47 protein-coding genes and 1 pseudogene (2 of these 48 running past the window's edge) are annotated in these 57,671 nt (G+C 66.4%); 30 read left to right on the top strand and 18 right to left on the bottom strand.

Features of this window, described 5'->3' with window-relative positions; all coding sequences use genetic code 11:
- A protein-coding gene (rtcR, locus tag SPYCW_RS00290) for an RNA repair transcriptional activator RtcR (RefSeq protein WP_120218008.1) crosses the window boundary here: on the bottom strand, positions 1-424 show its start. 1,181 nt of this gene lie to the left of the window's left edge; only the first 424 of its 1,605 coding nucleotides appear in the window; its start codon is at positions 422-424; its stop codon lies off the left edge, out of view.
- 313 nt (positions 425-737) lie between these two features.
- On the opposite strand from rtcR, the gene SPYCW_RS00295 reads away from it, so the two are divergent.
- From SPYCW_RS00295 to rtcA, 3 genes are all read left to right on the top strand, one after another.
- A complete protein-coding gene (locus tag SPYCW_RS00295) occupies positions 738-1,964 on the top strand; it encodes an RtcB family protein (RefSeq protein WP_120215102.1) in 1,227 nt (408 codons plus the stop codon).
- 79 nt (positions 1,965-2,043) lie between these two features.
- The gene (locus SPYCW_RS00300; RefSeq protein WP_145985920.1) at positions 2,044-2,436 is read left to right on the top strand and encodes a hypothetical protein; all 393 of its coding nucleotides are present in this window, start codon (positions 2,044-2,046) and stop codon (positions 2,434-2,436) included.
- 101 nt (positions 2,437-2,537) lie between these two features.
- On the top strand, positions 2,538-3,560 hold the full coding sequence (rtcA, locus tag SPYCW_RS00305) for an RNA 3'-terminal phosphate cyclase (protein ID WP_120215104.1): 1,023 nt from the start codon (positions 2,538-2,540) through the stop codon (positions 3,558-3,560).
- Positions 3,561-4,075: 515 nt separating this feature from the next.
- Here rtcA and SPYCW_RS00310 read toward each other — a convergent pair.
- From SPYCW_RS00310 to SPYCW_RS00325, 4 genes are all read right to left on the bottom strand, one after another.
- Positions 4,076-4,528 (bottom strand): thiol-disulfide oxidoreductase DCC family protein, encoded by a 453-nt coding sequence (locus tag SPYCW_RS00310; RefSeq protein ID WP_120215105.1) that lies wholly within the window; start codon positions 4,526-4,528, stop codon positions 4,076-4,078.
- The gene (locus tag SPYCW_RS00315) at positions 4,521-5,636 is read right to left on the bottom strand and encodes a saccharopine dehydrogenase family protein (RefSeq protein ID WP_120215106.1); all 1,116 of its coding nucleotides are present in this window, start codon (positions 5,634-5,636) and stop codon (positions 4,521-4,523) included. The genes SPYCW_RS00310 and SPYCW_RS00315 overlap by 8 nt, the downstream gene beginning before the upstream one ends.
- Positions 5,630-6,100, bottom strand: coding sequence for a DUF2269 family protein (locus SPYCW_RS00320; RefSeq protein WP_120215107.1), 471 nt, complete (start codon positions 6,098-6,100; stop codon positions 5,630-5,632). The genes SPYCW_RS00315 and SPYCW_RS00320 overlap by 7 nt, the downstream gene beginning before the upstream one ends.
- A 65-nt stretch (positions 6,101-6,165) precedes the next feature.
- Positions 6,166-6,795 carry a TetR/AcrR family transcriptional regulator gene (locus tag SPYCW_RS00325; protein WP_232014770.1) on the bottom strand — a complete coding sequence of 210 codons (630 nt, stop codon included), beginning with the start codon at positions 6,793-6,795 and terminating at the stop codon, positions 6,166-6,168.
- 93 nt (positions 6,796-6,888) lie between these two features.
- Between SPYCW_RS00325 and SPYCW_RS00330 the strand changes: the two genes are divergently transcribed.
- The 4 genes from SPYCW_RS00330 to SPYCW_RS00345 are packed head-to-tail and all read left to right on the top strand — an operon-like array spanning position 6,889 to position 11,150.
- The gene (locus SPYCW_RS00330; protein ID WP_120215108.1) at positions 6,889-8,025 is read left to right on the top strand and encodes an ABC transporter permease; all 1,137 of its coding nucleotides are present in this window, start codon (positions 6,889-6,891) and stop codon (positions 8,023-8,025) included.
- Complete coding sequence (locus SPYCW_RS00335) at positions 8,022-8,756, top strand: ABC transporter ATP-binding protein (protein ID WP_197715646.1); 735 nt, start codon at positions 8,022-8,024, stop codon at positions 8,754-8,756. The genes SPYCW_RS00330 and SPYCW_RS00335 overlap by 4 nt, the downstream gene beginning before the upstream one ends.
- A gap of 4 nt (positions 8,757-8,760) precedes the next feature.
- A complete protein-coding gene (locus SPYCW_RS00340; RefSeq protein ID WP_120215109.1) occupies positions 8,761-9,759 on the top strand; it encodes an efflux RND transporter periplasmic adaptor subunit in 999 nt (332 codons plus the stop codon).
- Positions 9,756-11,150 carry an efflux transporter outer membrane subunit gene (locus tag SPYCW_RS00345; protein WP_232014771.1) on the top strand — a complete coding sequence of 465 codons (1,395 nt, stop codon included), beginning with the start codon at positions 9,756-9,758 and terminating at the stop codon, positions 11,148-11,150. Before SPYCW_RS00340 ends, SPYCW_RS00345 begins: the two co-directional genes overlap by 4 nt.
- Before the next feature lie 208 nt (positions 11,151-11,358).
- Here SPYCW_RS00345 and SPYCW_RS00350 read toward each other — a convergent pair whose 3' ends face one another.
- Positions 11,359-12,996: an N-acyl-D-amino-acid deacylase family protein gene (locus SPYCW_RS00350; protein ID WP_120215110.1), complete on the bottom strand. Its 1,638-nt coding sequence runs from the start codon at positions 12,994-12,996 to the stop codon at positions 11,359-11,361.
- A 193-nt stretch (positions 12,997-13,189) separates the two neighbouring features.
- Here SPYCW_RS00350 and SPYCW_RS00355 point away from each other — a divergent pair, with 193 nt between their 5' ends.
- The 7 genes from SPYCW_RS00355 (at position 13,190) to dacB (ending at position 21,528) form a co-directional block, all read left to right on the top strand.
- The gene (locus SPYCW_RS00355) at positions 13,190-14,074 is read left to right on the top strand and encodes a LysR family transcriptional regulator (protein WP_120215111.1); all 885 of its coding nucleotides are present in this window, start codon (positions 13,190-13,192) and stop codon (positions 14,072-14,074) included.
- A 96-nt stretch (positions 14,075-14,170) separates the two neighbouring features.
- Complete coding sequence (dgcN, locus tag SPYCW_RS00360; protein ID WP_120215112.1) at positions 14,171-15,205, top strand: N-acetyltransferase DgcN; 1,035 nt, start codon at positions 14,171-14,173, stop codon at positions 15,203-15,205.
- Between the two features lie 10 nt (positions 15,206-15,215).
- Entirely contained in the window at positions 15,216-16,208 is a 993-nt protein-coding gene (gene dgcA, locus SPYCW_RS00365; RefSeq protein ID WP_120215113.1) for an N-acetyl-D-Glu racemase DgcA, read from the top strand.
- Between the two features lie 22 nt (positions 16,209-16,230).
- On the top strand, positions 16,231-17,469 hold the full coding sequence (locus SPYCW_RS00370) for a dicarboxylate/amino acid:cation symporter (RefSeq protein WP_120215114.1): 1,239 nt from the start codon (positions 16,231-16,233) through the stop codon (positions 17,467-17,469).
- Entirely contained in the window at positions 17,466-19,043 is a 1,578-nt protein-coding gene (locus SPYCW_RS00375; protein ID WP_172595389.1) for a permease, read from the top strand. The genes SPYCW_RS00370 and SPYCW_RS00375 overlap by 4 nt, the downstream gene beginning before the upstream one ends.
- A complete protein-coding gene (locus SPYCW_RS00380; RefSeq protein WP_120215115.1) occupies positions 19,040-20,050 on the top strand; it encodes a serine hydrolase domain-containing protein in 1,011 nt (336 codons plus the stop codon). The genes SPYCW_RS00375 and SPYCW_RS00380 overlap by 4 nt, the downstream gene beginning before the upstream one ends.
- Positions 20,050-21,528 (top strand): D-alanyl-D-alanine carboxypeptidase/D-alanyl-D-alanine endopeptidase, encoded by a 1,479-nt coding sequence (dacB, locus tag SPYCW_RS00385; protein ID WP_120215116.1) that lies wholly within the window; start codon positions 20,050-20,052, stop codon positions 21,526-21,528. Before SPYCW_RS00380 ends, dacB begins: the two co-directional genes overlap by 1 nt.
- A 73-nt stretch (positions 21,529-21,601) precedes the next feature.
- On the opposite strand, the gene SPYCW_RS00390 is transcribed toward dacB, so the two are convergent.
- Positions 21,602-23,989, bottom strand: a complete 2,388-nt coding sequence (locus SPYCW_RS00390) for a penicillin acylase family protein (protein WP_120215117.1) — start codon at positions 23,987-23,989, stop codon at positions 21,602-21,604.
- 421 nt (positions 23,990-24,410) lie between these two features.
- On the opposite strand from SPYCW_RS00390, the gene SPYCW_RS00395 reads away from it, so the two are divergent.
- From SPYCW_RS00395 to SPYCW_RS00415, 5 genes are all read left to right on the top strand, one after another.
- On the top strand, positions 24,411-27,452 hold the full coding sequence (locus SPYCW_RS00395; protein ID WP_120215118.1) for a TonB-dependent receptor plug domain-containing protein: 3,042 nt from the start codon (positions 24,411-24,413) through the stop codon (positions 27,450-27,452).
- 151 nt (positions 27,453-27,603) lie between these two features.
- A complete protein-coding gene (locus SPYCW_RS00400) occupies positions 27,604-28,215 on the top strand; it encodes a TetR/AcrR family transcriptional regulator (RefSeq protein WP_120215119.1) in 612 nt (203 codons plus the stop codon).
- Positions 28,216-28,475: 260 nt separating this feature from the next.
- Positions 28,476-29,840 (top strand): hypothetical protein, encoded by a 1,365-nt coding sequence (locus tag SPYCW_RS00405; RefSeq protein WP_120215120.1) that lies wholly within the window; start codon positions 28,476-28,478, stop codon positions 29,838-29,840.
- A 164-nt stretch (positions 29,841-30,004) separates the two neighbouring features.
- The gene (locus SPYCW_RS00410) at positions 30,005-34,708 is read left to right on the top strand and encodes an NAD-glutamate dehydrogenase (protein ID WP_172595390.1); all 4,704 of its coding nucleotides are present in this window, start codon (positions 30,005-30,007) and stop codon (positions 34,706-34,708) included.
- On the top strand, positions 34,708-35,565 hold the full coding sequence (locus tag SPYCW_RS00415) for an ATP-grasp domain-containing protein (RefSeq protein ID WP_120215121.1): 858 nt from the start codon (positions 34,708-34,710) through the stop codon (positions 35,563-35,565). Before SPYCW_RS00410 ends, SPYCW_RS00415 begins: the two co-directional genes overlap by 1 nt.
- Here the strand turns inward: SPYCW_RS00415 and SPYCW_RS00420 are convergent.
- The 9 genes from SPYCW_RS00420 to SPYCW_RS00460 form a co-directional block, all read right to left on the bottom strand.
- Positions 35,562-35,825, bottom strand: a complete 264-nt coding sequence (locus SPYCW_RS00420; RefSeq protein ID WP_120215122.1) for a ribbon-helix-helix domain-containing protein — start codon at positions 35,823-35,825, stop codon at positions 35,562-35,564. The genes SPYCW_RS00415 and SPYCW_RS00420 overlap by 4 nt on opposite strands.
- Positions 35,792-36,334, bottom strand: coding sequence for a DUF7010 family protein (locus SPYCW_RS00425; protein ID WP_120215123.1), 543 nt, complete (start codon positions 36,332-36,334; stop codon positions 35,792-35,794). The genes SPYCW_RS00420 and SPYCW_RS00425 overlap by 34 nt, the downstream gene beginning before the upstream one ends.
- A 193-nt stretch (positions 36,335-36,527) precedes the next feature.
- Positions 36,528-37,250 carry an acetoacetyl-CoA reductase gene (phbB, locus tag SPYCW_RS00430; RefSeq protein ID WP_120215124.1) on the bottom strand — a complete coding sequence of 241 codons (723 nt, stop codon included), beginning with the start codon at positions 37,248-37,250 and terminating at the stop codon, positions 36,528-36,530.
- Between the two features lie 98 nt (positions 37,251-37,348).
- On the bottom strand, positions 37,349-38,917 hold the full coding sequence (locus SPYCW_RS00435) for a DUF1963 domain-containing protein (RefSeq protein WP_120215125.1): 1,569 nt from the start codon (positions 38,915-38,917) through the stop codon (positions 37,349-37,351).
- 82 nt (positions 38,918-38,999) lie between these two features.
- Positions 39,000-39,995, bottom strand: a complete 996-nt coding sequence (hemH, locus tag SPYCW_RS00440) for a ferrochelatase (protein ID WP_120215126.1) — start codon at positions 39,993-39,995, stop codon at positions 39,000-39,002.
- On the bottom strand, positions 39,992-42,280 hold the full coding sequence (locus tag SPYCW_RS00445; RefSeq protein ID WP_120215127.1) for a xanthine dehydrogenase family protein molybdopterin-binding subunit: 2,289 nt from the start codon (positions 42,278-42,280) through the stop codon (positions 39,992-39,994). The genes hemH and SPYCW_RS00445 overlap by 4 nt, the downstream gene beginning before the upstream one ends.
- A gap of 197 nt (positions 42,281-42,477) precedes the next feature.
- Complete coding sequence (locus SPYCW_RS00450) at positions 42,478-43,074, bottom strand: hypothetical protein (RefSeq protein WP_120215128.1); 597 nt, start codon at positions 43,072-43,074, stop codon at positions 42,478-42,480.
- A complete protein-coding gene (locus SPYCW_RS00455) occupies positions 43,071-43,493 on the bottom strand; it encodes a CoA-binding protein (protein ID WP_120215129.1) in 423 nt (140 codons plus the stop codon). The genes SPYCW_RS00450 and SPYCW_RS00455 overlap by 4 nt, the downstream gene beginning before the upstream one ends.
- Positions 43,493-44,482 (bottom strand): Mrp/NBP35 family ATP-binding protein, encoded by a 990-nt coding sequence (locus tag SPYCW_RS00460; protein WP_120215130.1) that lies wholly within the window; start codon positions 44,480-44,482, stop codon positions 43,493-43,495. Before SPYCW_RS00460 ends, SPYCW_RS00455 begins: the two co-directional genes overlap by 1 nt.
- A 91-nt stretch (positions 44,483-44,573) precedes the next feature.
- Here SPYCW_RS00460 and hflK point away from each other — a divergent pair, with 91 nt between their 5' ends.
- The 8 genes and pseudogenes from hflK (at position 44,574) to SPYCW_RS00500 (ending at position 53,301) form a co-directional block, all read left to right on the top strand.
- A complete protein-coding gene (gene hflK, locus SPYCW_RS00465; RefSeq protein WP_120215131.1) occupies positions 44,574-45,740 on the top strand; it encodes a protease modulator HflK in 1,167 nt (388 codons plus the stop codon).
- On the top strand, positions 45,740-46,591 hold the full coding sequence (gene hflC / locus SPYCW_RS00470; RefSeq protein WP_120218014.1) for a protease modulator HflC: 852 nt from the start codon (positions 45,740-45,742) through the stop codon (positions 46,589-46,591). Before hflK ends, hflC begins: the two co-directional genes overlap by 1 nt.
- A 127-nt stretch (positions 46,592-46,718) precedes the next feature.
- A complete protein-coding gene (locus SPYCW_RS00475) occupies positions 46,719-48,212 on the top strand; it encodes a trypsin-like peptidase domain-containing protein (protein WP_120215132.1) in 1,494 nt (497 codons plus the stop codon).
- A gap of 118 nt (positions 48,213-48,330) precedes the next feature.
- Positions 48,331-48,698: pseudogene (locus SPYCW_RS00480) on the top strand (VOC family protein).
- 556 nt (positions 48,699-49,254) lie between these two features.
- The gene (locus tag SPYCW_RS00485; protein WP_443029456.1) at positions 49,255-50,850 is read left to right on the top strand and encodes a helicase HerA-like domain-containing protein; all 1,596 of its coding nucleotides are present in this window, start codon (positions 49,255-49,257) and stop codon (positions 50,848-50,850) included.
- Complete coding sequence (locus SPYCW_RS00490; protein WP_120215133.1) at positions 50,847-51,299, top strand: globin; 453 nt, start codon at positions 50,847-50,849, stop codon at positions 51,297-51,299. The genes SPYCW_RS00485 and SPYCW_RS00490 overlap by 4 nt, the downstream gene beginning before the upstream one ends.
- 249 nt (positions 51,300-51,548) lie before the next feature.
- Positions 51,549-52,835 (top strand): cytochrome P450, encoded by a 1,287-nt coding sequence (locus SPYCW_RS00495; protein ID WP_120215134.1) that lies wholly within the window; start codon positions 51,549-51,551, stop codon positions 52,833-52,835.
- A 16-nt stretch (positions 52,836-52,851) separates the two neighbouring features.
- The gene (locus SPYCW_RS00500) at positions 52,852-53,301 is read left to right on the top strand and encodes a GFA family protein (protein WP_120215135.1); all 450 of its coding nucleotides are present in this window, start codon (positions 52,852-52,854) and stop codon (positions 53,299-53,301) included.
- 170 nt (positions 53,302-53,471) lie between these two features.
- Here the strand turns inward: SPYCW_RS00500 and SPYCW_RS00505 are convergent, their stop codons facing one another.
- Together SPYCW_RS00505 and queF are read right to left on the bottom strand one after the other, a co-directional pair.
- Positions 53,472-53,882, bottom strand: coding sequence for an acyl-CoA thioesterase (locus SPYCW_RS00505; RefSeq protein WP_120215136.1), 411 nt, complete (start codon positions 53,880-53,882; stop codon positions 53,472-53,474).
- Between the two features lie 45 nt (positions 53,883-53,927).
- Complete coding sequence (queF, locus tag SPYCW_RS00510) at positions 53,928-54,398, bottom strand: preQ(1) synthase (RefSeq protein WP_120215138.1); 471 nt, start codon at positions 54,396-54,398, stop codon at positions 53,928-53,930.
- 111 nt (positions 54,399-54,509) lie between these two features.
- Here queF and SPYCW_RS00515 point away from each other — a divergent pair, with 111 nt between their 5' ends.
- The 3 genes from SPYCW_RS00515 to metC form a co-directional block, all read left to right on the top strand.
- On the top strand, positions 54,510-55,835 hold the full coding sequence (locus tag SPYCW_RS00515; RefSeq protein WP_120218016.1) for a hypothetical protein: 1,326 nt from the start codon (positions 54,510-54,512) through the stop codon (positions 55,833-55,835).
- Positions 55,836-56,018: 183 nt separating this feature from the next.
- On the top strand, positions 56,019-56,861 hold the full coding sequence (gene sseA, locus SPYCW_RS00520; RefSeq protein ID WP_120215140.1) for a 3-mercaptopyruvate sulfurtransferase: 843 nt from the start codon (positions 56,019-56,021) through the stop codon (positions 56,859-56,861).
- Between the two features lie 242 nt (positions 56,862-57,103).
- Positions 57,104-57,671, top strand: partial view of a cystathionine beta-lyase gene (gene metC, locus SPYCW_RS00525; protein ID WP_120215141.1) — the start only. It continues 626 nt past the right edge of the window; the window shows 568 of its 1,194 coding nt (coding positions 1-568); it begins with the start codon at positions 57,104-57,106; the stop codon falls past the right edge of the window.

Here is a 57,671-nt window from a genome sequence, read left to right on the forward strand (position 1 = left end):
GTGGCTGCGTCTGCAGCAGCCGGCCGGGCAGGTAGCGCGCCTCGGTGAGCAGGAAGAGACAGATTTGCGCGACGTGCGTGCCCGTCGTGATGTGGATCAGATAATCTTCCGCGTCGGGATCGAAGGGAAAGCTGCGCGCGAAGTCGAGCAGCTTGCCGTAAACCTCCTCGAAATCCCATGCGTCGTCGAAGTCGACCGTTTGCGGGACGACCTCGGTCTCGGGCGATACGTCGGCGATGTCCTTTGCCACGATCTCGGCCAGCCGGCGGTGATGGCTGCCGTGGAGCAGGATGAAGCGATCGACGCGCAGATCCTCCTGCATGCAGATGCTCACGCTCGGCCGCCACTTGTTCCAGCGTCCGGCGTCGAACTTGCCCGCGTCGAGGGTCGAACCCAGAAATCCAAGAACGGTCAGCGGCTTCATGTCATTCTTATACATATTTATAATGAACGATACAATGATATCTCAAAATCCAATTTGTTTCGCCGGACTGATTTTTTCGTTTCAGAAAATATTGCAATTTATCAAAATGATGATCCAAGTTTTGGTATCGGCAAGCGGTTTGGCACGGCTTCTGCATTATGTTCGGTGCCGGGGTTCACGTCGCCCGGTACGACGCGGGAAGAGGGGTGGCCGGAATGGGCCGGCCGCCCCCAAGCGCCCAAACGACGTGGAAGGATTCAAGGGCTCGCCATTGCTACAGCGCTGCCCCAAGGAAGCGAAGAGGAGGTCAGCCATGACCCAGACGACCTATGAAGTGCTGAACGTCGAGGGCGGACGCCCGGTCAAGATGTGGACCCGCGGGGTTCCGGTCGAGGATATGGCGCGCGCGCAGCTTCGCAAGGCGGCGCAGATGCCGTTCGTGTTCAAGCATGTCGCCGCTATGCCCGACGTCCATGTCGGGATCGGCGCCACGGTCGGATCGGTGATCCCGACCAAAGGCGCGGTGATCCCGGCCGCGGTCGGGGTCGACATCGGCTGCGGCATGATGGCCGCGCGCACCACGCTGATGGCGCACGACCTGCCCGACAATCTGGAGGGCATCCGCAGCGCGATCGAGGCGGCGGTTCCGCACGGCCGGTCGGTCGGGCGCGGCCAGCGCGATCACGGTTCGTGGGGCGATCCCCCGGCCGCGATCGTCGACGCCTGGGCGACGCTGGCCGAACGCTTCGGCCATATCGTCGCCAAGCATCCGCGGCTGAAGAACACCAATAACCTGACGCATCTGGGGACGCTCGGGACGGGCAACCATTTCATCGAGCTGTGTCTGGATACCGAGGGGCGGGTGTGGGTGATGCTGCATTCGGGATCGCGCGGCGTCGGCAATGCGATCGGCACCTACTTCATCGAACTGGCGAAGAAGGACATGTGCAAATGGTTCATCAACCTGCCCGATGAAGACCTCGCCTATTTCCCGGAAGGGACCGACCATTTCGACGATTATGTCGAGGCGGTCGGCTGGGCGCAGGACTTTGCGGCGCTGAACCGGCGCATGATGATGGCGAATGTCATCGCCGCGCTGCGGCTCCAGATCGCCAAGCCCTTCGAGGCCGAGGCCGAAGCGGTGAACTGCCATCACAATTATGTGACGCGCGAGAATCACTTCGGCGAGAATGTGCTCGTCACCCGCAAGGGGGCGGTGCGTGCAGCGAAAGGCACGATGGGGATCATCCCGGGTTCGATGGGCGCGAAATCGTTCATCGTTCGCGGGCTGGGCAACGCCGAAAGCTTCGACAGCTGCAGCCATGGCGCGGGCCGCGTCATGAGCCGCACCGCGGCGAAAAAGCTCGTCACCCTCGACGAGCATATCGCTGACACCGCGGGCGTCGAATGCCGCAAGGACGAAGGCGTCATCGACGAGACGCCCAAGGCATACAAGCCGATCGAGGCCGTTATGGCGGCGCAAGCCGACCTCGTCGAGATCGTCCATACGCTGAAGCAGGTGGTATGCGTGAAGGGGTGATCCCCTTCACGCCGCCATCGCCAACTTCTGGTGAGAAGCCATGCGCAAGTCGCTTTATTGCAGCATATGTGGCGCGCGATTGACGACGCCGCTGACCATCGTTTCGGGTAAGAATCCGAAGGTTGTGAAGCCGCTGATCGAGGTTCGCAAGCCGATCGTGTCGCAGGGTACGGCATACAAGGCATGGGAGGCGACGCCGTGGCTCTATCGCGCGCCCGGCGAGTCCTTGTCCTTCGTTCCGCAATATTGGCTGAACCCCACGGACCTGACCGATTCCGTGCAGTTCCCGAAGAATGGCGCCGGGCTGGGCGGATGCTGCGGGATCGCCGGTATCGGCGGCCCCAATCAGCTTTGCCGATGCAAGTGCCCGATTGGGACCTTGCAGGACGATTGCATGACGCCAAAAGTCTTCATCCCTGAACCCGACGCCACCGTCTGGGTAGAGGGCAACGAGGACTATCCGGCACCCTAGCCATAGTGGAGACCACCTTTGGGCAAGAAGGCCGCAAGCCCGACATTTGGATGTTTTGGCCGATGCCTTGGTCGGCAGGATTTTACAGGTAAGCAAAGAACATGATCATCATCGACGGATCGGAAGGCGAAGGCGGGGGGCAGGTGCTGCGTTATGCGTGCGCGCTGGCGCTGCTGACCGGCGAGCCCTTCACGATCGAGAATATTCGTGGAGGACGCGAGAAGCCGGGGCTCATGCGCCAGCATGTCACCGCGATCGAGGCCGCGTGCGTCATCGGCGGCGCCGAATGTTCGGGGCTGGCGGTCGGGTCGAACAGCATCTCGTTCCGACCGGGGCGGATCACGCCCGGCGACTATCATTTCGCGGTCGGTACCGCGGGCAGCACTGCGCTCGTCCTGCAGACGGTCATGGTGCCGCTGATGCTGGCCGATGCTCCGTCGCGGCTCGTACTCGAGGGCGGGACGCATGCGATGGCCGCGCCGCCCTTCGAGTTCATCGAGCGCACGTTGCTGCCCGTCATCAACCGAATGGGGCCGACCGTTGCCGCGCGGTTGGTGCGCCACGGCTTCTTCCCGCGCGGGGGTGGGCGCGTCGAGATCGACATCGCGCCGGCGCCGCTGCGCGCGATCGAATGCGTCAAGCGCGGTGCCCTGCGCCGCGTCTCCGCGACCGCGATCATAGCGGGGGTTCCTTTCGACGTCGGCGACCGCGAGCTGAAGACCGCGGCCAAGACGCTTGCCGGCTGGCCCGCCGATGCCTTCGGTATCCGCCAGCTTCCCGCTGATCAGGGGCCGGGCAATGCGCTATTGCTCGAAGCCGAATTCGATCATGTGACCGAGGTAATGTCGGCTTTTGGCAAAATCGGAATTCCCGCCGAACGCCTAGCTAAAACTGCGGCGCGGCGGATAGCGGGATATTTGGCGTGTGAGGCTTTCGCCGGCCCTTACCTGCAAGACCAATTGCTGCTTCCCTTCGCGATGGCGAGGGGCGGGTCCTTTTCAACGGTAAAACTGAGTCAGCATACGCTGACGGCGGCAGCGCTCGTCGAGCGCTTTCTGGGGGCAGGCTTTCGCTTCGTCGAACGACCTGACGGGGCAATCATGGTCGAGTGGGCAGGCTCGTAGCGATACTGCTTGCTCGACCGGGCGCGACAATGGCCAGAGTCTCTCGGCGGGGATCGGCAGCTACGTAACTGAAAATGGGGCTACCTTTGACCGATTGCAGCTCGGCAGCTTTGAGCGAGCAAACGGAAAGAGCGCAAGTTGCGCGGGGTGGGTCATTGATCTGGAGTGCGTCCATCATGCGGTCTCTATATGCTCAACGACCGCCCGCGCGCATTGCGCAGGCAATTCTCGAACGAAACCCGGTCGAAGCCGACGAGGCCATGAAGCAGCACTTCAGGCAAAATATCGAAGTTTTGTCCGGGATCGCGGGATCCGGCGGTCGCGATATGCATCCATGGCCGTGACGCTGGCGGCGAGCTGATTATTGCGGATCGTCTGGTCGCGGCTGATTTGTTCGGCAATGGAGTTGCTTGTCGCGCCAAGGGACAAGCTCGCGTGCTCTCTCTCTCTCGGTGCAACGCAGCCAAAAGCCTGCAATCTGCTATCAGACGACGATCGAGGTTGGATCACGCTTCCTAAAGCAATCGCTCACGCTGCGCTTTGGTCAAGAGCGCGCAAAAGTCGGCCTTGCCGAACCAGCGATATCGGTTGCGGGCGACCAGGGCGTAGAGCCAGTCGCGCAGGCGTTCAGGGATGATGGCGGACATGCGGAGTGCGTGCCACCAGCGCCCCAATATCCGGCAGAGCTCCAGATAGCCGCGCGACGCGGTATAGGCGGACCCATCTGCAATGAGCAGATAACTCTCGTCCATATCGATTCCGTAATGGGCATAGAGCGCCTGGCCCAGCGCTTCCTGCGCAGGCGTAAAATTGACGAGCGCCCTGCCATCGTTTCGCATGATCCAGCTCGCGCCGCTCGAGCACAGCACGCAGATGCCATCGAACACGAACAGCGCTTTGCGGTCATCGAAATCGGGGACCGCCGGATCATTGCGATAGCTGAATGGTTGTTTTGAGACCTCAGGCATTAATCTCGTCCCGAATGACCTCGATATCGAGATCTGACAGCGCGCCGAGATAGCTGTCGAGATCGATCAGATCGACGCAGGGCGTTGCGCCGGGTCTTATCGACCAACCCCTTGCCAGCCGCCTGGCCAGCAGGATTGCCGGCATGCACGGGATGTAGGGCCCATGGCCCGACCGCGCGACGATCCAGAAGCGTCGCTGCTGCGGATCGCCGCCATGACCTACGCCGCGCAGGAACATATGAAAGCCGCTTTGTCCCGAGCCGAAGCGATCGAATGCGAAAGCGAGCTTGAGCAGCGATCCGGCATGGTTGCTGAGCGATCCGATCAGCCCCAACCGGACCAGCGCGCCCAGCATGCGCGTGCCGATATGGAGCGTCTTCAGCTCATGCCCGGCGCAAAAGCGCATCGACCGGAGCGTGGGATAGCGTTCGGGAAACAATGCCAGGTCCGGAATATCGCAGTTGCCGAAAAGACGGGTGCCAAGCCCGGGATAGCGGACGACATGCGTGTCTTCCCAGCCATGGACGGTTTTCATCGCGCCATCGCGCAGCATCTCGATCGGTTTGCCCACATAGCTGAGCACCGCCGAGGTTGTTGCCAGACCGCGATTGGTGTGCTGCGCCGCGCTGATGCCGTAATCGACCGCCTCGAGCCGTGCGAACGACGGGAGATAGGCGTCGATTACCGCTGCCGTCAGACAGGGGACCGAGCTGGCTCCACTGACCACCAGCAGATTTTTCGCTCGTGCTTCGGCATCGAGCCGGCCGATCGTCGCCACGAACGCCCGCGCATCGGCGAGGTCGATATAATGACAGCGCTGTGCGATGCACGCCCGCGCGACGCGGTGGTCCTGGGTCTGGAAAGGCCCGGTGGTGTGGATGACGATGTCTGGCGCGATTCGCCCCAGCGCTTCGGTGAGGTCGCCATCGATGTCGATCGCATGACCCTCGGCGACATGAGCGGGTCCGAGCGACGCCGAAAACGCCTTTGCCTTGGCCGCCGAGCGTCCCCCGATCAGCAGGTGGATGCTCGCGTCATTGGCAAGGCTGCGCGCGATATAGCTGCCAAAATTGCCATAGCCACCGATGATCAGGACGCGGGCTACCATGTCGGTTTGGTGACCATCAGCCAAAAAATGACGACCAGCCCGCCGAACGCGGGCCAGCCCAGGATGAACCATTTACGAAACAGCCGAACATAGGCCGCTTCATCGATTGCCTCGCCCCGTGCGGACGCTTCCAGCAGCCTTTTCATGCGGATCTGAATGAACACGACCGGCACCCAGCACAGCGCCGCCAGCAAATAGAGGCCATAGGTGACGACCAGCCAATAATCGTCCCACCGGAAGCCGCCGTGCCACACCAGCCACGCACCGCTCAGCGGCTGGATGATGACCGAAGGCAGGGTGAACAGGAAATCCGCCTTCACCGTCATGCGTGCGGCAAAGGCGCGCTCGACCGGAACGCGGCTACGACTTCCGAAGAACATGAAATTGGCAATCCCGATCCCCGTCCCGAACACGATCGTCGCACTCAAGATGTGCAGCGTTTTGACGAGCGAATAGAGGTCCATGGAATGTCGCTACAGCACAGCGCGCCGCGCCGCCAGATATACGGGCATCCACGAAGCAGACTAGCCTACCGACCCCCGCCGTAGATATTCAAAAAGGCATCGACCGCAGCCTCGACCCTTCGTTGGGTTGATTGGGCGCTCGGCGGCGCGCCGAAGCGGAGTTCGACGTTGCCGAAGCCCTTGCACATGGCCGCAAATTGCTCGGCGGCGAGGGCGGGGTCGGGAATGGCAAGGGCTCCGCTTTGGGAAATCGCGGTCAGAAATGTCGCCATCGTCGCTTTCATCCGCCGCGGACCGGCGTTCAGGAAAGCGAGGCCGATTTCCGGGTTGCGCTCGGTTTCGGCGGCGATACGGCGCTCGAACTGAACCATCTCAGGCCGCGACAAAAAGGCCACCATGGCGTGGCCGATATGGAGCAGGCGATCGCGGAGCGAGGTCGTCCCGTCACCCTCGATCGAAAAATGACTGCGCATCCGTTCGCATTCGCGTTCGATTGCCGCGGCAAACAGCCCCTGCTTGTCCGAAAAATGATTATAGACCGTCACCTTGGACACGCCCGCGGCCGCGGCAATTTGTTCGATCGCAGCGGCGCCATAGCCATGTTCGAAAAACGCATCCCTGGCGGCGACCAGAATGGCCTCGCGTTTGGCGAGATTGGCCGGGCGGCCAAGATTCGTTTTTGGGGCGATTGACAAACTGTACGCTTCCGTTCACTTATACGCTACCGTTCAATAATGTTCACAAAGCGAAACGGTTGCAAGCGGTGAGGAAAAAAGGGCTCTCCCCCGATGGTCTGGATCGCAATCCGAATGCTGACCGGCGACGCGACCAAATTTTATGGTCTGCTGTTCGGCATCGCATTTTCCACTCTGCTGATCACCCAGCAGCTGACCATTTTTGTCAATCTGATCGAGCGCGGCGCTAGCGGCGTTTACAACGTCCCGTCGGCCGATGTCTGGGTGATGGACCCGGTCAGCCGCACGACCGACGTCAATCTGCCGATGCCGTCGACAGCGCTCGATCGGGTGCGGTCGGTGGCGGGGGTCGAATGGGCGGTGCCGCACCTGCGCGCCGCGGCGTCGGTGCGGACAAAGGAAGGCGATCTTGAAGGCGTGTCGGTCATCGGGGTCGACGACGCGACGCTGATCGGCTTGCCTCGCCGGATGGCGTCGGGGGCCGCCGATGTGCTCGAGCGGCCCGATGCGGTCGTCATCGACGATGTCGGGACGACGCGCTTTTTCCCGGAAGGATATGATCCCGTCGGCGAGCGGCTGGAACTCAACGACCAGCGCGCGGTGATCATGGGGGTCGCCGATGCGATCCCCAGCTTTACCAGCCAGGTCACGCTCTACACCCGGTATAGCCGCGCCCTCAATTTCGTGCCCGGTACGCGCAACCGATTGAGCTTTGTGCTGGTCGGCGCCGCGCCCGGGGTGGATTCGAAGGCGCTCGCGGCGCGGATTACCCGGGATACGGGGCTGCGCGCCCGCACCCGCGACGAATTCGCGCGCGACGGGGTGGATTTCATCATCGAAAACACCGGCATTCCGCTGAATTTCGGGATTACGGTGCTGCTCGGCTTTGTCGTCGGGGTGGCGATCGTCGGCCTGACCTTCAGCCTGTTCATCCGCGACAATATCAAACAGTTCGGCGCGCTGAAGGCGATCGGGGTGAATAATGCCAAGATCCGCCGCATGGTCGCGGCGCAGGCGGCGATGGTCGGCCTGATCGGCTATGGCCTTGGCGTTCTTGGTACCGTCGGCTTTATCTGGGGCTTTTCGAGCAATCCGACCTTCAAGGGTTTCTATATCCCCTGGCAAGTGCCGCTGATCAGCCTGGTCGCGGTCGCCTTGATCCTGGCGCTGACCGGCTGGATAGCGCTGCGCCGGGTGCTCAAGACCGAACCCGCGGCGGTGTTCCGGTGAGCGCCGCCGCCGACACAGCGACCGCGACGGCGATCGCCGCGATTTCGACGCGCGGCGTCGCGCGCGACTTCACCGCGGGGCAGCAGACGATCCGGGTGTTGCACGGCATCGACCTCGACGTGCGCGCCGGCGAGCTCACCTATCTGGTCGGGGAGTCGGGATCGGGCAAGACGACGCTGATTTCGATCATGTGCGGCATCCTGTGGCCGACCGAGGGCGAAGTGCGACTGTTCGGTACCGACATCTATCGCCTCAGCGACAGCGATCTGGTCGATTTCCGGCTGCGCAACGTCGGTTTCATTTTTCAGCAATATAATCTGATCCCCGCGATCGACGCGGCGTCGAATGCCGCCGTGCCGCTGATCGCGCAGGGAATGGACCGGCTTGAGGCCCGCGAGCGGGCGATCGAATTGCTCGCCGCGCTCAACATCGCCGATCAGGCCGACAAGCTGCCCAACCAATTGTCGGGCGGCCAGCAGCAACGCGTCGCGATCGCGCGGGCATTGGTCCACCAGCCGCGGCTGATTGTTTGCGACGAACCGACCGCGGCGCTCGACGCGCGGTCCGGGCGGCGCGTGATGGACTTGCTGCGCGAGGTGGCGCTCGCCGACGACCGATCGGTGATCATCGTCACCCACGACAACCGTATTTTCGACCTCGCCGATCGCATCCTCGTGCTCGAGGACGGCCGGATCACCCACGACGGCCGCGACATGCCGAAGGACCATTGACGCCATGACCCGACGCTTTGCCAATCTGAACTTCGCCCGCCAGATCCTGCCGGCGATCGCCTTGCTGGGGCTGGTGATCGCGGTGATCTTTATCGCGAGCGGGCTCCCCGACCGGCAGCTCGAACCGCCGCAGCAGACGCCGCCGCGGGCGACCGGGGCGCTCGCCAACAGCGCGCGCGTGGCGGGGGCGGGGGTTGTCGAGCCGTCGAGCGAGATCGTCGATGTCGGCACGGCCTTGTCGGGTCTGGTGATGCAGTTGAATGTGCAACCGGGCGCCTATGTCGCCAAGGGTGACTTGCTGTTCACCGTCGACGATCGCGCCGTGCGCGCACGTTTGGCGGAAGCGGAGGCCGCGATCGGCGAAGCGCGCGCGGCGATCGGGGAGGCTGATGCGGCGCGCATCACCGCGCAGCGCCAGCTCGCACTGTATCGCCAGGTTGACGATGCCGAAGCGGTCAGCCGGACCGAAGTGGTGCGGGCCGAAGGCGAAGCCGCGGCAGCAACGAGCAGGCTCGCGCTGGCGCGGGCGCGCCTTGCCGCGGCGAGCGCGGCGGCCGGCAGCGCGCGCACCGAACTGGCCCGGTTGGCGGTGCGCGCGCCGATCGCTGGCGAGATCCTGGCGGTGAATATCCGCCCGGGCGAATATGTGCAGGCAGGCGGGCCGCAGGGCGGCAATGCCGAACCCTATATCCGCATGGGCGAAACGCGCCCGCTGCACGTCCGCATCGATATCGACGAGGATCAGGCGGCCGATGTCGCGTTGGGGGCCAATGCCATCGTGTCGCCGCGCGGCGCCGCCGAGCGCCAGGTCGCCGCGCGCTTCGTTCGCGCCGAACCGCTGGTGGTGCCGAAACGCTCGCTGACCAACAGCGCCGCCGAGCGCGTCGATGTGCGCGTGATGCAGATCATCTATGCGCTTCCGGCGGGCAGCGACCTCTTCCGCGTCGGGCAGCAGGTCGATGCTTTCATCCCGGCGAAAGCCCCCTCCGGAGCCAGGAAGTGACGCGCAGCGCGCCCCTGTTCTTCGCCGCGGCGCTGCTGGCAGGGTGCGCCGCCGGGCCACCGCCGACGGTGGAGACGCCGCCGCCGCCGCTTCCTGCGACCTTTTCCGGCGCGCCCGATGCTGCTCGTGCCGGGTCTTTGGCGGCTTTGTTGCCGAGTGACGATCCTGCTTTTTTGGCGCTACAGGCCGCGGCGATCGCCGAAGCACCCTCGCTCGGTGAGGCGGCGGCGCGGATCGAACGCGCCCGCGCCGCCGCGCGCCGCGCCCGCGCCGAACGCGCGCCGCAATTGGACGCGTCGGCGTCGATCGAGACGAGCCGCAGCAATCCCGGGAGCTTCGGCGCCAGCCTGCCGCCCGGCATTTCGATCGATCCCGATCAGACGGCTTACGGCGCTTCGCTCAGCGCGCGCTGGGATCCGGACATCTTCGGTCGCTTGCGGTCCGAACAGCGCGCCGCATCGTTGCGGCTCGATGCGGCGACCGCCGACGCCGATGCCGTCCGGATCGCGCTGATCGCCGATATCGCGTCGCTGGTGGTCGATTGGCGCAGCCTTGATGCGCGTGCGGTATCGCTTCAGCGCGACCTGGCGTCGGCCGAGCGTCTGATTGCGCTGGCCACCGCACGATCGACCGCCGGCCTTGCGCCGGGCGCCGACCGCGTGCGCGCCGAAAGCGTGGCAAGCGCATCGCGGAGCCGTCTCGCGGGGCTCGATACCGAACGTGGCCCGATCATTGGGCGCCTGGTAACGCTCACCGGGCGCGATGCCGCATGGGTTGAGGCGCAGCTGGATGCGCCGCATGGTGAGCAGGCTTTGCCATCGGCGCCCGCCGCGCTGCCGTCCGACCTGCTCGTCCGCCGTCCCGATATCGTGGCCGCAGCCGCGCGGCTGGCCGCGACCGACGCCGATCTGGCGGCGACCGCCGCGCGGCGGTTTCCGCGCCTGACGCTGTCGGGCACGCTGGGCCTGTTGGCATTTAGCCCGGGCCAGTTGTTCGACGATGATTCGATCATCGGGTCGCTCGCCGCCGCAATCGCGGGGCCGCTCCTTGATTTTGGCCGGATTTCGGCGGAGATCGATGGTGCGGCGGCGGACAAGAAGCTCGCCTTTCAGCAATATCGTGCGACGGTGTTCACCGCGCTGGGCGATGCCGAGTCGGCTTATCGATTGATTGCCGCCGCCGACGCGCGCGCGGCGGCGGCGGCGCAGGAGGCGGCGCTGTTGGCGCGCAGCGACGCCCTGACCGCAAGCCGCTTTCGCGCCGGGCTGGCCGACTTGTCGGCGGTGCTGGAAGCGCGGCGGCAAGCCGACGGCGCGGCGGAACGCGCCGCGGTCGCGGTGGGCGCGGCGCGGCGCGCGCGCCTGCTGTTGTGGCTGGCGCTGGGCGGCTAGAGTCTGTCCAGCTCAGGCTGAAGCAAGTCACCGTAGCCCTGAGCCTGTCGAAGGGCGCTTATCGGCGAGAGACGCCCCCTTCGACTGCCTTGCAGGCGCTCAGGACAGGCTTCGACAGGCTCAGGGCTACGGATTAGTTTGAACAGGACAGACGCTAGCGCACGTCGCCTTCGCGCCGGGAGCCGCGCAAGATGGATTTCCGCTTCAACTAGCCGGGGCAGCCCGGCGGGCGGGGCCGGAGCAGCGCGCGGCCTGCGGCAACGCCGGTCGTGCGGCCGTCGTCGAGCGCCAGCGCACCGTTGACGAACAGGCTTTGCACGCCGACGCTCAATTCGCGCGGGCGGACATAGTCGGCGCGGGGCGCGTATCCGGCAGGATCGAGAACGACGATGTCGGCGAAAAAGCCGGGACGCAGATAGCCGCGCCGGTCGAGCTTGTAGATGTCGGCGGTGCGCCCGGTCGACTGGCGGATAAAGGTCGCCACGTCGATGACCCGGCGTTCGCGGACATAGCGGACATATTTTTCGGGAAAGGTCGCGAACATGCGCGGGTGGCCGTCCGACCCGTCGGACGATGTCACCATCCACGGCTGCTGCATCAGCAGGTCGACGTCGGCCTGCGCCATGTTGAACGACGCGACCGCGGTACCGCCGCCCTTCTGGCCGCCGATCTTTGCCTCGATGCTCTGGCGAATGATGCGCAGCGCCGCGTCGCGGCTGTCCATCTTCCACTCGTCGGCGACCGCCGCCACCGTCTTGCCGGTCCACGGAAAGCCCTCGGCGATCAGCAGCAAGGCGCCGGGCCCGCCGCGCCGCCGCAGATTTTCCTGCATTTCGCCGCGGATCCGCGCCAGCGTTGCCCGATCGTCGAGGCGTTTCAGCAGCGCCGCGCCGCCGCCATCGACCGCCCAGCGCGGCAACAGCGATGCGTCGAGGTTCGACCCCGACGCCAGCCAGGGATATTGATCGGCGGTCACCTCCATGCCCGTCCGCCGTGCCGCATCGATCGCGGCGATCACCGCCCCCGCCTGACCGTGAACGTCGACCCCCAGCGCTTTCAGATGTGCGAAATGCACCGGCATCCCGGCGCGCCGCCCGATCGCGATCGCTTCCTCCACCGACCCGAGCAGGCCGATGCTATAGCTCGATTCGTCGCGTTGGTGGGTGTCGTACAGCCCGCCGCGGATCGCCGCCTCGCGCGCCACTGCGACGACTTCGTCGGTCGTGGCAAAGCTTTGCGGCGCATAGAAGAGCCCGGCCGACAGCCCGACCGCGCCTTCGCACATTCCTTTCGCGACCAGCGTCTTCATCGCGTCCAGCTCCGTGGCGCTCGGCGCGCGCGCGTCCTGTCCCAGCACGCGCTGGCGTACCGGGCCAAAGCCGACGAAGGGGACGATATTGGTGCCGATTCCCGACGCCGCGAGTTTGCCGCTGTCCGCCGCGACGTCGGGGGTGCCATTGCCGTCGACCCCGATCATCACGGTGGTCACCCCCTGATGCAGCCACGCGGCATTGATGCGCGCCGCCGGGTCGGACGAACGGAGGAAGCTGTCGGCATGGGTGTGCGGATCGATGAAGCCGGGCGCGACGATCATCCCCTTCGCATCGATCACCCGCCGCGCCGTCATATTGCCGATGCGGCCGACTGCGACGATCCGGTCGCCGCGGATCGCGACATCACCGACGACGGGCTTGTCGGGGCTGCCGTCATGGATGGTGCCGCCGCGGATGATGACGTCGACCGCCTTGTCGGGATGCGCCGTGGCGCCGGTCACGGCGATCAGCGCCGCGCCTGCCGCCAGTGCGCCGATGGCGCGGCGCACCGGGAATGAGGCAGTTGACGGCATCGGCGTGGTCCTTTGTGCGAACGACGGTTGATAAAGGTGAGCGCGGGCCACCGGGGGACTATTCCGGCGCGGAAGATGTCCCGAACGCAGGCCCGGCGTCCAGAGGAGGGTGTTGCGGCGCCTATAACCCAATGGCATAAGGCGTCAAATTGGGCTGGAGCGGCCCGCGCACGCAGCTTGGGACCGTCACGACATGAACCTTCGCCAGATCGAGATTTTCCACGCGGTGTTTCTGCACGGCACGGTCAGCGCCGCGGCGCGCTCGCTCAACGTGTCGCAGCCGTCGGTGACGAAGGTACTGCGCCACGCCGAACGATCGATCGGGCTGACGCTGTTCGAGCGCTCGAAAGGGCGGCTGATCCCGACGCAGGATGCGCACACCCTGTTCGCCGAAGTGTCCGACATTCAGGACCGGGTGCGCTCGCTGCGTCAGGCGTGCCAGAATCTGCGCCACGGGCGCGGCGGGCTGCTGCGCATTTCGGCGTTGCCCTCGTTGGGGCTCGGCGCGATTCCCGCGGCGGTGGCGCGATTCCTGGCCGATCATGAGGATATCATGTTCGACCTCCAGACGCTTCACCATGACGAAATGGTGCGCAAGCTCTACGAACATGAAACCGACATCGCGATCAGTTTCGAAGTGCCGCTGTCGGCCCCCGTCGCGCATCAGGTGATCGGCGAGGGCGAGCTGGTGGTCATCTACCGCGAAGAGGACATGCCCGCCGCGCCGCCGCGGCTGCATCTCGATCAGCTGCGCGGGCAGAAATTCATCAGCCCGGTGCAGGGCGGCCCGATCGGCCGGATGCTGTCGAGCGAACTCAGCCGTCTGGAGGTCGAGCTGGACGAAGTGGTGTCGGCGCGCACCTATTATGTCGCCGCCGCGCTGGTCAGCGCCGGGGTCGGCATGGCGATCGTCGACAATTTTACCGCCCATGCCGAATTGTCGCCCGGACTGGCAAGCCGCCCGCTGCAGCCCGCGATCACTTTCGACATCAACGCGGTCTGTTTGCAGAACCGCCCGCCGTCAAAAACGGCGTCGGCGTTTCTGGAGGAGCTCGCCACGGTGATCGAAGGATTATAGCATCAGGCTATAGGATATGAGGCGTAGGATATTGGGGCAATGCGGCGGGTGGCGGTAGAGTTGGTCCTTTCATCGTCCCGCAGGTTGCTCTGAGCCATGATCGACACACCCTATCTTCTTTACCTTGGTCATTCGCAGGACCCCGCCGATATCAAGACGTCGCGCGGGCTTGCGGTGTTCCGGCCCGACATCTGCGTCGGCGAGTATCGCCACGATGATTGTCCGCTGACGCTCGACCTGCCGCGCATGGATTTCGCAGCGGCGCGCGCGGCGGGGGCGCGGACGCTGGTGCTGGGGATTGCCAATGCGGGCGGCAAGCTGGGCGAGGACCTGGTCGTCGACGCGCTGGCCGCGATGGAGGCCGGGCTCGATATTGCATCGGGGCTGCACCACCGGCTGAATGCCGAACCGCGGCTGATCGCGGCGGCAGCGCGGCTCGGCCGCAAGCTCCACGACGTGCGCGACCCGCGACCCGACATACCGATCGGCAACGGCAAGAAGCGGGCGGGCAAGCGGTTGCTGACCGTCGGCACCGATTGTTCGGTGGGCAAGATGTACACGACCCTCTGCCTCGCCAGCGCGCTCGAAAAGCGCGGCGTTGCCGCCGATTTCCGCGCCACCGGCCAGACCGGCATCCTGATCGCGGGCGACGGCGTTCCCCTCGACGCGGTGGTCGCCGACTTCATCTCGGGGGCGATCGAACAGATTTCACCCGCGCGCAGCGACGATGGCTGGGACCTGATCGAGGGGCAGGGCTCGCTTTACCACCCCTCCTTCGCCGGGGTGTCGACGGGGCTGCTGCACGGGGCACAGCCCGACGCACTCGTCCTCTGCCACGATCCAGTGCGCCCGCATATGCGGGGCCTGCCGCATTATCCGCTGCCCGGCATCGCCGAAACGCTGGAGGCAAACGTCCGCGTTGCGCAGTTGACCAACCCCGATGTCCGCGTCGTCGGCATCGCGCTCAACACGTCGGCCATGGCCGAGGATGATGCGCGCGCGCTATGCGCCGCCACCGCGGCCGAATTCGGCCTGCCGACCAGCGACCCCTATCGCTTCGGGGTCGAGGCGATCCTCGACCGGCTGCTGGGCGTGACTGCCCCTTCGCCTGCCGTTGCCGCAACTGCCTGACCGGCCCGCCATGCCCCGCACCCTGACCGTCTTTGCAGAGACGTTTAAACTGCATGCGCCTTTTCGCATCTCGCGCGGGGTCAAGACCGCGGCCGAGGTCGTCACCGTAACGATCGGCCAGGACGGCCTGACCGGACGCGGCGAAGGTGTCCCCTATCCGCGTTACGGCGAGAGCGTCGAAAGTGCGGTTGCGGCCATCGAAAGCCTGCGCGGCGCGCTTGAACAGGGAATGGGCCGCCAGGAACTGCTTCGGTGCATGCCCGCCTCTGCCGCGCGCAACGCGGTCGATTGCGCGCTGTGGGACCTCGAACTGCAACTTGCGGGCAGCGATCTGGCGGCGGCGCTTGATCTTGACCGCCCGCTGCGCCCGATTGTCACCGCGATGACGATCAGCCTCGACACCGCCGACCGCATGGCGGCGGCCGCGGCCGCGCTCGCCGCTGCCCCGTTGCTCAAGGTGAAGGTCGACCGCAACGATCCCGCCGCGCTGCTAACCGCGGTTCGCGCCGCGGCGCCGCTGCCCCGCATGATCGTCGATCCCAATGAAAGCTGGACGATCGCCGAGGTTCGCGATTTGCAGGGTCTGATGACCGATCTGCGTATCGATCTGCTCGAACAGCCGCTGCCCGCCGATGCCGACGGCGACCTCGCCGGTTTCCGTTCGGCGATCCCGATCGCCGCCGATGAAGCGGTGCATGTCGCCGCCGATCTCGATACGCTGCCCGATGGCTATGGCGTCGTGAACATCAAGCTCGACAAGACCGGCGGACTGACGGGAGCGCTGGAACTGGCGGCGGCGGCGCGGGCGCGGGGGCTGGGGGTGATGACCGGCTGCATGATCTGTTCGTCGCTGTCGATCGCCCCGGCTTGGGCGATCGCCGCAACCAGCAGCTTCGCAGACCTTGACGGACCGCTCTGGCTTGCCGAGGATCGCGCCGGGGGAGTCCGCGGCGCCAATGGCCTGCTGTCGCCGCCGCAGCCCGGCTTTTGGGGCGGGATTTGACACGAACGGGGCGAGAGGGCCGATGACAGTTTTTCTTCGCGGCTGGTTTGCGGTGCCCCTGTGGCAACGCGTGTTGGGCGCGATGGTCATCGGCGTGGCACTCGGGCTGCTGTGGCCCGCGGCCGCCTCGGCGATCGCGATCATCGGCGAATTGTTCGTCCGCCTGATCCGGATGCTGGTGGTCCCGATTGTCTTTATCAGCATCGCATCGGGGGTCACTGCGCTCGCCGATCCGCGCAAGCTCGGCTCGGTCGGCGCGCGCACCGTCGGCCTCTTCGCCTTCACAACCTTTTGCGCGGTGTCGATCGGCATCATCGTCGGCCTGCTGCTCGAACCCGGACAGGGCGCCGCGCTCGGCAGCGCCGCGCCGCACGCGCTGGGAGAGCCCAAATCGCTCCACGACCAGCTGGTCGGCATCGTTCCGGTCAATATCGTCCAGTCGCTGGTCGACGGCGACATGCTGGCGATCATCTTTTTCTCGATCCTGCTGGGTTTCGGCGTCATTCTGGCGGGCGAGCAGGGGCGCCCGATGGCCGATTTGCTGCAATCGGCGGGGCAGGTGCTGTTCCATCTCGTGCGCATCGTGATGGAGGTCACCCCCTTTGGCGTCCTCGCGCTGATCGCTAAGGCGGTCGCGGACAATGGCGTCGCGGTGTTCGCCAATATCGGCTGGCTCGCGGTCGCGGTCGCGGCGGGGGTCGTGCTGCAAATCCTGCTCGTCCATGTGCCACTGATCGCCTTTGTCGTGCGGCGCCCGGTGCTGCGCTTCTACCGCACGATCGTCGACGCGCTCGCCGTCGCCTTCTCGACCGCATCCTCCGCTGCCACGCTGCCGGTGGCGCTGCGCATCGCGCTCGACGATCTGCGGATTGCGCCCGGGGTCGCCAAAACCGTGCTGCCGATCGGCGCCAGCATCGGCAAGGACGGCACCGCGATGTATGTCGGGCTGCTCAGCATCTTTGCGCTGCAAGCGGTGGGGGTCGAGCCCGACCTGCCGATGCTCGCGATCGTCCTGCTCACCGGCGCGCTCGCGGCGTTCGGCACCGCGCCGATCCCTTCGGCGTCGCTGTTCATGCTTGCCGCAGTGTTGTCGGCGGTCGGGGTGTCGCCCGAACAGACCGCGCTCGTCGTCGGCTTTGTCCTGCCCTTCGATCGCCTGCTCGACATGACGCGCACGGTGGCGAGCGCGAGCGCGAACCTGACGGTGACCAGCGTCGTCGGCCGCTGGGAACGGGCGATCGAGCCCGAGGTCGGCAAATGACCGCCATGGCCTTCGATGCCGATGCGCCCGCAGCGGCATTTGCGAGCGATCACGAGGCCCGGTCGGCACAGCGCCGCGCCCGCATCCTCTATCTGATGCTCGGCTTCTCCGCCGGGCTGCCCTTTTACATGTTTTCGACCGTGCTGGCGGTGCGGCTGACCGATCATGGCGTCGCGCTGGCGATCATCGGTTTCTTCGCGTGGGTCCAGTTGTTGCCGACCTTCAAATTCCTGTGGGCGCCCTTGCTCGATCGTTATGCGGTGCCGGGCTTCACGCGCTTCTGGGGCAAAAGGCGCGGCTGGATCATGCTGTCGCAGCTCGGCATCGTCACTGCGTTGGTGGCGATGGCGTTCACGTCCGCCGACAGTCTGGCGCTGACCGCGTTGTTCGCGGTTCTACTCGCCTTCTGGACGACGACGCTGGAGGTGGCCGCCGACGCCTGGCGGGTCGAACTGGGGCCGACGCCCGAATTACAGGGGCCGCTCGCCGCCGCGAACCTGTGGGGCTATCGCACGGCGATGGTCGCGGCGGGCAGCGGGGCGCTGCTGTTCGCCGACGTCGGCGGCAGCCTCGCGCCGACGCTGCAGTCGTTCGGCATCGCGCCCGGCTGGACCGCGGCCTATCTGCTCATCGCGGTCGCAGCGTTCGTCCCGCTGCCGATCCTCGCCGTCCTCCCGCCCGAACGGCGCGGCGATCGCGGTCGCGCCGCCGCACTGGCGGGGGGCTTGGTGACCAGCGCGGCGATCCTGCTCGCGCTCGCCGCGCTGGTCGCGGCGGTCGGCTGGGTCCTACTCGGCGCCGCCGCCAATCTTGGTATCAGCGCCGCGACTAACGTCACCCCCTGGGTGCTTGGCATCGCCATGCTGCCCTTTCTGGCGATGGCCGCGATGCTGCCGCGCATCCGCAGCGCCGCGCCCGATTCACCGCTGCGCACCTCGGCGGCGATTGGTCCCTATGTCGATTTCTTCTGGCGCTATGGCGGCCTCGCCATCGCCCTGATGGCCTTTGTGTCCATCTATCGCATGGGTGACGTGCTGGCGCTCAACCTGTCGAAGCCGATGATCCTTGGGCTCGGCTATACCAAGACCGAGATCGGCTGGGCCGACGGCGTGGTGGCGCTGGCCGCCAGCATCGTCGGCGTGGGGCTCGGCGGATGGATGACGACGCGCTGGCGGTTCGGCATCACCCTGACGATCGGGGCGCTGTTCGCGGCATTCGGCAATTTCGGCTTCGTCTGGCTGGCGCACCAGCCGCACGACCAGACCTTGCTCTATATCGCGACCGCCGCCGACCAGTTCGGCAACGGCATGGCTGGCGCCATCTTTGTCGTCTATCTGTCGATGCTGGTGAATCCGCGTTATCCGGGGGCGCAATATGCCTTCCTGTCGGGCTTCGCCTTCCTGTTGCCGCGGCTCCTGTCGGGGGCGGGCGGCACGGTGGTCGGGCGGCTCGACGGTGCGGGGTATAATGGCTTTGACCTGTTCTTCCTCGCCTCGGGCGTGATCAGCCTGGCGGCGATCCTGTTCCTGCCGCTGATCGCGCGGGCCAGTCCGCGCGCGGACGATCGGCCATGATCGACGCCGCCTTTGCACCGGTGGTGGCCGCGGTCGACGCCGGGCGGATCCCCGGCGCGGCGCTCGGGCTGGTCACCGCCGACGGCCCGAGCGAAGTGCGTTTCGCCGGTATGGCCGCGCTCGTCCCCGAACCCGAGCCGCTGACGCGCGAGCATTGGTTCGACCTCGCCTCGCTCAGCAAGGTCATCGCGACGACGCCGATGATCCTGACGCTCGCGGACCAGGGCCGGCTCGACCTCGACCGCCCGCTGACCGACGCGATCCCCGACCTGCGCCAATATGACGTCGCGAACGCCGCCGAGCGCCACCTGACCTTTCGCGACTGCCTGATGCACCGCACTTTCCTGCCCGCGGTCGAGCCGCTCTATACCTATGGCGACGATCCCGCGCGGCTGCGGGCTTTCGTGCTGCAACGCGAATGGCGACACGGCCCGCCCGTCTATTCGGACATCAACTTCATCCTGCTCGGCATCGCGATCGAGCGGCTTACCGGCGCGCCGCTCTCGGCTTGGCCGCTCGGCACCGGCCTCGGCTTCGGTCCGCCTCCCGGCCCGGCGGTCGCGACCGAACATTGCCAATGGCGCGGGCGGGTGCTGAAGGGCGAGGTGCACGACGAAAACGCCTATGCGCTCGGCGGCGCGCCGGGCCATGCGGGGATGTTCGGCACCATCGACGGTGTGCTCGGCTTCGCCCGCGCGCTGCTCGCCGGGGAGCTGTTGTCGCCCGCGATGCTGCGCGAAATCCGCACCGCGGACGAACGCCACCGCACCTGCGGCTGGGAGCGTGCGTTCGCGGGCTGGCACGGCGGGAGCGGCTGTTCGGCCAATACCATCGGTCACACCGGTTTCACCGGCACCGGCCTCTGGATCGATTTCGAGCGCGGCCTTGGCTGGACGCTGCTCACCAACCGGGTCCACCCGACCCGCCACTTCGACAGCGGCATCGCCGCATTACGCCCCGCCGTCGGCGAACAGCTTGTTGCCGCATGGGATGCTCAGGAGAGATGATGAAAACCGCGCTGAAACCGCTCGCCCCGGCCCTTGCCCTCGCGCTGCTGATCACCCCCGTTCACGCCCGCACGCCTGCCGCGCCTGCGCCCGCATCGCTGCTCACGACGGTCGAACAGACGCTGGCGGCCGCCCCGGCGGGGTCGCGGTTCGGGTTGCTGGTGACGACGCTCGATGGCGAAGTGCTGCTGTCGATCGACCCCGACAACCGCTTCATCCCGGCATCGAACACCAAGATGTTCACGACCGCGGTCGGCTATGCCCAGCTGCCGCTGCTCCAGCAGGTGGCCAAAGGCACCGGGGTGCGGCTCGAACGCGGCGGCGGCGCGACCGATGTCATCCTCCACGGCCGCGGCGATCCGTTGTTGTCGAGCGCCGACGACTGCAAGACCGATTGCCTGCAGACTCTTGCCGACGCGGTGGCGGCAAACACCCGCACGGTCCGCAACATCGTCGGCGACGACAGCTGGCTGCCCGACGAACGCTGGAGCCCGGGGATGAGCTGGAACAATATCGTCTCGCGCTACGGCACCGGCAATTCCGCGCTGACGCTCGACGATAACGAGCTGGTGGTGAAACTGGCGCCCGGCGCGCTCGGCGCCGCGCCGACGATCCAGACCTCCGGCTATAATGTCATCGACAACCGGGTCACCACGGTCGCGGGCAAGGAGGAAAAGATCGAGGCCGACCGCATGCCGAACAGCCGCGTCCTGCGTCTTACCGGCACCATCGGCGCCGAGGCCGCGCCGCTGACGCTGCGCTATGGCATCGACGATCCGGCGCATTATGCCGCGTGGCGGCTCGGCGAACTGCTAAAGGCGCGCGGCGTCCGCGTCGATGGCGCGATCGAGGTTCGCCACCGGCCGCTGACCGCCGCCGATGATCCCGAAAACCGCAAGGGCGCGCCCGCGGCCCGGCCCATCGAACCCACGATGCTCGCCGAACTGCCCGCGCCGCCGCTCGCCGAAAATATGGTTCGGATCAACAAGGAGAGCCAGAATCTCCACAGCGAACTGATGCTGCGCCGCGTCGCGCGGCAGGTGGGCAGCGGTTCGATCGCCGACGGTCGGGCGGCGGTGCGACAGCTGATGACGCAGGCCGGGGTGGCCGAAACCAGCTACGACTTTTCGGACGGGTCGGGCATGTCGAGCTACAACCGGATGAGCCCGCGCGCCGCGGTCGGCCTGCTCAGCTGGATCGCGCGTCAGCCGTGGAGTCTGGCGTGGCGCGACACGCTGCCGATCGCGGGGCGCGACGGGACGCTACAGAACCGGTTCAAGGGGACGATCCTCGAAGGCAAATTATTCGCCAAGACGGGGTCGCTCAACGCCTCGCGCGCGCTGTCGGGGTATCTCACGACAAAAAGTGGCAAGACGTTGATCTTTTCGGTGCTCGCCAATGACATGCCCGACGGCACCGACAGCCAGGCGACAGCAGCGGTCGACCGCGCGCTGGTGGCGATCGCCGAGGGGCTATAAAACGCGAGCCGCTTAGCTCGATGCGAACAGGGAATTGGGCGCAATAAAGTTGCTGTTTCTGCCTACGACGCCATCAATCCGTCGCAGGCGCCAATATCGTCCGCGCCACCGCATGACGATCCACCGCAGCCTTGCTGAACCACAGCGGCTGCATCGCCCCCGCCAGCCATTTGGGGTAAAAGTCGCGATAACGTGGCGAACGCGGATCGGCGGACTGGCCGGGGAGCAGCAGGAAGCGGCTGTTGTCCCACGCGCCGACGTCGGCGACGAACAAATAGCTGGCGCCATGCGACACGTTGAAGCCGCGCCGCGAATTGAAGCCGCGCGCCATCGGCGTCGTGCCGTCGCCCCCCGACCGGCCGCCTTCGATCTTGGGAAAGGCCGCCGCGATCGCCGGGATCGACGATGCGAGGGGGTGCGCGATCGTCACCCGGTGCAGGTCGCCCCACTGCCACTTTGCGGGGTCGCTACCGCCAAGCTCGATCGCCTTTGCCCATCCCGCCACCAGTGCGCGGTCGATCATGGCGTCGCGCGCCGCGGCGGGATCTTCGCCCAGCCGCTGGTCGGGCGTTCCCAGGATGCGCAGCATTTCGGACAGGTTGACCGTCGGGATCAGATCCTTTGCCGCCGCGGGAACCACGCGGTCGCGGAAATCGGCTGCCAGTGCCACCATCACCATTTCGAACAATAGCGCCGCCGCGCTATCGGCCTCGATCCCGCAGTCCCAGCGTCTGAGCAGCGCCGCCGCTGGCGCCGCCTCGGCTGACAGATTTGCGGGAAGCAGTTTCAACAGCGCGCGCGCGGGCAGCGACTGGACGTCGTGCTGCAACGCGATACTGTCGGCGATCCGGTGCTTCGGCTGGCTGCGCAGCACCTCGGCGCAGCGGTCGTAACGATAAGGATCGCTCCAGGTAAAGCTGATGATCCGCTCGCGATAGGGATAGTTCGCAGGCAGGTTCATCTGGTTCGCCGACGCGAACCACCCCTCGGGCGGGTTATAGACGTGCGGCATATCCTGGACCGGCAGCAGTCCCGTCCAGTCGAAATCGCCATCGCCGGGGGCAGGAAACAACCCGTCATGCTTCGGCCGCCGCGGGGTAAAGCCGATCGTCTGCCACCCGGTATTGCCGTCGATGTCCGCGTAATGGAGATTGGTCGGCGACACGTGCAGCTTGAAGGCCTGCTGAAGCGACGCCCAATCGGTCGCCAGATTGATCGCGATGATCGCGAATTTCATGTTGGCGCCCGGCAGCATGCTGACGGTGGCAAAGGCGACAGCGCGATTGCGCGAGGCGTCTTGCGACACGATCGGGCGGCCATCGGCATAGCGCAGCGCCACGCGCTCGGGCGGCGCGCCTTTGACGATGATCTCGTCCTCATGGGTTTCGAACGCGCGCCATTTGCCCTTGTGCCAATATTGGTTTGGGTCGTCCGGATTGGTGCGCAGGATGAACAGGTCGGTCTGGTCGATATGGAAATTGGTGCGGCCAAAGGCGAAGCGGTCGGTGTGCCCCTGCATGATCCCCGGTAGCCCCGGCGCGCCCGCGCCGATGATGTCCAGCCCCGGTGCGGTCATATGAACCATGTGCCGCGGACTGGCGCCGCCGATGCCCAGATGCGGATCGTTGGCCAAAATCGGCCGTCCGGTCGCGCTGCGCGAAGGCGAAACGGTCCAGGCATTGCTGCCGAGGGCAAAGCGGTCACTGCCGCGCAATTCAGGATCTAGCGCCGCTTCCTGAATGGCGTCGAACGGCACCGGGCGGGCCGCGGGATCGAGCACGCCCAGATCGGCCTCGCTGACGGCGGCGACGTCAAGCCGCTCGGGTACGGTAAAGGCCCAGGCGGGGCGTAGCGGCGCAAACAGCTGTTCGGCGTCGAGCAGGCCGCGCGTGTGCAGTTGCGCGCGGCGCACCTCGTCGTCGGCGTCGCCCATGCCGATGCCGCGGCTGCGCACCAGGTCGCGCACGTCCCAGCGCAGCGGGCGAATCCCCAAAATGCCATATTCCAGCGGCAGCGCGGTGGGATCGGCGGCGAGTTCGTCGATCCGCGCATTGACCCCGGCGACATAGCCGCGCGCGCAGTCGAGCACGTCGGGCGGCAGCGCCGCCAGTTCGGCGTCGATGTCGCCGCGATAATGGAACAGCCGCGCGGCGCGGTCGGCGGCGACGAAGCGCGGGCCGAAGGCTTCGGCCATCCGCCCCATCTCGCGGCGGCGTTCCATGTCCATCTGGAACAACCGGTCGCGCGCAACCAGATAGCCTTGCCCGAAAAAGGCGTCGTGGCGCGATCCGGCGCGGATGTGCGGCACGCCCAATTCGTCCTCGATGACCTCGATCGGCGCGCGCGACCCGGCGAGGTTCACCCTTTGCGTGCCGCCCTTGACCCGTGGTTTCGCGAGAAGGCTTCCCGGCATCGCGACAAGCGCGGCCGAGGCGAGCAGGAACGCGCGGCGCTGGATCAACGAAACTTCCCCGACAAAATGACCGATGACGAAGCGTCAGCCTATCGTAGCATGGGGTCGCCACCCCATAGCAAGCGGGGCGCCTCCTATAACTGCAAGCTATCCGCCGCCGCGCCAAGGCGTTCCGCGATGCCATGCCCTGTGGCTATAGGTCCATATCGTCAGGGTCAGCGCGAAGCGGTTGACCGCCCGTAACCACCCTGTAACCTTCCCGTCACGGACCCGGCTGTCGGCGCGAAGGACGCGCAGCGGCAATCGGGCCGTGAAGGTCGAAAGCCGGAAAATCATAACAAGACGGCATAAGCAGCCGTCAGGCAGTCAGGGCGGACATAGTGGGGGCGCGCCAGCCCGGTGCATCGGTGCCGGGAACCGCATCGAGCGATGCGCGGCGCGCCGTTGGGCAATAAAGGGGACGTTTAACATGCGCTATCTTGGACGAAATCGCCGGTCGCTGGGCCGCAGCAGCAGCTTTGGCGCGGCGATGACCGCGCTGGCGCTCGTTCACAGCGCGCCGGTGCTGGCGCAGGAAACGGCGGCGCCTGCCGATTCCATCGAGGCCGCAGACGCCGATCAGATCATCGTCACCGGTTCGCGCGTCGCGCGCGACGGGTTCCAGGCGCCGACCCCGCTGACGGTGCTGAGCGAAACCGAGATCCAGAACAGTTCGCCGACGAACAACATCGCCGACTTCGTCAACACGCTGCCGTCGCTTGCAGGTTCGACCCGTCCGTCCAACTCGCGCCTCAACATCTCGAGCGGTCAGGCGGGCATCAACGCGCTCAACCTGCGCAACCTGGGGTCCGAACGCACGCTGATCCTGGTCAACGGTCGCCGTTCGGTGGGGTCGACGATCACCGGGCTGGTCGACATCAACACGATCCCGCAGGCGCTGATTTCCAGCGTCGAGGTCGTGACCGGCGGCGCGTCCGCGGCTTATGGTTCCGACGCCGTCGCGGGCGTGGTCAACTTCGCGCTCAACAACAAGTTCGAAGGCCTGAAGTTCGAGGCCGACAGTGGCATCACCCAGGAAGGCGACGGCTTCAACTATTCGTTCAGCGCCGCGGCCGGCATGGCGTTTGCGGGCGGGCGCGGTCACGTCCTGCTCAGCGGCGAAGTCGCGCACAATGACGGAATCCTCCAGGTCGATCGCGATTGGAATCAGATCGGGTTCCTACGGTTCGAAAATCCGGCCTATCTGGCGAACGCCAATTCGGGGGCGCCGCAATATATTTTCGTGCGCGGCGCTGGTCCGACCAACTCGACCCCGGGCAGCATTATCACCAACTCCGCAGGCGGTGCCGCCAACCGACTGCGCGGCATTTATTTCGGCAGCGGCGGATCGGTGAACCAGTTCGTCTGGGGCGATCTGACCTTCCCGGTGCAGACCGGCACCGCCGTGCCGCTGCGCACGCGGGGGGGGGACTGGCGCGTCAATGATTCGGGGCGCAACATCGGCCTCGACCCGCGCGACGACCGTTACGGCGTGTTCGGGCGCCTGAGCTACGAGGTCGGTGACAATGTCGAATTGTTCGCCGAAGCCGCGTACAACAAGCAGGAAGTGCTGTTCAACGCGGGGCCGAACCTGCAGACCGGGATCGTGCTCAACGCGACCGGCTGTACCCAGACCCCGGTTCCGATCACCTGCAACGCCTTCCTGCTCAACACGCTGGGTGCAGCAGCGCTGCAGGGCATCACCAGCGTCACCATCGCCACGACCTCGGCCGATCTGCCGTTCCGTGGGATCAACAACAAGCGCGAGGTCCAGCGCTATCTGATCGGCGCCGAAGGCCAGTTCGACGCATTCGGCAAGACCGCGCGTTGGGACATTTACGGTCAATATGGCCGCGCCGACCTGCGCGAACAGTTGCGCGACATCCAGAATATCGCGCGCATCAACGCCGCCCGCGACGCCGCCTTTGCGCCTGCCGGAAGCGGCTTTCCGACCGGATCGATCCAGTGTCTGATCAACGTCGACGCCAATCCGAACAACAATGACGCGGCGTGCGTTCCGCTCAATCGCCTCGGCCTTGGCGTCGCCGATCCGGCCGCGATCGATTATGTGCTCGGCGATCCGTATCGCAAACAGCGGCTGGAACAGATGGTCGTCGGCGCTAACCTGTCGCTCACCCCGTTCGCGACCTGGGCTGGCGACGTCAGCATCGCGGTCGGCGCCGAATATCGGAAGGAAAAGATCAGCGGCTTCGTGCCCGACGAATTCCAGCCGGTGCCGACGCGCGACGTGAACGGCAATGTCATCGGCGCCACCAACCGCTGGTCGGTGGGCAATTACCTGCCCAGCTTCGGGTCGTACAACGTCAAGGAAGCCTATCTCGAAACCGTGATTCCGCTCGGCTTCGGTCTGGAATTCAATGGTGCGGTGCGCGCGACCGACTATTCGACCGCGGGTTATGTGACGACGTGGAAGGCGGGCGCGACCTGGCAGCCGATCGACGACATTCGGCTGCGCGTGACGCGGTCGCGCGACATTCGCGCGCCCAACCTCAACGACTTGTTCCAGGCGGGTACCGCGAACAGCGATTCGGTCAGCAACCCCGGCTTCATCACCGGCACCAGCCCGTCCTTCGTCCCCGCCGGTCAGCCGCCGCAGGCAGGTTACAGCTATTCGGGCTTTGCGACGGGCAACACCGACTTGACCCCGGAAAAATCCGATCAGTGGAACGTCGGCGCGATCTTCACGCCCCGCTTCCTGCCCGGGTTCAACCTCGCGGTCGATTATTTCGACATCCGGTTGAAGAGCGGGATCAGCGCGTTCAGCGCCCAGCAGATCGTCAATCTGTGTTTCCTGGGCGAACAGGCATTCTGTAACGCGATCAGCGTCGATCCCGCACGCACGCAGAATCCGGCGCAGCCCTATCTCGTCATCCTGACGCGCCCGTTCAACGCGGCGAGCCAAAAGGTCCGCGGCGTCGATATCGACGCATCGTACCGGATCCCGATGGCACAGGGCAGCGGTGCGTTCACGATCCGCGGGCTTGCCACCCGGTATCTGGAAAACCGCTTCAACAGCGGCGTTCCGGGGACCGTGGTGCTCAACACGGTCGGCGTCAACGGCGGCCAGTCCAGCACGCCGAAATGGATCTACCGCGTCAGCGCCGCCTATGACGATGATGATTTCAGCATCACCGCGGTGGGCCGCGGGGTGAGCGCGGGCAAATATGTCGCCAACGGCATCGAATGCCAGACGACCTGCCCCGTCTCGACGGTCAACGCGCCGACCTATGAACGCAATCGCGTCAAGGGCGCCTTCTACGTCGACCTCAACCTGACGCAGAAATTCTCGGTCGGCGGCGACGATGGTCGCGGCGAGTTCTTCATCAATGTGACGAACCTGCTCAACGGCGACCCGATCCTGCTGCCCGAAACCGGGCTCGCGGCGAACAGCACCTATTCGGATCTGCTGGGCCGCGCCTTCCGCGTCGGGGTGCGCTTCAACCTGAAGTGATCGCCGGCGAACGAGCGAATATGGGGGAGGGCCGCCGCGGCTCTCCCCTTTTTCGTTGAGGAGAGCCGAAAATGTCCGCGCGGACGGTTGGCGCCGCCGAGGTCAGGCGCTGCTGGACATTTTTTGCTGCCTAACTTATATACCAGCCGTTATGGAAATCGAAGCCGCCACCGCCCCGAAAGGCCGTCCGCGCGAGTTCTGCGTCGATGCAGCGCTGGCGGCGGCGCTGCGCGTATTCTGGTCGAAAGGCTATGAGGGTGCGTCGATGGCGGACCTCACCGAGGCGATGGGGATTACCAAGCCCAGCCTCTACGCCGCGTTCGGCAACAAGGAAGCGCTGTTTAACAAGGCGCTCGATCTCTATGAGCGCGAAAAGATCGACTATATGCGCGCCGCGCTCGACGCGCCGACCGCGCGCGGAGTGGCCGAACGGCTGATGCACGGCGCGCTCGACATGTATAGCTGCCCCGAGAATCCGGGCGGCTGCCTTGGCGTGATCAACTCGGTCGCTTGCGGCGCCGAGGCCGAGTGCATCCGCGAAGCCGTGGTGGCGCGCAGCGCGGCGGCGAAACAGGCGATGCTCGAACGATTTACGCGCGCCAAGGCCGAGGGCGATTTTCCCGATGATGTCGATCCGGCCGGGCTTGCGGCGTTTCTGACCGCGATGAACCAGGGGATGGCGGTGCAGGCGGGCGCGGGCGCGAAACGCGCCGAGCTTGAGCGGCTGGTCGAAACCGGCCTCAAGCTGTGGCCGGGACGCTGATAGAAGAAGTTTACTGACCGGTACAGAAAGCGCTTGACGCCGTCCCGGCAATTTTTATACTTGTCAGTACATAAAAGGGCTCTCCCCCCGGACCGGCCGCCGCGTGGCAAAGATCGCACGGCGGCCGGAACCTTCTGCTTCCGCTCCGCTTCATCCTGTTTGGCGCCGCCGCTGCCCGGCAGCGCGCGGGGCATCGTTTACGCGGCTTTTACCAGTTCTGGTGCATGACATCCCCCGATGTTTATGGCTGGGGATAAATGATGGACAGCATGCGCGGACTGCTTTCGGGCAGCCACGACCAAGACGACGGGGCGATCGATGCGCCCGCGTCGGTCGGTGTCGACGAACGGCGGATGCAGGTGCGCGCCTATAATTACTGGGCGTCATTGCTCGCCGACCGCGCTTATCCCTCGGTCGAGGATCTCGATCTGGAGCGTGCCGACTTCGGTTCGCATGCCGTATTGCTCGATTTTACCGCCGGCGTCGAAAACCCCGGCATCGCCTTTGTCGGCGACCGGCTCCGCGCGGAGTCGCAAATCGACGAGGATGTTCATTACATCAGCCAGATCCCCGGCCGTTCGCTGTTGTCGCGGCTGACCGACCATTATCTGCAGATCATCGCCAACCGGGCGCCGATCGGCTTCGAAGCCGAATTCGTCAACGATCGCGGCGTCACCATCATGTACCGCGGCATCCTGCTGCCCTTTTCGTCCGACGACGATACGATCGACTTCATCATGGGGGTGATCAACTGGAAGGAAGCGGTGCCCGCCGACCAGGCCGCCGAATTGCAGCTGTCGGTCGAACAGGCGCTGCGCAGCGCGGCGCCGCTGACCGCGCCGGTGCCGGTGTGGGCCGACGGCCCCGACAGCGAACATCTGGATGATGATGTCGACAGCGATGGCGACGCAACGCCCGGCTTTGGCGCCCTGATCGACAATAGGGACGTGCCGATCGTTGTCGGGCCGACTGCAGCCGATGCGCCGGAGAGCGACCTCGACATTGGCGAGGATCCGGGCGCCGACGCCGAACTTGCCGACTGGCTGGCGCTGGCGCGCGAAACCGCCGAGCGCGCGATTGCCGCCGATAGCCGCAGCCGCGGCGCGCTGTATCAAGCGGTCGCCAAGGCGTGGGATTTCGCGCTGGTCGCCGAACAGCAACCCGAAGCCTTTGCCGCGCTCCTCGACGACGCCGGGCTGGCGGTGCAAGAGCGCGCGCCGATGACGCCGGTGGTCAAACTGGTGTTCGGCGCGACGTACGACAAGACGCGGCTCGCCGAATATGCCTGTGTGCTGGGCCATGCCAAGGACGAAGGCGTTGGCCGCGGCGAACTGGCCGCCTATCTCGATCGCTACCCGGGCGGGCTGAAAGGCCTGGTCAAGGATGCGCGGGCGCGCCGCAAGCCCGCGCGTGACGAAAGCGCCAAGGTCGATGACAAGCTCGACGCGCTGCGCAGCGCGCACCCGGCGATCATCCTGGAACATGATGCCGGCGATGCCGAATTTGTCGTGCTGATCGCGCGGACCATGCCCGGCGGGCATATCGGCATCGTCGCCAAGGCCGCAGACGATCCGGCGCTGATCACCAGGCTCGCGCGCAAGGCGGTCCCGATTACCGGCGGCTAAGCCCGCCCGCGCAACAGACAAACCAAGATTTGAAATAAATTAACGTGGGCGCGCGAACGAGGTCTTGAGCCGCGCGCGCCACAGGCGCATAGGGTGGGGAGCGAACGGACCCCCGCCGATCGTCGGCAGGGATCCCCGTGTTTTGCTTCGGGATGCTGCACTTTATGTCTCAAAATTCGTCCGCCACGCCGGAAACGGACACGCCAACCACCGACACCAAAATCCCCGCCAAAATCGCCGCCGCCTATCTGGCGGCGCTGCACGGCAGCGCGCTGCCCGGCGAGGGCGACGATATGGACAAGGCCGCGCTGGCCGACGCCAGCCAGTTCGCCGGACGCGCGTCGCTGTGTCGCGCCGCCGACACCCCGTCGCTGCTGCTCGAACCGATGGCGGCCGACGGCACCGACCGCCGCATGCGGCTGGTCATCGTCAACGACGACATGCCCTTTCTGGTCGATTCGACCTCGCAGATCGTCGCCGCGCAGGGGCTGGCGGTCCACCGCATCCTTCACCCCGTCGTCGCGGTAAAGCGCGACGCGCAGGGCCATCTGGTCGAAGCGGGCGAGGGGCCGACGCGCGAATCGGTCATCTATATGGAACTCGAGCGCGGCGACGCCCGTGCGCGGCGTCGTCTGCTCGACGCGCTCGAAGCGGCGCTGCGCGACGTGCGCGCCGCGGTCCGCGACTGGCGGGCGATGCGCGCCGCGATGCTCGCCGACGCCGCGATGCGCGTCGAGGGCGAGGCGGCCGAGCTGCTGCGCTGGTTCGAGGGCGGGTCGATGACCCAGCTCGGCCACGAATGGCGGACGCGCGACGGCAAAGTGCAAGATCCCTTGGGGGTCAGCGAAAGCGGCGAGAGCCAGCTGTTGTCGCCCGCGGCGCTCGATGCAGCCTTCGCCTGGTTCGATGGCGGCGGTCAGGCGCCGCTGCTGATCAAGTCGAACCGCTTGTCGGCGGTCCATCGCCGCGTCCTGCTCGACCTCGTCATCGTTCCCGAAATGAAGGGCAAGAAGGTCGACCGCCTGTCGATCCACGCGGGGCTTTGGACCAGCGCCGCGCTGTCGACCCCGCCCGCCAAGGTGCCGGTGCTGCGCGCGCAGCTCGACACGCTGATGACGAAATTCGGGTTCGATCCCGCGGGCCACGCGGGCAAGGCGCTGGCGCATGCGCTGACCGCGCTGCCGCACGACCTGTTGATCGCGTTCGACGGTGCGTCGCTCGAAGAGCTGGTGCTCACGTCGATGTCGATCACCGACCGGCCGCGGCCCAAGATCGTGACGGTGCGCAGCGCGCTCGGTCGTCACCTGTTCGCCTTTGTCTGGCTGCCGCGCGACGAAGTATCGACCGGCCGCCGCATCGCGGTCGAGGCGATGCTGGTGCGCGAAGCGAAGGCCGGGGTCATCGGCTGGACGATGGTGCTGGAGGATGGCGGCGCGGCGTTGCTGCGCTACACGCTCGACCTGCGCAGCGGCGGGGTGGTCCCCGACACGGCCGCGCTCAACACCCAGCTGGAACAGATGGTCCGCGGCTGGCAGCCCGAGGTCGAGGCGGCGCTGGCGAAGCGCGGTGATGCGGGCCGCGCGGCGGCGCTCGCGGCGCGCTTTGCGCCGATGTTCCCGCCCAATTACCGCAATCTCTACAACCCCGAAGAAGCCGCGCGCGACATTCTGCGCCTGCGCGATCTGGATGCCGAGCGCCCGCGCAGCGTGCGGCTCGCGAAAAAGAGCCTCGACGGCGATGACCGGCTGCGGCTGAAGGTGTACAGCGCCGCCGGTCCGCTGGCCTTGTCCGACGTCGTCCCGGCGCTCGAACATTTCGGGTTCGAGGTGCTGGAGGAAATCCCGACCGCGCTCGGCCATGGCCGGGCTCCCGGGATGGAAACCGACGATGAATTGCCGATCGTCATCCATGATTTCACGCTGCGCCTGCCCGCCAATGTCGATGAACTGGCGCTGCTGCCCCATGCCGAGGTGCTCGAAGGCGCGATCGCCGCGGTGCTCGACGGCAAGGCAGAGAATGACGCGTTCAACGAACTGATGCTGACCAACCAGACCGATCCCCGCGCGATCGTGTGGCTGCGCGCGTGGTTCCGCTATCTGCGCCAAGGCGGTTCGGCCTATGGCATGGACACGGTGGTCAGCGCGCTGCGCCACGCCCCCGCGCTAAGCGCGGCGCTCATCGAGCGTTTCACCGCGTTGCACGATCCCAAGGGCCGCGACGCCAAGCGCGCCGAAGCGCTGGAGGCAGAGATCCTTGCGGGCTTTGCCGACATCAAGTCGATCGACGAGGATCGCATCCTGCGGCTGTTCCACGCCGTCATCGGCGCGACCTTGCGCACCAATGCCTTTGCGCCCGCCGCAGCGGAAGCGCTGGCGTTCAAGATCGACAGCAGCAAGGTTCCGGGCCTGCCCAAGCCGCTGCCGTGGCGCGAGGTCTGGGTCTATTCACCGCGCGTCGAAGGTATCCACCTGCGCGCCGGTCCGGTCGCGCGCGGCGGGCTGCGCTGGTCCGATCGCCGCGACGACTTCCGCACCGAAATCCTCGGGCTGATGAAGGCGCAGCGCGTCAAGAATGCGGTCATCGTGCCGACGGGCGCGAAGGGCGGTTTCTATCCCAAGGCGCTCCCCGACATCTCGCTCGACCGCGACGCGTGGTTTGCCGAAGGCACCGAATGCTACCGGATCTTCATCCGTTCGCTGCTGTCGATCACCGACAATCTGGTGGCGGGCAAGGTCGTGCATCCCAAGGGCGTGGTGATCCACGACGGCGATGACCCCTATTTCGTCGTGGCCGCCGACAAGGGCACCGCGACCTTCTCCGACGTGGCCAATGCGCTGGCGATGGAGCGCGACTTCTGGCTCGGCGACGCATTCGCGAGCGGCGGGTCGAAGGGTTATGACCACAAGGCGATGGGCATCACCGCCAAGGGCGCATGGCTGTCGGTGCAGCGCCATTTTGCCGAAATGGGCGTCGATGTGCAGAGCGACACGATCCGCGTCGTTGGGTGCGGCGACATGTCGGGCGACGTGTTCGGCAACGGCATGCTGCTGTCGAAGGCGATCCAGCTAGTCGCGGCGTTCGACCATCGCCATATCTTCCTCGATCCCAATCCCGACCCGGCGAAAAGCTGGAAGGAACGCGAACGGATGTTCAATCTGCCGCGGTCGAGCTGGGAGGATTATAACAAGAAACTGATCTCGAAGGGCGGCGGGGTGTTCCCGCGCAGCCAGAAGAGCATTCCCCTGAGCGCCGAAGTGCAGGCGCTGCTTGGCCTTTCGGTGTCCGAAATCGACCCCAGCGGGCTGATCTCGGCGATCCTGAAGGCGCCCGCCGATCTCCTGTGGTTCGGCGGCATCGGCACCTATGTCAAAGCTGCGAGCCAGAATAATGCCGAGGTCGGCGATCCCGCCAACGACGCGCTGCGCGTCGATGCCGAGGATCTGCGTGTTCGCGCCGTGGGCGAGGGGGCGAACCTCGGCACCACCCAGGCGGCGCGTATCGCCTTCTCGGCGAAGGGGGGCCGCATCAATACCGACTTCATCGACAACAGCGCCGGGGTCGATTGCTCGGATAATGAGGTCAACATCAAGATCGCGCTGAACCGCGAGATGGCCGAAGGGCGACTGAGCCAAGAGGATCGCGACGCGTTGCTCGTGCGGATGACCGACAATGTGTCGGCGCTGGTGCTCGAGGATAACCGGCTCCAGGCGCTGGCGCTGTCGATTGCCGAACAGGGCGGATCGGCGGCGGTCGCCTCCTACGTCCGTCTGATGGAGACCTTCGAAGCGTCGGGCCGCCTCGACCGCAAGGTCGAGGGGCTGGCGGCGAACGACGAATTGCTACGCCGCGCCGCCGAAGGGCGTGGGCTGACCCGCCCCGAACTTGCGGTGCTGCTGTCGACCGCGAAGCTCGCGTTGCAGGATGCGATCGAGGACAGCAGCCTGCCCGACGATCCGGCGCTGGGCAGCGACCTTGCCGCCGCGTTCCCGGGCGAGATGCAGCGCGATTTCGCGGGCGCGATCGCCGATCACCAGCTGCGCCGCGAAATCATCGCGACCAAGCTGGCGAACCGCATCGTCAACCGCATGGGCATCGTCCATCCGTTCGAACTGGTCGAAGAGGAAGGGTGCGCGCTCGGCGACATCGCAGCAGCATTCGTCGCGGTCGAACGGCTGCTCGACCTGCCCGCGCTGTGGGATGCGCTCGACACGGCCAGGATCGACGAAAGCGTTCGCCTGTCGCTGTTTGGCCAAGCCGCGTCGGCGATGACGTCGCAAATGGCCGACCTGCTGCGCGTGACGCAGACGCTGGCGCAGCCGGGACCGGTCGTCGCGCGGCTCGAGCCCGGGGTCGATCGCCTGAACGCCAGCGTCGACGGACTGCTCAGCCCGTCGGTCAAGCGCCAGTGGGACATGCTGACCCAGCAATTGCTCGACGCGGGCGCGCCCGAGGCGCTGACCGCCGCGGTCGTGCGACTGTTCAAGACCGACGGCGCGATCGGCATCGTCGACCTCGCCGAACGGCGCGGCGACGACGAGGTCGCGGTGACCAGCGCCTTCACCCATCTGGGCGAAGCGCTGGGGCTCGACTGGGCGCAGACGCTGGCGGCGCATATGAGCCCCGGCGATCCGTGGGAACGCCTGCTGGTCAACAGCCTGGCGCGCGATTTCCAGCAGATGCGGCTGACCTTCCTTGCTGGTTTGCCGAAGGGCGATCTGGACGCGGCGGTGACCAAATGGCTCGCCGACCATGCGCCGCGGGTGGCGCAGTTCCGCGCGACGGTCGATCGGGCCCGGACGATCCCGAACCCGAATGGCGCGATGCTGTCGCATATCGCCGGGCAAGCGCGCGGGTTGTTGGGGCGGTAATGCCCTTTCAGCCCCGCGTCGCGATCCTTGTCCCGGCGCCCGATTATTACGAAAAATGGCAACCCGCCTTTGCGCGCAAGGCGGCGGCGCTGACCGGCGCCGGGTTGATCGTTGAGCAGCGAGTGTGGTCCGATCCGGGCGTGCTTGCGGGCTACGACCTGATCCTGCCGCTGTTTGCCTGGGGTTATCAGCGCGATGTCGCCGCTTGGTATGGGCTGCTCGGCCGGTTGGAGGCGGAAAGCCTGCCGGTCGCCAATCCGGTGCCGGTGCTGCGTTGGAACAGCGACAAGGCGTATCTCTCCGAACTGGCGGGCAAGGGCGTCGCGGTGGTCCCGACGGTCGAGGTCGCGGCGCTGGGCGATGTGTCGCTGGCCGACGCGCGTGCCCAGCTCGGCACCGATGAGGTCGTGATCAAGCCCGCGATCTCGGGCGGCGCCGACGGCACCCACCGCATCGCGGCGGGCGAAGCGATCCCCGCCGATGCGCTGGGCCAGCGCCGCCTCGTCCAGCCGCTGATGCTCGGCATCCTGACCGAGGGCGAATTTTCGCTGTTCTTCTTTGGCGGCAAATTCAGCCATGCGATCGTCAAGCGGCCCGCTGCTGGCGATTTTCGCGTGCAGGAACAGTTCGGCGGACGCGAGACGGCGTGGGAGGCGAACGACGCCGCGCAGGCGCTGGCGGCGGCGGCCTTGGCTGCGGCGCCTGCGCCGCCGGTCTATGCGCGCGTCGATATGGTCGGCGATGGCGCGGGCAAGCTGCACATCATGGAGCTGGAGCTGATCGAACCCTCGCTGTTCTTGCACCACGCCGCAGACAAGGGCGCGGCGTTCGGGGCGGCGGTTTACGCGGCGATCTAGTCGGAACGCCCCCGCCATAGCCATTGCCGGATCGCCGAGGTCAGGTTCGGAGGATCGTCGGCCTCCATCCGTTCGACGTCGATGCGCGCCACCAGCGCATTGACGGGGAGCGCCTGCCGCGCGGCTTCTGCTTCCAGCGCATCCCAGAACATCGGCTCCAGGCTGATCGAGGTCGGATGACCGGCGATGGTGACCGAGCGTTTGACGGGGGGGTGGAGCGGTGCGCTCAACAGCGCGCCCGCCAGCGTTGCAGGATCCATGCCGCCGCGACAAGTTCGATGCCGCCGACGACGAAGCCAAGGTTGGGCAGCAGGCGTATGCCGAACATCGCGACCCCGGCGGCGGCGAGGATTGCGGCGCCGAGCACCCAATAGGCGATCTCGCCATATAATGTGCGGAACAGGAAATAGCGCGCACCGACGATCGCGGCGAAAGTGGGGATGGCGAGATCGGGCGCGCGGACCAGCAGTACCCACGCGATCATCACCCCGACGAACAGCGGGATCGTCGCTTCGATTGCCAGCGTTTCGAGCGGCTTGCCGATGGTAGCCTTGGGCGCCTTGAATACGACGCGTTCGACAAGAACGCCCAGCGGGTGGATCGCCATGCCGCCGAAGAAAAGCGCAGCGAAGGCGGCGTTGACGCCGTGAAGCTTCCACACCGCGCCCGCGATCAGCCAGACAAGGCCAGAGACGAACACGCCGGGTGCGCCCCCGGCATAGGCTTGGGCGAGGTCGCGCTGGGCGGCAGCCAGGGGATGGGTGATCATTGTTCGTTTGTAACGATTTCATGAGCGACGGCAAAGCCGCCGCCTGAGCCTGCCCCCGCGAAGGCGGGGCTCAGACGGGTTCGGCGATCCTTTGGGATCGCCGCCCCGCTGGCCGTGCCGGGCCGTGGCTGCGCCACCGGTTGCCAACTCGCCGTTCGCTGACGCGAACGCCTTCGCTGGCGCCCTCGGCCCGTCAGTACATATGCTGCCCGCCATTGATCGACATCGTCGACCCGGTCACGAAACCCGCATCCTCGCTGCACAGGAAAGCGACGCCGCGCGCGATTTCGTCGGCCTGGCCCAGCCGTCCGACCGGAATCTTGGCGACGATCTTTTCCAGCACCTGCGGCGGCACCGCGGCGACCATGTCGGTGTCGATATAGCCGGGCGCGATCGCGTTGACGGTCACACCCTTTTTGGCGCCTTCCTGCGCCAGCGCCTTGGTAAAGCCGTGGATGCCCGATTTGGCCGCGGCATAATTGACCTGGCCATATTGGCCCGCCTGCCCGTTGATCGACCCGATGTTCACGATGCGGCCCCAGCCGCGCTCGACCATGCCGGGGAAGCACGCCTTCGCCATGTTGAAACATCCGCCAAGGTTGATGCGCATCACGTCGTGCCAGTCGTCGTAGCTCATCCGCGCAAGGGTGCCGTCGCGGGTGATGCCCGCGTTGTTGACGACGATGTCGACGGGGCCGACCTCGGCCGCGACGCGGGCGCAGCCGTCGAGGCAGGCCTGATGGTCGCCCACGTCCCACTTATACGCCTTGATCCCGGTGCGTTCGGTAAATTCGCGCGCCTTGTCGTCATTGCCGCCATAGTTGGCGACGACGGTGACCCCCTGTTCCTGCAATTTAAGGCTGATCGCCTCCCCGATACCCCGGCTGCCGCCGGTGACGATTGCTACGCGTGCCATGAATCAAGCTCTCCCACACAATTTGTGGCGCCAGACTAAGGCGCGGTGCGGGACGCTGCAAGTTGACCGGAACGTCAATCGCAAAGCACTTCAGCGGGCTAGTTACTCACCTGAACGCGCAGCCGGGAAAAGTCGCCGACGGCCAGATCGGCCTTGTCGATCGTCACCACCAGATTGTCGCCGTCGCCGAACATCCGGCTCATCAACCCGCTCGTCGGCAATTCGAGCAGCACCGCGTCACGGTCGTGATCATAGTCGTGGACATAGCGGAACGGTTCATGCCCGATCGCCGCCATCTCACGCGCGGCAAGATCGCGCCACAAGGGTTCGTAGAAAGCGCGCATCGGCGCCGAAAGGCTGTCGGGGTTGGCGCACCAGGCGTGCTTGGCGCGGTCGAACAGGATCGTCTGATAGTCGTGCACCCACAGATTGGCGTCGGCGCGGTGCGTGGTCAGCGGCAGGGTGATCGTTTCGTGCGTCTCGGCTCCGGTTTCGGGGTCGGTGCGGTGGATCGACCGCGCCCAATGGATGGCGTGGAGCGCGGCCATCACCGCGGTCGCGTCGCTGGCCGAAAAGCTTTCATGTGCGGCGCTGTCGTGGACGATGGCGATGATCTCCTCGGCGCGGACGCGCGCGTCGCGATTGATCGCGGCGCGCTGTTCCAGCTCGACGATCGCCTCGGCACTGGCGCCCGGCGGTGGGGTCGGGTCGGTCGCGAGCCGGTCGAGCCGCATTTCGAGCAGCGCCACCATCGCGGTCATGCTGCCCCAGTCGAACGGGTGAAAGGCGGAGTCGGCGATATCGTAACTGCGGTCGTACAGCGTCGCGGCAAGGTCCGCGGGATCGGCGTCGACGCGCGGGTCGGGATCGCCCGGGCCGACCGCGACCAGATCGACCGGCCATTCGGGAAAGGCCCGTACCGCAAAGGGTTCGAGATCGCCGAAGCGCAGCCCGCCATGCGGGCCGAACCAGCCGCCCTGATCATCGAGCGCGAGCGGCGGCGCCAGCGCGACATCGGTATCGCGCACATGCAGGACCTGCATGCGATAGCCGCGGCGATGGATGAAAAAGGCCAGCGCGCCATCGCGCGGCCCCAGTCCGTTCCACAATGCGGGCGGCAGGCTGGCGCAGTCGATCTGGGCCAGGAAATCGGCGGGTTCGCCGTCGATCTGCGGCCATTCGGTGCCGCTGGGCAAGCGCGGGCGACCGCCGAGCCAACTGGATGTCGAAATCGCGTCGCGCGGCGGAATTTGCGGCACCAGGCGAAGGGAGACAGCAACGGGCGCGGCTTCTTCGATCCGGTGTGCGGTATCTTCGACTTCGGCGACCATCGCAGCGAGCGCGCCTTCGTCGATCATCGGTTCGGTTTCGACTTCGGCGGCGATTTCGGGGGCCGGATCGCGATCGAATTGATCGATGTCCGGCGCTGCGGGCGGCGCCTTGCCGCTGATGCGCGCGAGCCGCGAGGCCGAGATTTCGACCGGTTCAAGTTCGACCTTTGCCGTGCGCGTCAATTTGGGCAGCCGGATTTCGCGCGGCGCTTGCGGCGCGCGCGGCGCGGCGGGAGCGGTGCGCGGGCGGCGCAGCCACCAGACGGCGATAGCGAGCGCCGCAAAGGCCACCACAGCCGCGGCGAGCATCAGCGCTGCCGATTGGATCTGGTTCATGGCGTCTCTCCAAATTGCCGCGACCGCACCATTTCGGTGCCGCGTCGGAGCAATCTAGCGCATCGACCTAAACAGTTGGTAACTATAGCCAGCCTGCGAGTTCGCGGCGGATTAGCCCTTCGAGCATCGCCATGCCCGAAGCGTCGGCATTCAGGCAGGGCAGATAGGCAAAACGCGCTCCGCCTGCGGCTTCAAACTGCTCCTTGCCGCGGATCGCGAGTTCCTCGAGCGTTTCGAGACAGTCGGCGGAAAAGCCCGGGGCAAAGATCGCGACGCTTTTGCCGGCCTTGCCTAGCGCTTCGAGCTGGGTGTCGGTCGCGGGCTCGAGCCATTTGGCGCGGCCGAAGCGCGACTGGAACGCGACCTCGATCGGGCGCCCCATCGCTTCCGACAGCAGCCGCGCGGTCTTGCGGCACTGGCAATGATAGGGATCGCCGAGGTGCAAGGTCCGCTCGGGCATACCGTGGAAGCTCGCGAGCAGCACGTCGGGGGTGAAGTCGAGCGCGGCGAGCCCCGTCTCGACCGATGCTTTCAGCGCGGCGATATAGGCGGGATCGTCATGATAAGGCGGCAGGTAGCGTAGCGCGGGTTGCCAGCGCAGCGTTTTGAGGTGGCTACCCACGGCGTCGACCACCGTAGCCGTCGTCGCGGCGCAATATTGCGGATACAGCGGTGCGATCAGGATGCGCTGGCATCCCGCCGCGGCCAGCGCGTCGATCGCCGGGCCGATCGCGGGATTGCCATAGCGCATCGCATAAGCGACCCGCACATCTTCGCCGAACGCCGCCTGCAACGCGGCGCTCTGGGCGCGGGTCATCGCGGCGAGCGGCGAGCCTTCGTCGGTCCACACCTGCGCATAGGCGTGCGCCGATTTCTTTGGCCGGGTGGTCAGGATGATGCCGCGCAGGATCGGTTGCCACAGGATTTGCGGGATTTCGACGACGCGGCGGTCGGACAGAAACTCGGCCAGATAGCGCCGCACCGAGGGCGGATCGGGCGCATCGGGGGTGCCGAGGTTGACGAGCAGCACGCCGATGCACGGCGCAGCGACGGGCGGGTGATCAGGGGGCGGGGTCATAGGGGCTGCGCCGAGAGGGGCAGGCGGCGAATGCGGCGGCCGGTCGCGGCGAACATCGCATTGGCGATCGCGGGCGCGACGACGGGCACGGCGATTTCGCCGAGGCCGCCGGGTTCGCGGTCACTGTCGACGAATTCGACGAGGATCTGCGGGGTTTGCGACAGGCCCGGCAGGCCAAGCTGGCCGAGCTTGCGCGCGGTCGCGACGCCGCCCGCATAATCGGTGGTCGCGCCGACCGCGGCGGCGAGGCCGAAGATCAACCCGCCCTCGATCTGTTGCCGCGCGACCGCCGGATTGACGAGGCGCCCGGCGTCGACGACCGCGACCAATTGTTCGACCTGCAAGCCCTTGTCGCTCTGCCGCGCGGTCGCCATCAGCGCGATATGGCTGCCACGCATGCTGTGGCACGCCAGCCCCTGCGCGGTCCCCGACACGCCGCCTTCCCAGCCGCCGAGGCTGGTCGCGGTCAGCAGGCAGCGCGCGAGCAGCGGCGCGTCGCCGAGCATCGCCATGCGATAGGACAAGCCGTCGGTTCCGGCGCGCGTGGCCATTTCATCGACGAAACATTCGGTGAAAAAGGCGGTGTAGCTGTCGGCATTGCCGCGCCAGCGCCCGGTCGGCAGCCCGATGTCGGCGGGGCAATGATCGACCGCATGGTGGGGGATGGCATAGCTGGTTGCCGCGCCTTCGACCGCAGCGGCGTCGGCGCTGCCGACCGCGGCGCGCTGGGCGACGTCGGCGGGGACATTGTCGAACAGCCGGGCGCGGACCTCGTGGTTGGTCGGCGGCACCGCGATCCGCGTCACCAGCGCGTCGATCCCACCCGCGGCGTTCAGCGTCGCGCTCATCCGGGCGCGCACCGGTGCGCGGGGCGGCAGGCGCATGATCTCTTCGGCGCGCGACCAGGCCAGCTGGACGGGGCGTTTGATCTGCAACGCGATGATCGCCGCCTGCACCGCGACGCTGTGGTCAAGGCAGGCGTCGAACGATCCGCCCGCCATCATCGGGAACAGCACCACATCGCCGGGCGACAGTCCGGTTGCCGCCGCGATCGCATCGCGGCACTGCGCGGGTGCCTGCGTTGCGACCCAGACGCGCAGCCGCGCACCGTCGGGGGCAGCGGTGGCGCTGCGCGTCTCGATGGGGGCGTGCAGCGCGGGCGCGACCGCATATTCGGCGGTGATGCGGTTGCGCCCGGTCATCGCTTCGGCGATGTCACCCTTGTGCGACATCCGATAACCGCCGTCCTTCAAGGCCTGTTTGAGCGCGGCATCGATGCGGTCGGTCGACACGGGCGTCCCCGCGGTCTCGAACACCGGCGCAAAACGGTCGAGCGCGCGGTTGGCCGCCCACCAGTTGCGCGCGACGGTCGCCACCCAGCGGTCATGGGTAACGACATAGAGCAGACCGGGCGCCGCCATGCCTGCCTTGCGGTTGATGCTTTTGAGGCGGGTCGCGCCGACCGGTCCCTGGCGGATCGCGGCGAATACCATGTCGGGAAGGCGGATATCGCCGGCATAGTTCGCCGACCCGTCGACCTTTGCGGGCAGGTCGAGCCGCGTCAGTTCCTTGCCATAGAGCGGGTCGCCGCTGCTGGCGCGATAGACGGGTTCGGCGGGTGGTTCGAGCAACGCGGCGGCGGCGGCGACTTCGCCAAAGCGCAGTTTCTGCTTGCCGAGGATGACGAAGCCATCCTGCGTATCGCAATCCTCCCAATCGGCGTCCCAGCGCGCCGCGGCGGCCATCATCAACAGCGCCCGCGCCTGCGCCGCGGCGGCGCGGCACGGCCCCTCGAACATCCGCACCGACGAGCTGTTGGCGGTCAGCATCACCGCGTGACGCACCGCCCATTCGCGCCGCGCCCAGCCGCGCACGTCGGCGACGAAATCGGGGACGCCGGTGCGCGGCATGAACAGGCCGCTATCCTCGTCGACCAGCAAGGTGTTGGTATAGAGCGGGCTGATCGGCGCGGTTTCGACCGCGATCGTCCGCCAGTCGGCACCAAGTTCGTCGGCCATGATCTGTGGCAGCAGCGTCGTGACGCCTTGCCCCATCTCGCATTGCGGGACGATCGCGCTGACATGCCCATCGTCGCCGATCTTGAGGAAGGCGTTGAAGACATGCTCGTCGGGGGCGGCGGTCAGGTTCGTTTGATATTCGCGCGGCCACAGGCTCCACGCGATCGCCAGCCCGCCCGCCGCGGTGGCACCGACCAGCATCTGGCGGCGGCTGACCTGCGGCAGGCGCGATTTGTTTTTCAGAGCCGTGTCGCGAATGCCCACCATCGGTAATGCTGATAAGCGGGGGGAGTCGGCGTGGCAAAGGCTTTTGGTGCAATGCCATCCTCCCTGTGGCGAAGCCATGGGGAGGGGGACCGCTTGCGAAGCAAGGGGTGGAGGGGCCGTGACGTTAGCGCCATTGCCCCTCCGTCAACGCTTCGCGCTGCCACCTCCCCATGGCTTCGCCACAGGGAGGATCATTGTTACCAACCCCAGGGCGCCGGTGGTGGCGCGACCGGCTGGCGGTAATCGAAAGTCACGCGGAAATCGCGGCCTTCGCGGCTGAGGCCATAGGTGAAGGCGTCGGCGGTCGTTTCGACCGACCAGATGTTGGTGTTCGACACGCTGCGTCCCGTCCGCGTGAACAGCGCGATCGATTCGGCATCGACCGGAAAGGCCTGGCGCGTCGCCGTTCCGGCGTCGGCGGTGTCGCCGCCGTACATCGTCAGCTCGTCCTTGCTGCCGTCGGCGTGGCGATGGTCGTGTTTGAGGCGCAGGCCGGTGGTGGTCCGGGTGATGACCCAGGTGCGCGAACGGTCCCAGCCGCCGTCCGGGCCAAGTCCTTCGATATGAAAGGGGATTTCGATCCGGTCAGGGGTGCAGCCGCGGACGTGCATCACCATCGCCCTGCCGCGCATATCGGCATCGGCATCCTGATTGCTGGCGAGTTTGCCGGCATAGGCCTTGCCGCAATGCGCGGTCAGCGCCGAGAAAAATTGATCCTGCAGATTGCTAGCGGCGGGGGTTGTCGCGCAGCCCGTCAACGCGACGGCAGCGGCAAGGGTCAGCGTGGTTTTCACTTCAGCAACCCCAGCCGCGGAATCTCGATCTTCGGGCAGCGGTCCATCACCACGGTCAGCCCCGCCGCATCGGCGCGCTTCGCCGCGGCGTCGTTGATGACGCCGAGCTGCATCCACACCGCCTTCGCGCCGTGGACGATCGCTTCGTCGACCGCTGCGCCGGCGTCGTCGCTGTTGCGGAAGATGTCGACGACCTCGGCGGGGGGCTCGACGTCGGCCAGCGTCGCGACGACGGGGGCGCCGTGGATCGTCTTGCCGGCATGGCCGGGGTTGACCGCGATCACGTCATGGCCTTGTGCGACCAGAAAGGCGAGCACAACGTTCGAGGCGCGCGCCGGGTTAGGCGAGGCGCCGACTACCGCAATGCGGCGTTTCTGGCCGAGCAGGTCGCGGATTTCGCTTTCGTCGTTGATCGCCATCATTTGCCCTTTCGTGCGTCGAGCCATGCCGCGACCTTTGCCGCTATCGCATGGAATGGCTCACCGGCGGGATCGGTTCCGGCGGTGGGCGGCACCCCGCCGTCGCTGGCGAGGCGGATGCCCATCGATAGCGGGATGCGGCCGAGGAAGTCGAGGCCCATCGTCGCCGCCGCCGCCTCGGCGCCGCCGCTGCCGAACGGCTCGCTGACCTCGCCGCAATGCGGGCAGGCGTAGCCCGCCATGTTTTCGACGAGGCCGATGATCGGCACATTGGCCTGTTCGAACAGGCTGACCGCGCGCGTTGCGTCCATCAGCGCCAGATCCTGCGGCGTCGACACGATCACCGCGCCCGCGGGCTTGTGTTTCTGGATCATCGTCAGCTGGACGTCGCCGGTGCCGGGGGGCAGGTCGACGACGAGCGTGTCGATGTCGCCCCAGCTGGCATCGACCAGCTGTTCGAGCGCGCGCCCCGCCATCGGGCCGCGCCACGCGATCGCCTGCCCCGGCGCCGCAATCTGACCGGTCGACAGCATCGGGACGCCATAGGCATTGGGAACGGGGGCCAGTTTCGACCCGCGCGCTTCGGGTTTGACGCCTTCGCTGTCCATCAATCTTGGTTGTGACGGCCCATAGATGTCGGCGTCGACCAGCCCGACCTTGACGCCCCGACGCTGGAGCGCGACCGCGAGGTTCGCGGCGAGGGTCGATTTGCCGACCCCGCCCTTGCCGCTGCCGACCGCAATGATCGTCATCGCCTTGCGTTCGGCAGTCATCGCGATCCGGACCTCGCTCACCCCCGGCTCGGCGAGCAGGCCAGCGCGCAGCTTGTCCTCGAGCGGCTTGCGGTCCTCGGCCGCCAGCCCCGACACGTCGAGCACGACCGCCAGCAATCCGTTGTCGTCGAGCAGGCGCAGCCCCGAGGTGCGGCCATCGCTGAGCGCGGCGGCGGTATCGGACAGGCGGGCGAGATCGGTGCTGTGGTCGGTCATGTCCGCGGCAGATAGGCATCGCGCACCCGAATGCCAGCCATTTTCGCGCGCACCCCCTGTTAATCGCGCGCGCCGCCCCTATAAAAGCGTTATGAACGAGAAAATCGACGGCAATATCGGACGCCGCAGCCCGAGGGGATTGCGGCAATTTTTCGAGGCGATCAGCCTGATGGCGAACAGCCCGTGGGGCAATGGCCCCAAGGGCGGCGGCGACGGTGACGGTTCGGGCGACGGCAAAAAGCCCGGCCCGCGTAACCCGTGGGTCACCCCCGACCCGATCGATATCAATCGCGGCCGCAAGCCGCGCGGCCCCTCGGCGCTCGACGAGCTGCTGCGCAAGGGCCGCGGCGGTTTTGGCGGCGGCGGTTCGGGCGGCGGCAGCCAGTTCGATCTGGGCGATTCGGCGAAATTCTGGAAATGGGGCGTCCTCGCCGCGGTCGTGCTGTGGGTGATCTTTTCGTCGTTCCACATCGTGCCGCCCGAAAAGGAGGGCGTCGTCACCCGGCTCGGCAGCTATTCGCGCACCGTGGGTCCGGGCGTGAAATTTACCTGGCCGGCGCCGATCGAGCGCATCCGGCTGGAGGACGTGCGCGCGATCCGCACCATGCCGGTCGGTTCGCCCAACGCGACCGACGAGAATTTCGTGCTGACCCGCGACCAGAGCCTGGTCGACTTGGCGTATGAAGTGCGCTGGTCGGTGCGCGACCCCGAGCTGTTCTTTTTCCAGCTCGCCGATCCCGAGGGCACGATCCGCGAGGTCGCCGAAAGCGCGATGCGCGCCACCGTCGCCAATTTCAACCTGACCGATGCGATCGGCCCCGGCCGCGTCGAGATCGAGGCGCAGGTCCAGCAACGCATGCAGGAGCTGCTCAACCAGTATCGCGCCGGGGTGTCGATCCAGGGCATCGCGATCCGTCAGGCCGATCCGCCGAGCCAGGTCGACGAAGCATTCAAGGAAGTGACGGCGGCGCTTCAGGAGCGCGAATCGGCGATCAACCTGTCGCGCGCCTATCAGCAACAGGTGCTGGAGCGCGCCCGCGGCGACACCGCGGCGTTTGACCAGATTTACGAACAATATCGGCTGGCACCGGGGGTAACCCGCAAGCGGCTTTATTATGAAACGATGGAGAATGTGTTGTCGAACGTCGACAAGACGGTCGTCGAAGCGCGCGGGGTGACCCCCTATCTGCCGCTCAACGAGGTGCAGAAACGGATCGCGGCGACCCCGCCGGCCGCGGCGACGAAGGGAGGCGAATGATGTTCAATTCGCTGCTCCAGAACCCCGTGCGCCTGCTCGTCGGCATCGTCGCGCTGCTCGTCATCCTGTCGCAGTCGCTGGCGATCGTCCCCGAGGACAAGCAGGCGCTGATCCTGCGCTTCGGCGAGATCGAGCGCACCGTGAACCGGTACAAGCCGAACGAGGATTTCGGCGCCTCGGGCGCGGGCCTTGTCCTGCGTGTTCCGTTCACCGACGGCATCCAATACATCGACAAGCGCATCATGGGCGTGAACATGGAGCGCCAGCAGGTGCTGTCGACCGACCAGCAACGCTTGCAGGTCGACGCCTTTGCGCGCTTTCGCATCACCAACCCGGTACGGATGTACACCGCGATCCGCACCGAGGAGCGGCTGCAGCAGCAGCTGGCAACGATCCTGGGCTCGTCGCTGCGCAACGAGCTCGGCAAGCGCACCTTTGCCACCTTGCTGTCGCCTGAGCGCGGCGCGGTGATGGATAATATCCAGGTCGCGCTGAACCGCGAGGCGAACAAATACGGCGCCGAAGTCATCGACGTGCGGATCAAGCGCGCCGACCTGCCCGAAGGCGCGACGCTGGAGGCGGCGTACAACCGCATGCGCACCGCGCGTCAGCAGGAGGCCACCGCGATCCGCGCCGAGGGGCAAAAGGAAGCGCAGATCATCCGCGGTAACGCCGATGGTGAAGCCGCGCGCATCTATGCCGCCAGCTTTGGCAAGGATCCCGAATTCTATGATTTCTATCGCGCGATGCAGAGCTATCGCCAGACCTTCCTGGGCGAGAACAACCAGGGCGGGACGTCGATCATCATGTCGCCCGACAATGAATATCTGAAGCGTTTCAGCGGCGGTTGATCGGGCCGGGTGCGCCGGTGAATGGAACCGAAAGCGCCCGTTCATGTTCAATTGGCGTTCAGCCGCCTCGCCGCAGACCATCGCGGCCGGGGTAGTGAGTTTTCCGAAGAGAAGAGGATTATCGATCGTGCGTTATGTTTATGGCATCACTTCGGCCTTGCTGGCGGGTGGCACCGCGCTGGCGCTGGTCACCCAATCGCCGGTGGGCGCGCAGGTCGCGCAGAATGAGCAGAGCGAAATCGCCAAGGTCGTGCCGCGGTCGGGGGCGCCCGAAAGCTTTGCCGATCTGGTCGAACAATTGCAGCCCGCGGTGGTCAATATCTCGACCAAGCAGAATGTGACGCTGGGCGTCCGGCTCAACCCCTTTGCCGGGACGCGCGAGCCGATCACGCAGGAACAGCAGGGCGGCGGTTCGGGATTCCTGATTTCGGCCGACGGCTATATCGTCACCAACAACCATGTGATTTCGGGCGGCCCGCGCGGCGAGGCGGTGAACGAAGTCACCGTGACGCTGACCAACCAGCGCGAGTATAAGGCGACGATCGTCGGCCGCGACGCCGCGTCGGACCTCGCGCTGCTCAAGATCAACGCGACCGGCCTGCCGTTCGTGAAATTCGCCGACAGCAGCCGCGCGCGCGTCGGCGATTGGGTGGTGGCGATCGGCAACCCGCTCGGCCTCGGCTCGACGGTGACCGCGGGGATCATCTCGGCGGTGCAGCGCAGCATCGGCCAGACCGGCGCCTATGACCGCTATATCCAGACCGATACCGCGATCAACCGCGGCAATTCGGGCGGCCCGCTGTTCGATTTGCAGGGCAATGTCGTCGGCATCAACAACATGCTGATCTCGCCCGTCGGCGCCAACATCGGCGTCAACTTTGCGATCCCTGCCGAAGCGGCGATTCCCGTAATCGACGCGCTGCGCGCCGGCGAGCGTCCGCAGCGCGGTTACCTCGGCATTGGCATCGCGCCGGTCGACGAGGATCTGGCGGCGGCGCTGGGCCTACCCAAGGATCGCGGCGAGTTCATCCAGCGTATCGAACCGGGGCAGGCGGGCGAAAAGGCCGGGCTGCGCCGCGGCGACGTGGTGACCAAGGTCAACGGCAAGGAGGTCACGCCGCAGCAGACGCTGTCGTACATCGTGTCGAACACCAAGCCGGGGACGCGCATCCCGCTCGAGATCATCCGCGACGGCAAGCCGATGACGCTGAACGTGCTGGTCGGCACCCGTCCGCCCGAGGAAGAGCTGGCCGGAACCAATTTCGACCCCGAAGAAGAACAGACGATGCCGGAAGATGCGACCGGCGCGGCCGACAAGGCGATCCAGGAATCGCTCGGGCTGGCGGTGCAGGTCGTCACCCCCGACATCGCGCGCGCGGTCGGGGTCGATGCCGGGACCAAGGGGCTGGTGATCGGCGCCGCGTCGGCGAACAGCGATGCGGGGCGCAAGGGGCTGCGCCGCGGCGACGTGATCCTGAGCGCCAACCGGGTGCCGGTGGCGACCAGCGACGCGTTGGCGAAGGCGGTGGCCGATGCCAAGCGCGCCGGGCGCGACGCGGTGCTGCTGGAGATTTTGCGCCGCGGCAATCCGTCGGCGTTCATCGCGGTGCGCGTCAAGTAAGACGCGCGTTCTGCGGTCAAAAAAGGGCGTCGGATCGCGGATCCGGCGCCCTTTTTGCTTGACAAGATGGAGATTATGTTCTTATTTTGTTCTCCTAAATCCGAATCGGGAGATGGCAATGATCGGTTATGTAACGCTGGGAACGAACGACCTGGCGAAAGCCGCGGTTTTTATGACGCGATCGCCGCCGAGCTGGACACCCCGCGGATGATGGAATTCGACACCTTCATCGCCTGGGGCAAGCCGGGCGGCGCGGCGGGCATCGGGCTCACCAAGCCATTCGACGGCAATGCCGCGAGCGTCGGCAATGGTGTGATGGTGGCGCTGGAGGCGAAGGACAAGGATCAGGTCCAGCGCCTCTACGACATTGCGCTCGCCAATGGCGGCACCTGCGAAGGCCCGCCGGGACCGCGCGGCGATGGCTTTTACGCGGGCTATTTCCGCGATCCGGATGGGAACAAGCTGAACGCGTTCATCATGGGGTGATGGGCGGCGGTTTTGGGGTGGGGAGCGGACGGTGCCGGTCCTCCCCGGCACGGGGAGGGGGACCATAGGTTTGCCTGGCCGGTGCGATAGTGCACCGCCGAACGGTCGCCGTTGAAGGAGTGCTTTTGTCCGGCGCCACGTAAACCGCCTGTGCCCCTCCACCACCCTTCGGGTGGTCCCCCTCCCCCGGTGGGGGAGGATCGGCTATATCCGCCATCGGTCGTTTCCAGACCATCGTCATCCCGGACTTGATCCGGGATCCGCGGTGACGAGGAAGAGAACGTCCTCCCTGTCGCGTAGCGATGGGGAGGGGGACCGTCCCGGCGAAAGCGGGGATGGTGGAGGGGCTTAGCGACGGCAGCGCCATTGCCCCTCCGTCAGCGCTTCGCGCTGCCATCTCCCCATGGCTGCGCCACGGGGCGGATCAGCGGCTGCGAATTATTTGCTTCGCGCGATTCTCGCGCCGTTTCGCATCGGCGCGTGCACCCGTTTGGCGATTGCCTGACCTGCCATGCCATTCTAGACCTTTGAACGGACCAAAAATGGAGGACAGCGGGTGAGCGACGGCAGCACGGCGAGTGAAATCTATATCGGCCTTGGCGGCGGCGGCGCGGCGGACGGGCCGCGGCAGTCGCTGGTGCTGAAACGCGCGAACCGGCACGGGCTGATCGCCGGGGCGACGGGGACGGGCAAGACGGTGACCTTGCAGGGGCTGGCCGAGGGGTTCTCGGCGGTCGGCGTCCCGGTGTTCGTCGCCGATGTGAAGGGCGACCTCGCCGGGATGGCGATGGCGGGGAGCCCGATGTCGAAGCTGCACGACATCTTTGCCGCGCGCGCGGCCGAGATTGGCGACAGCGAATGGGCGTATCGCGACAATCCGGTGATCTTCTGGGACCTGTTCGGCGAACAGGGGCATCCCATTCGCACGACGATTTCGGAAATGGGACCGCTGCTGCTCGCGCGGCTGATGGGGCTCAACGAAGTTCAGGAGGGCGTGCTCGCGATCGCGTTCCGTGTTGCCGACGAACAGAATCTGCTGCTGCTCGACCTCGGCGATTTGCAGGCGATGCTCGCCTGGTGCGCGGAGAATGCCGACGAGCTGACGACCAAATATGGCAATGTGTCGAAGGCGACCGTCGGCACGATCCAGCGCCAGTTGCTGACGCTCGAAAGCCAAGGCGGCGCGCATTTCTTTGGCGAACCCGCGCTCGACATTCACGACATGATCCGCTGCGACGACAACGGCCGCGGCTATGTCAATATCCTCGCCGCCGACAAGCTGATGGCGAGCCCGAAGCTCTATGCGACCTTCCTGCTCTGGCTGCTGTCCGAAATGTTCGAGACGCTGCCCGAAATCGGCGACCCCGACAAACCCAAGCTCGTGTTCTTTTTTGACGAGGCGCATCTGTTGTTCGACGACGCGCCGCCCGCGCTGACCGAAAAGATCGAACAGGTCGTGCGCCTGATCCGCTCGAAGGGCGTCGGGGTGTATTTCGTGACGCAAAACCCGATCGACATTCCCGAAGATGTCGCGGGTCAGCTCGGCAATCGCGTCCAGCACGCGCTGCGCGCCTTCACCCCGCGCGACCAGAAGGCGGTGAAGGCCGCCGCCGACACCTTTCGCCCCAATCCCAAGGTCGATGTCGCCCGCGAGATCACCGAGCTGAAGGTCGGCGAAGCCTTGGTGTCGCTGTTGATGCCCGACGGCGCGCCGTCCCCGGTCGAGCGTACGCTGATCAAGCCGCCCTGCTCGCGCGCCGGGCCGCTCGATGCCAAGGAGCGCGCGATCATCAAGTCGATCTCGCCGGTCGAGGGCAAATATGACACCGTCGTTGACCGCGAAAGCGCCGAAGAGCTGCTCGCCGCCAAGGCCGAGCAGGCGCAGGCCGCGGCGATCGAGGCCAAGGCGCAGGCCGAGGCCGACAAGCAGGCGGCGATTGCCGCCAAGGAAGCGGCGAAGGTGAAGGCCGCCGAAGAACGCGAGCGGCTGCGGCTGGAAAAGGCGGCGGCGCGCGAGGCGGCGAAGCCGTCGATGACCGAGAAAATGGTGCAGTCGGCGGCGCGTTCGGCGGCGACAAGCATCGGGCGGCAGGTTGCGGGCAAGCTGGGCGGCCAGCTGATGCGCGGGATTTTGGGCAGCTTGTTCAAGTGAGTGAGGCCGATGCCGCGACGATGGAGGCGAGCCTGATCGCCGTCGCCGACGCGGGCATCGACATTCGCATTCCGCTGTTCGAGCGCTTCTTCGCCGCCTATCCCGAGCGTCGCGCCAGCTTCATTTCGGTCGACGCCGCATCGCGGCGGATGACCGACGAGACGTTGCAGATGATGCTGGGGCTGGCGCAGGGCGAGACCTGGGTGTGGCCGCTGGTCGCCGAACTGGTGTTCACCCACCGCAGCTATGGCGCGCTGCCGATCGCCGAATATGATGCCTTTATCGATATGACGGTGGCCGAACTGGGCGCCGCAGCCGGCGATGCGTGGAGCGCGCACACCACCGCCGCATGGCAGCGCCATGCCGACGCGCTAAAGGCGATGATCCGCAAGGCCCGCGCCGAATGGGCCAGCGCGATGCCAGCGGGCGCGCCCGCGGTTGCGGAATAGCGCCGCATTGCCTCTTCTTCCTCCCCCTTGATGGGGGAGGCAGCGAAACTTGCGAACTTGTTCGCTAGTTGCAGCGGTGGGGGTGTGCTCTCGACCGGAAGCGACAGTGCACGGACGCACCGTCACCCCCATCCAACTTCGCCTAATCGCTTCGCGATAAGGCTGCGTATCCTTCCCCCATCAAGGGGGAAGGGGCTTCCGGCGCTTGCCCCCTCGACAAGCCCCCCGAATCGCGGCAGCATAAGTTTCATGACAAAACCGATATTGCCTGGAGAGGTAGCCGCCGCCGTCGTCGACCCCGTCGCATACGGCCAGTGGGAAGCGCTGCACGAGCAGCTCGCCTGGGCGCGCGCCAATGCGCCGCTGGCGGTCGCGGAGAACCATGACCACGACCCCTTCTGGCTCGTTACCCGCCACGCCGACATCATGGCGATCAGCCGCGATCCGCAGCGTTTTGCGAACGGCATCCGCCCGACGGTGCTGACCAACCGCGACGGCGAGGCGCTGGCGCGCGCCGCGACCCCGAACAATGACGGCCACCTGATCCGCTCGCTGGTCCAGATGGACGCGCCCGACCATATGAAATGCCGGCTGCTGACGCAGAGCTGGTTCATGCCGAAAAACCTGAAGATCGTTGAAGATCGCATCCGGCAGATCGCCCGCGAAACCGTCGACCAGATGCTGGCAGCGGGCGGGGAATGCGATTTTGCCCGCGACGTCGCGGCGCACTATCCGCTGCGCGTCATCATGGACATTTTGGGGGTGCCGCCCGAAGACGAGCCGCGGATGCTGATGCTGACGCAGCAATTGTTCGGCCCGACCGACCCCGAACTGAACCGCAGCCGCGAGGCGATCACCAGCGCCGAGCAGGCGATCGCGATGCTCAACTATGTCATCGCCGATTTCGAAAATTACTTTGGCGCGCTGACCGCCGAGCGGCGCGCCAACCCGCGCGAGGATATCGCGACGGTGATCGCCAATGCGACGATCAACGGCGAGCAGATCCCCGATCGCGAAATGTCGGGCTATTATATGATCGTCGCGACCGCGGGGCACGACACGACCAGCGCTTCGACCGCGGGGGCGATCATGGAGCTGGCGAAGAACCCCGCGTTGTTCGAGCGCTTTCGCGACGCCGAGACCGACAAGGCGGGGTTGATCGAGGAAGCGATCCGCTGGACCACCCCGGTCCAGCATTTCATGCGCAGCGCCAGGGAAGATGTCGAGATCGGCGGGCAGACGATCCGCGAGGGCGACTGGCTGATGCTCAACTATGTGTCGGCCAACCGCGACGAAGAGGTGTTTGGCGATCCGTTTGCGTTCAATCCCGATCGCGAGAAGAATCAGCAGATCGCCTTTGGTTTCGGGGCGCATGTGTGCCTGGGCCAGCATCTGGCGCGGATGGAGATGCGGATCTTGATGGAGGAATTGCTGCCGCGGATCAAATCGCTGGAACTGACGGGTGAACCGGCGCGGGTGGAGTCGGTGTTTGTCGGCGGGCTGAAGCGGCTGCCGATCCGGTTTGCGGCGGCGTGACCGAGGGAGCGGGGGCATGAAGGGAGAGTTGACCGGTGGGTGCCTGTGCGGCGCCGTGCGTTACACTTTGAAGGAGGGGTTTCGTTTCCTGCCCTACGCGTGCCATTGCACCGACTGTCAGTCGCGCACAGGCAGCGCGTTTAGCGAGCATATGTTGTTTGCGCGGCCGGACCTTAGCATCGAAGGCGAGCTCGACGAGGGGGTGTTCACGCAGCCCAGCGGAGCGGCTTCGTCGATTTGGGGATGCAGCGTGTGCAAGGCGCGCATCTTTGCCGAGAACAGTACGCGGCCGGGCTTTGCGTCGCTGCGATGCGGGACGCTGGATTTGAGCGCCGACATCATTCCCGTCGCGCATTTGTGGGTGCGTAGCAAGCAAAGTTGGATCATCATTCCAGAGGGCGTCAAAAGCATGGACGAGCAACCGAGAACGGCAGAGGAATGGGCAGAGCTTGTCGGGGGCAGCTGACTAACAGCCAGCCTCGTTTCCAATCGTCACCCTGAACTTGGCTCAGGGCCATGGCCTGCCGTTTCCGTCTGGCGCAGCGCTGGATGAGAGGCCGGGCTATGGATGCTGAAACAAGTTCAGCATGACGAGAACTGGATGTCCGCTTTCCACCAAGGCAGATGTGCGGGGTCCTAAATCTTCTCGCCCGGAAAAAACCGCGCGATGACATCGCTTGCGAGGCGCGCCGGGCGCAGCGTCTGGGCGTCGATGCAGCACCAGCTCGATTTGACCTCGGCCAGCACGTCCTCGCCGCGCTTGATGATCGTTTCGTAAAAGGCGCGCGCGCCCTGGACCTTTTCGAGGATGACGGTCGCGATGACCTGGTCGTCGAGGAAGGCGGGGCGGCGGTAAGTGATCTCGTGCTTCAGCGCGACCCACAGATGCTGCGCCACCGCTTCGGGCGGCGCGATGTGGCGCCAGTGCGACAGCACCGCTTCCTGAACCCAGCTGAGATAATGGGCGTTGTTGACGTGGCCCATGAAATCGATCTGGTCGGAACCGACGGCGATGGCGTGGTCGTGCGGGAGCGAGGCGGCGGTCATATCGCTGACACTAATGTCAATATTTTGTGACGGAAAGATGAATAATCATCCCCGCCCGCGATAAGGGGCAACGCCCTGATCGGGCAGCCACAGGCCCGAGGGCGGCGGTCCCGACTGCCAGAAGACGTCGATCGGGATGCCGCCGCGCGGATACCAATAGCCGCCGATGCGCAGCCAGCGCGGCTGCATTTCGTCGAAGAGGCGGCGCCCGATGCCCACCGTGCAATCCTCGTGGAAGCCGGCATGGTTGCGGAACGAGCCGAGGAACAGCTTCAGGCTTTTCGATTCGACGATCGTTTCGCCGGGGGCATAGTCGATGACGAGATGCGCGAAATCGGGCTGGCCGGTGACCGGACAGAGCGAAGTGAATTCGGGCGCGGCGAATCGGACCAGATAAAGCTCGCCCGCGCGCGGGTTCGGCACATAGTCGAGAATCGCCGCTTCGGGTGCGGCAGGAAGGTCGCTCGACTGGCCAAGATGTTTCGGCGCGAGCGGCGCGGGGGTAGAATCGGTCATCGAAACCATCTAGGGACGCGCGCGGCCGCTGTCATCCCGTGGATGGCCCGGTTCAGCGCCGATTCAGTGGCGCCGCTAGCATATCAGCAGTTTGGGATCGCGGACATTTCAATGACGGTGCGGAAATTTCGGCAGGGACGGTGGCAGGCGGCTTTGCCGCTGGCGGCTGCGATGATCGCGGTCGGTGCAGCGGCGCCGATCGCCGCGCAGCAGACCGAATCGCCCGCGCCGACCCCGGCGCCATCGTCGATCTTTCGCCTGCCGCCCGCCAATGACGGCCGGACCCCCGGGGTGCAGGGTCCGTCGGACAACGGCCTGCCGCCGGTTGGCCCCAACGACAATCGCGCCCCGTCGCCAGCCCCGACGCCCGCACCCGCGCCGACGCAGACCGCGCCCGCGACCCCGCCGCGCGTGACCCCGACCCAACCGACCACGACGACAGGGGCATCGCCCGCCCCGGCTCCGGCCCGGCGCGACCCGGCACCCGCACCCGCACAGACGGCGCAGGTGCCGCCCGCGACTGCGGATGCGGTGCCCGATTCGCCGAGGCAGGGCGCCGCCGACCTGCCGCCGCTGCAAACGACGGTCCCCGAGGTTGCGGCACCGCCACTCGCGGCCGCGCCCGAAGCCGACGATACCGCAGCCGTCGCGGCGCCCGATGGAGGGTCGTCGGACACGCCGCTGTGGGCCTGGGCGCTCGCGGTGCTCGCCGCGCTGGGCGCCGGGCTTTGGTACTGGCGCCGCCGTCCGGCGCTGGCGGGCCGGGTTGACGATGCCGTCGCCGACGCGCCGCGTCCGGTCCCCCCGCGGCCCGCGCCGCGCGCCGCGACGCCGCCCGCGCCGACGCCGACGCCGGAGCGCGTTCCCGCGCCGCCGACGCCACGCCCCGCGTCGCCGCTGGTCAATCGCGCCGCGGGCGAACGCCGCGCGGTGGTCGGCATGGCGCTCGATATTCGCGGCATCCGCTTTGCCCCCGATCATGTCGTGGTCGCTTTCTCGCTCCACCTGATCAACCAGGGCATCATGCCCGCGACCGGCCTGATGGTCCGCATCGCGCTCAACCAGGGCTCGGCGATGCCCGAGCCGGTGCTGAGCCGTTTCTTTGACGGGGCGGGGGGCAGCGTGCTGCGCGATGATATGACGCTCGATGCCGGGGCGGGCGAGGAATTGTCGACCGAAGTCATGCTGCCGCGCGCCGCGATCGAACCGCTGATGATCGGCGGCAAACCGATGCTGGTGCCGGTGATCGCGTTCGACGTCACCTATCATTGGGATGGCGAGGGTGAGGCTTTCGGCCAGAATGCCGGGAGTTTCGTGCTGGGCCGCGAACAGGGGACGGGGGCGAGCGACAAGCTGGCGCCGTTGCCGCTCGACCGCCCATCCTATCAGGTCGATGCGCCGGGTGCGCGTGCGACCGCGATCAAGCGCGCCCAATAGAATCGCGCGACGCGGTGGCGAACCGCGAATTATTGTTGCAGCGCAGCATGGGCTGAGGCACAGCGCCACCGTGCTTGAAAAAGAGCACGGCGGGGCATAGGCTTGGCCTCCCCGGAAAGAACGGCGCAGGATGACCGGCGAAGGGACGGGTAAAGTTCCGATCGGTCGCAACAGGAGCATGACATGGACGCCTTGGTCTCAACCGACTGGCTGGAACGCGAACTGGGGGCGTCGGACCTGCGGGTCGTCGACGCGACGAAATTCATGGACGACGCGGGCCGCGATGCGCGCGGCGAATATGAGGCGGGGCATATCCCGGGCGCGGTATTCATGGACCTGGCCGAGCTGACCGACGCGTCGAACGCCGTCGACAATATGGCGCCGCCCGCCGAAAAATTCGCCAGCCGCATGCAATCGCTGGGACTGGGTGATGGCAGCCGCATCGTACTGTACGACGATAGCCCGCTGAAAAGCGCGGCGCGCGCGTGGTGGCTGCTCAAACTGTTCGGCGCGCATGATGTTGCGCTGCTCGACGGCGGGCTTGCCAAATGGAAGGCTGAGGGCCGCGCGCTGGAAATGGGCAAGCAGACGCTGCGCCACCGTCATTTCACCGTGTGGCGCGATGCCAAGGCGGTGCGAACCAAGGATCAGATGCTGGCGAATGTCGACAGCGGCGCCGAACAGGTCGTCGATGCGCGCCCCGCGGCGCGGTTCACCGGCGAAGAGCGCGATCCGCGTCCGGGCGTGGCGCCGGGGCATATCCCGGGCTCGCGCAGCTTGCCGCACAGCGCGCTGTTCAACGCCGACGGCACGTGGAAGCGTGGCGATGATTTGCAGGCGGCGTTCGACGCCGCGGGAATCGACCTCGACAAGCCGCTCGTTGCGACCTGCGGCAGCGGCATGACCGCAACCGTTGTGGCATTCGGCGCGCACCTGCTCGGCAAGGACGATGTCGCGGTGTATGACGGCAGCTGGACCGAATGGGGCGCCGACCCGGCGACACCGAAGGCAACCGGCGCCGCTTGAGTCGGGCGGCGTGACGCGGGGGGCGGCTCAGTCCCCCGCGCGTAGCGCCATTTTCACTCACACAAAGACACAAAGAGGGCGATTCATTCGCGCACGGTTTGCGAATGAACCGCCCTCTTTGTGTCCCTTCGACTGCCTTGCAGGCGCTCAGGACAGGCTTTGTGTGAGATAATGAATGGCCCGCTGCGCGGGCGTGTTTCCCAGCCACTGGATTTTGCTCGGTGCTCCGCTAACAAGGCGCGATGAGCAAAAGCGACGACGAGAGCCTCCGCCCCGCCACCCGGTTGGTGCAGGGCGGGCGGCGGCCCGAGTGGACGGGGGATCCGCGGCTGGGCGGCGGCGTGGTCAATCCGCCGGTGTGGCGCGCCTCGACGATCCTTTACGACAATATCGCCGACCTCGACGCGCGCGGACATGCGACGCACGACAAGCTGTATTACGGTCGCCGCGGCACCCCGACGGTGTGGGCGCTCGCCGATGCGCTGACCGATATGGAGCCGGGAGCGGCGGGGACGTTGCTCTATCCCTCGGGCGTTGCGGCCAATTCGGTGGGGTTGCTCGCACTGCTCGCGCCCGGCGACCATCTGCTGATGGTCGACAGCGCTTATGAGCCGACGCGCGCCTTTTGTGACGGGCTGCTCGCGCGCTACGGGGTGACGACGACCTATTATGACCCGCTGGTCGGTGCGGGCATCGCCGATCTGTTCCGGCCGGAAACGAAACTGATCTTTCTCGAATCGCCCGGCAGCCTGACCTTTGAGGTGCAGGATATTCCCGCGATTACGGCGGTCGCGCGCGAGCGCGGGGTGC

The organism is Sphingopyxis sp. EG6, from assembly GCF_003609815.1.
GTDB lineage: Bacteria > Pseudomonadota > Alphaproteobacteria > Sphingomonadales > Sphingomonadaceae > Sphingopyxis.

What these genes read in the sequence shown, in the direction of transcription:
- SPYCW_RS00295 (WP_120215102.1), top strand. Translation starts at nt 738, where the DNA reads ATGACCCAGACGACCTATGAAGTGCTGAACGTCGAGGGCGGACGCCCG.
- rtcA (WP_120215104.1), top strand. Translation starts at nt 2,538, where the DNA reads ATGATCATCATCGACGGATCGGAAGGCGAAGGCGGGGGGCAGGTGCTG.
- SPYCW_RS00310 (WP_120215105.1), bottom strand. Translation starts at nt 4,528, where the DNA reads ATGCCTGAGGTCTCAAAACAACCATTCAGCTATCGCAATGATCCGGCG.
- SPYCW_RS00315 (WP_120215106.1), bottom strand. Translation starts at nt 5,636, where the DNA reads ATGGTAGCCCGCGTCCTGATCATCGGTGGCTATGGCAATTTTGGCAGC.
- SPYCW_RS00320 (WP_120215107.1), bottom strand. Translation starts at nt 6,100, where the DNA reads ATGGACCTCTATTCGCTCGTCAAAACGCTGCACATCTTGAGTGCGACG.
- SPYCW_RS00330 (WP_120215108.1), top strand. Translation starts at nt 6,889, where the DNA reads ATGGTCTGGATCGCAATCCGAATGCTGACCGGCGACGCGACCAAATTT.
- SPYCW_RS00340 (WP_120215109.1), top strand. Translation starts at nt 8,761, where the DNA reads ATGACCCGACGCTTTGCCAATCTGAACTTCGCCCGCCAGATCCTGCCG.
- SPYCW_RS00350 (WP_120215110.1), bottom strand. Translation starts at nt 12,996, where the DNA reads ATGCCGTCAACTGCCTCATTCCCGGTGCGCCGCGCCATCGGCGCACTG.
- SPYCW_RS00355 (WP_120215111.1), top strand. Translation starts at nt 13,190, where the DNA reads ATGAACCTTCGCCAGATCGAGATTTTCCACGCGGTGTTTCTGCACGGC.
- dgcN (WP_120215112.1), top strand. Translation starts at nt 14,171, where the DNA reads ATGATCGACACACCCTATCTTCTTTACCTTGGTCATTCGCAGGACCCC.
- dgcA (WP_120215113.1), top strand. Translation starts at nt 15,216, where the DNA reads ATGCCCCGCACCCTGACCGTCTTTGCAGAGACGTTTAAACTGCATGCG.
- SPYCW_RS00370 (WP_120215114.1), top strand. Translation starts at nt 16,231, where the DNA reads ATGACAGTTTTTCTTCGCGGCTGGTTTGCGGTGCCCCTGTGGCAACGC.
- SPYCW_RS00375 (WP_172595389.1), top strand. Translation starts at nt 17,466, where the DNA reads ATGACCGCCATGGCCTTCGATGCCGATGCGCCCGCAGCGGCATTTGCG.
- SPYCW_RS00380 (WP_120215115.1), top strand. Translation starts at nt 19,040, where the DNA reads ATGATCGACGCCGCCTTTGCACCGGTGGTGGCCGCGGTCGACGCCGGG.
- dacB (WP_120215116.1), top strand. Translation starts at nt 20,050, where the DNA reads ATGAAAACCGCGCTGAAACCGCTCGCCCCGGCCCTTGCCCTCGCGCTG.
- SPYCW_RS00395 (WP_120215118.1), top strand. Translation starts at nt 24,411, where the DNA reads ATGCGCTATCTTGGACGAAATCGCCGGTCGCTGGGCCGCAGCAGCAGC.
- SPYCW_RS00400 (WP_120215119.1), top strand. Translation starts at nt 27,604, where the DNA reads ATGGAAATCGAAGCCGCCACCGCCCCGAAAGGCCGTCCGCGCGAGTTC.
- SPYCW_RS00405 (WP_120215120.1), top strand. Translation starts at nt 28,476, where the DNA reads ATGGACAGCATGCGCGGACTGCTTTCGGGCAGCCACGACCAAGACGAC.
- SPYCW_RS00410 (WP_172595390.1), top strand. Translation starts at nt 30,005, where the DNA reads ATGTCTCAAAATTCGTCCGCCACGCCGGAAACGGACACGCCAACCACC.
- SPYCW_RS00415 (WP_120215121.1), top strand. Translation starts at nt 34,708, where the DNA reads ATGCCCTTTCAGCCCCGCGTCGCGATCCTTGTCCCGGCGCCCGATTAT.
- SPYCW_RS00420 (WP_120215122.1), bottom strand. Translation starts at nt 35,825, where the DNA reads ATGGATCCTGCAACGCTGGCGGGCGCGCTGTTGAGCGCACCGCTCCAC.
- SPYCW_RS00425 (WP_120215123.1), bottom strand. Translation starts at nt 36,334, where the DNA reads ATGATCACCCATCCCCTGGCTGCCGCCCAGCGCGACCTCGCCCAAGCC.
- phbB (WP_120215124.1), bottom strand. Translation starts at nt 37,250, where the DNA reads ATGGCACGCGTAGCAATCGTCACCGGCGGCAGCCGGGGTATCGGGGAG.
- SPYCW_RS00435 (WP_120215125.1), bottom strand. Translation starts at nt 38,917, where the DNA reads ATGAACCAGATCCAATCGGCAGCGCTGATGCTCGCCGCGGCTGTGGTG.
- hemH (WP_120215126.1), bottom strand. Translation starts at nt 39,995, where the DNA reads ATGACCCCGCCCCCTGATCACCCGCCCGTCGCTGCGCCGTGCATCGGC.
- SPYCW_RS00445 (WP_120215127.1), bottom strand. Translation starts at nt 42,280, where the DNA reads ATGGTGGGCATTCGCGACACGGCTCTGAAAAACAAATCGCGCCTGCCG.
- SPYCW_RS00455 (WP_120215129.1), bottom strand. Translation starts at nt 43,493, where the DNA reads ATGGCGATCAACGACGAAAGCGAAATCCGCGACCTGCTCGGCCAGAAA.
- SPYCW_RS00460 (WP_120215130.1), bottom strand. Translation starts at nt 44,482, where the DNA reads ATGACCGACCACAGCACCGATCTCGCCCGCCTGTCCGATACCGCCGCC.
- hflK (WP_120215131.1), top strand. Translation starts at nt 44,574, where the DNA reads ATGAACGAGAAAATCGACGGCAATATCGGACGCCGCAGCCCGAGGGGA.
- hflC (WP_120218014.1), top strand. Translation starts at nt 45,740, where the DNA reads ATGTTCAATTCGCTGCTCCAGAACCCCGTGCGCCTGCTCGTCGGCATC.
- SPYCW_RS00495 (WP_120215134.1), top strand. Translation starts at nt 51,549, where the DNA reads ATGACAAAACCGATATTGCCTGGAGAGGTAGCCGCCGCCGTCGTCGAC.
- SPYCW_RS00500 (WP_120215135.1), top strand. Translation starts at nt 52,852, where the DNA reads ATGAAGGGAGAGTTGACCGGTGGGTGCCTGTGCGGCGCCGTGCGTTAC.
- SPYCW_RS00505 (WP_120215136.1), bottom strand. Translation starts at nt 53,882, where the DNA reads ATGACCGCCGCCTCGCTCCCGCACGACCACGCCATCGCCGTCGGTTCC.
- queF (WP_120215138.1), bottom strand. Translation starts at nt 54,398, where the DNA reads ATGACCGATTCTACCCCCGCGCCGCTCGCGCCGAAACATCTTGGCCAG.
- SPYCW_RS00515 (WP_120218016.1), top strand. Translation starts at nt 54,510, where the DNA reads ATGACGGTGCGGAAATTTCGGCAGGGACGGTGGCAGGCGGCTTTGCCG.
- sseA (WP_120215140.1), top strand. Translation starts at nt 56,019, where the DNA reads ATGGACGCCTTGGTCTCAACCGACTGGCTGGAACGCGAACTGGGGGCG.